This window comes from Christiangramia marina, from assembly GCF_048285865.1.
In the GTDB taxonomy this organism is placed as follows: domain Bacteria; phylum Bacteroidota; class Bacteroidia; order Flavobacteriales; family Flavobacteriaceae; genus Christiangramia; species Christiangramia marina.
The window spans coordinates 1,154,973-1,212,318 of record NZ_JBLVTK010000001.1; the positions used below are offsets into that span (position 1 = coordinate 1,154,973).

The following is a 57,346-nucleotide window of genomic DNA, read 5'->3' on the forward strand; positions in this document are numbered from 1 at the left end:
TTTTATAGATCCCACGTTCATTGTTGGAGGAGTAGAGGTGACCAGTTACGCCCACTACCACTTCATCAGGATTTTCAGGATTGATCAGGATTCGGCTGATATGATGCGAATCGGGAAGTCCCATAAATTCCCAGGTTTCTCCCTGGTCTGCCGACTTCAATAAGCCTATCCCGGCATAGGAAGAACGTGAAGCATTCACCTCACCGGTTCCAACCCAGATCGTGCCAGAATTCCAGTCTACAGCGATATCGCCAATATTCTGCGACGGACTGTTATCCATTACCGGCGTAAACGAGATCCCGTTATTATTAGTGTACCATAGACCGCCGGTTGCATAAGCTGCATAGAACTCGGTTGGATCTTCAGGATTCACCGCAAAATCTGTGATACGGCCACTCATTACGCTAGGTCCAATATTCTGGAGCGGAATGTTCTTTACAATAGATCGCTGGTTTAGATCCTGTTTTTGTTCGAAGCCTTCCTGTAAAGCTTCTCCGCTAGTAGTAGTTTGTTGTGCAATAATAGGAGAGATCCCTATCAAAAAAGCACCAAGAAAATGGTAAGTTCTTTTCATAATTTATATTGTAGTGCTTAAAAATAGCAAAACCCGCGCATACCTAAAATTTTAAACGCCTTTAATGGCTTTTGGAGTCAAATCCCTTAATTTTGAAGAAATTGAAAAATACTGTTTATGAAATATGATCGAATAGATTCAAAACTCTTTATAAAGAACCGTAAGAACTTTATGGACAAGATGAAGTCTAAAAGTCTGGCGGTTTTTAATTCAAATGATATTTATCCAATTGGGGCAGATAGCACGATGCCTTTCCAGCAGAACAGAGATATATTTTACCTGAGTGGTGTAGACCAGGACGAAAGTATTCTGGTGTTGTTTCCAGATGCTCCGGAAGAGAAGCACAGAGAAATCCTTTTTCTAACTGAAACCAATGAACATATTGCGGTTTGGGAAGGAGCTAAACTTACTAAAGAAGATGCGTTTGATGTAAGCGGTATTCGTACAGTTTACTGGATGAAAGACTTTGAAAAAGTATTTTTTGAAGTAATGACCCAGTGCGATACGGTATACTTAAATACAAATGAGCACTATCGTGCCAATCATGATACCCAAACCAGAGATGATCGTTTTATCAAATGGTGCAAGGATAAATATCCTGCTCACCAGGTGGCAAAAGCCAACCCGATCCTGCAAAGACTAAGGTCTGTAAAGGATCCTATAGAGCTTGATCTAATGCAGAAGGCATGTAATATTACTGAAAAGGCTTTCCGTAGAACTTTAGGTTTTGTAAAGCCGGGAGTTTGGGAATACGAAATCGAAGCCGAATATTATCATGAAATGATTCGGAACAGATCGAAAGGATTTGCATACACGCCAATCATCGCCAGCGGTAACAATGCCAACGTGTTGCATTATGTAGAGAATAACCAGCAATGTAAAGCAGGTGACCTGATCCTTCTTGATACTGGTGCAGAATATGCAAATTATTCCAGTGATCTAAGTAGAACCATTCCGGTTTCAGGTCGATATTCAGATCGCCAGAAAGAGGTTTACAATGCTGTAAATAAGGTGAAAAAGGAAGCGACAAAAATGTTGGTTCCTGGAACCATGTGGAAAGAATATCATGTTGAGGTTGGTAAGATGATGACTTCTGAATTACTTGCGCTGGGACTTCTTGACAAAGCAGATGTTCAGAATGAAGATCCAGACTGGCCGGCATACAAGAAATACTTTATGCACGGTACTTCGCATCATATAGGTCTGGATACTCATGACTACGGAATTCTGACAGAACCTATGAAAGCAAACCAGGTATTCACCGTAGAACCAGGAATCTACCTTCCAGATGAAGGCTTCGGAATTCGTCTGGAAGATGATGTGGTCATTCAGGAAAAAGGAGAACCTTTCAATTTGATGGGAAATATCCCGATCGAGATCGAAGAGATTGAAGACCTTATGAATTCTTAGAAGGATTTAGAAATTGAAGTATGCAAATACCGTGAATGCCAGACTACAAATCCTGGGATTCACGGTATTTTAATTTTACACTATGATGAAATTACAATACAAAAACAATGAGATCTTTTATAAAATCTCGGGAAGTGGCCACACGAAAATTCCTTTGGTCTTGCTGCATGGTTTCTTAGAAGATATGGCGATCTGGGATGACTTTAAAGAAGGCCTGGGAAAAGAACGGCAAATAATTTGCATAGACTTACCCGGTCATGGAAGATCGAAGAATTTTTCAGGTTCGCATAACATGCAGGAAATGGCAAATATTGTAGCCGCTGTTCTTAATGATGCTGGAATACAGAAAATTAGCCTGGCAGGTCATAGTATGGGTGGATATGTTGGTTTGGAATTTCTCGATAATTTTCCTATGATGTTGAAGGATATCATGTTGATTAATTCTACACCTGCTGAAGATACTGTAGAACGAAAAAAGATTCGCGACAGATCTATAGATATTGTGGAGACCAACAAGGATGCTTTTGTAAGTATGGCAATTTCCAATTTATTTTCCGCGGAAAGTCGGGAAGTTTTTAAGGATGAAATTGATCGCTTAAAACAAGCTGCTTTCAGGCTGAATATTGAAAATATACAGCAAACGCTGAAAGCTATGCGAGATCGAAAAGATCATACTATGACTTTGAAAAAATTTAAAGGAGGTAAAACGATCATTGCAGGTATAGATGATACGCTAATCGAAGTAACTGATATTCAGAAGCTGGCAGAGGCAATAAATTCAGATCTTAAACTTCTTGAAGGAGGTCATAATTCCTGGATGGAAATGTCAGAAAAATTATACAGAAACATGCTTTTGGTCGATTAATTTAACCTTTTTACCGAAACATTAACTTTTTTTTATACTTTAGAGTCTTAGAAATCAGAAATTTATACACCTATGAATAAAAAACACTTTAGCTCTTTCTCTGTGACGAAGGTTCAATGCAACTTGTTTGGTCATAAATTAAAAGTTTCTAAAAACATCACGAACCATGTTCATGAATACCAATGCTGTAGATGCGGCATGGAAATGACCGATACTGCTGACGGACTACTCGCAAGACTAACTCCAAAATTTAAAGAAACCAACGCCTACCTGGCAAAAATCCATCAGAAGAAACAGCAGGCATTTTACGCTGAAGCTTCTTAGGCTATTATTTTAATTCGTAATTACTTCTGATCTTCGATCTTAGAATCTTCTATATTATTCCTTTCATGTTAAACGAAGGAAAAATTGCTTTTTTGACATCATCAATTTAAGGACTATCTCTAATCTAATCTAATGTTAGAATACTGGCCAAAATGGGGTTTCAGAAATCAACCCTCTTCCTTGTCCATAGAATTCCAACCTCTGGCTATTAGTGGTAGTTTTTGATTAGCGCGGGTAACCAGGTGCATGCCTTCATTTTCTTCAGTCATATGTCCGATCACTGTTAAATGCGGGTTTCCTTTGATCTTGTCATAATCTTGCTGAGCAATCGTAAACAACAATTCATAATCTTCACCACCACTCAATGCGATCGTAGTACTATCGATATTGAATTCCTCACAAACTGATATCACAGCAGGATCCAGCGGAATTTTCTCTTCGTATAAATTTGCGCCTACTTTAGAGTTCTTGCAGATATGAATGATCTCAGAGGATAAACCATCACTGATATCGATCATGGAACTTGGTTTAACACCAAGATCGCTTAAAAGTTTAGCAATATCCTTTCGGGCTTCAGGTTTTAATTGTCTTTCAATAAGATAGGTATACTGCTCAAGATCTGGTTGAGAATTTGGATTCGCTTTAAAAACTTCTTTCTCACGCTCCAGTACCTGAAGACCCATATAGGCAGCTCCAAGGTCACCGGTTACCACGAGAAGATCATTAGGTTTGGCTCCATCTCTGTAAGCAATATTCTCCTTTTTAGCATGACCTATTGCCGTTACGCTGATCATAAAACCAGAAGTTGAAGAAGTAGTGTCCCCACCAATTACATCAACATTGTAGACTTTAGAGGCTAATTGTACCCCAGCGTAGAACTCTTCCAGGGCTTCCACCGGAAACCTGTTCGATACAGCGATAGAAACTGTTACCTGGCTCGCGGTGGCGTTCATTGCGTAGATGTCTGAAAGATTGACCATAAGTGCTTTGTAACCCAAGTGCTTCAAAGGCATGTAAGCAAGATCGAAATGAACACCTTCGATCAAAAGGTCTGTACTTATTACGGTTTCTTCATCATTGAATTTCAGAACAGCAGCATCATCTCCAATAGCTTTGATCGTAGAATCAAGCTTCGGGCTAAAATGTTTTGTTAAGTGTTCGATCAAACCGAATTCACCTAATTCTGAAAGGTTCGTCTTACTTTCCTGACTATTATCAAACATGCAATGAAATTTTAGACTGCAAAAATACAAAGATAAAATGCAATTCAGAAGAAAGCATGAAAAGCTTCTGAAGCCGCAGAAATATTGCTCTGGTGACGACTTGAATTTCGATCGAAGACTTCTATGATTCAATTCTTAAAACATATTCCTAGACTATGGTAAACCGCTTGTTTTATAGTATATTTGCACTCAATTTAGAATTAATCTTTATAGCTTATGATTAAAGTTAGCGAAGAGGCTAAAAAGAAAATTTCCGTCCTCATGACCGAAGAGGGTTTCAATGCTACGGCAGACTATGTTCGGGTAGGAGTGAAGAGCGGAGGATGTTCTGGTTTGTCCTATGAACTTACGTTCGACAATAACCAGGCTGAAGGCGATAAGGTCTTCGAAGACAACGATGTAAAGATTGTTGTTGACAAACGCAGTGTGCTTTATCTGGCTGGAACTATTTTAGAATATTCCGGAGGATTAAATGGAAAGGGATTTGTTTTTAATAACCCGAACGCACAAAGAACCTGTGGATGCGGTGAAAGTTTTTCACTGTAAAAATTATGTATCGGTCACTACCGATCTTTAATTTAATTAGAATTACGAAGAATGGCATATACTGAAGACGATTTAAAGAAAGAGCTCGAAACCAAGGAATACGAATATGGATTTTATACAGATATAGAATCTGATACTTTTCCTGTGGGCTTGAACGAAGATATCGTAAGAGCAATATCCAAGAAAAAGGAAGAGCCGGAGTGGATGACGCAATGGCGTCTGGATGCTTACCGGGAATGGGAGAAAATGGAAGAGCCGGATTGGGCTAATGTAAATTATCCAAAACCAGATTTCCAGGCGATCTCTTATTACTCTGCTCCAAATAAGAAACCGAAGTACGATAGTCTTGATGAGGTGGATCCGGAATTGCTGGATACTTTTAAAAGACTGGGGATTTCACTTGACGAGCAAAAGAAATTAGCCGGTGTTGCAGTAGATGTGGTAATGGATTCAGTTTCTGTGACTACAACTTTTAAAAAGACGCTTGCTGAAAAAGGCATTATTTTCTGTTCTATTTCTGAAGCGATCAAGGAACACCCGGAACTGGTTAAAAAGTATCTTGGAACCGTGGTTCCGCAGAAGGATAACTTTTACGCTGCCCTTAACTCGGCAGTTTTTAGTGATGGTTCTTTCTGTTATATTCCAAAAGGCGTTCGATGCCCAATGGAACTATCCACATACTTTAGAATAAACCAGGCAGGAACTGGGCAGTTTGAGAGAACGCTGGTTGTTGCAGATGAAAGCAGTTATGTAAGTTATCTTGAAGGTTGTACTGCACCATCCCGTGATGAGAACCAGCTGCATGCAGCAGTCGTGGAGCTTATTGCTTTGGATGAAGCGGAGATCAAATACAGTACGGTACAAAACTGGTTCCCTGGAAATAAAGAAGGAAAAGGTGGAGTTTTCAATTTTGTAACTAAACGTGGGCTTTGTGAAAAGGGAGCGAAAATTTCCTGGACTCAGGTAGAGACAGGATCTGCAGTTACCTGGAAATATCCAAGCTGTATTCTGAAAGGTGATAACTCGGTAGGGGAATTTTACTCAATCGCAGTGACGAACAACTTTCAGCAGGCAGATACCGGAACTAAGATGATTCACTTAGGTAAGAATACTAAAAGTACAATCATCTCAAAAGGTATTTCCGCAGGAAAATCTCAGAACTCTTATCGTGGTCTGGTACAAATCAATGGTAGAGCTGAAAATGCCCGTAACTTCTCACAATGTGATTCCCTTTTAATGGGGAATGAGTGTGGAGCTCATACCTTTCCTTATATCGAAGTTAAAAATAAATCTGCACAGGTAGAGCACGAGGCTACAACCAGTAAGATCGGTGAAGACCAGATCTTTTATTGTAACCAGCGTGGTATCGATACTGAAAAAGCGATCGCATTGATCGTAAATGGTTTCAGTAAAGAAGTATTGAACAAACTTCCTATGGAATTTGCAGTAGAAGCTCAGAAATTATTAGAGATCTCGCTGGAAGGTTCAGTAGGATAATTGATTCTGAATACAACTTGATCGATGAGAAGGTTTTTTGAAATAATGATGGTGGCTATTTTGCTTGTATCCTGTCAGGATGATGAGCAAAAGGAACTGAATACCGAACCTGTAACTGCTAAAGTTCAGGATAGTCTGGAAGTGCTTCAGGGAGACTATGTTTATGTAGCTGATGCAGCAGTACTACGAGGTGAGAATTTCGTATACGGTGTTAAACAGGATTCCATAGCAATGCTACTTTCAGACAAAGTAAGCGATCTGAAATCTGATGATTTTGAAATGATCCCGGTTCGTGTTAAAGCCAAAATTCTGGCAAATCCAAGACTGGAAGGCTGGGATGAGATCATCGAAATTAAGGAGATCCTTGAAATTTCAGGAGCCAGTATTTCAGATCCAATAGAATAAATAAAAATAGAATATCAAACAATCTGCATAAGCAGATTCAGAAATAACAGACATGCTTAAAGTAAAGAATTTACACGCCAGTATTGAAGATAAAGAGATCCTGAAAGGAATTAACCTGGAAATAAATCCGGGAGAGGTTCATGCGATCATGGGACCAAACGGTTCCGGGAAAAGTACCCTTTCTTCAGTAATCGCAGGAAGAGAAGAGTATGAAATGACTGAAGGTGAAATGATGTTCGAAGGGGAAGACCTGAACGAACTTGATCCTGAGGAAAGAGCTCACAAAGGAGTGTTCTTATCATTCCAATACCCTGTGGAAATTCCTGGTGTTTCTGTAACCAATTTTATTAAAACAGCGATCAACTCTCATAGAAAGGCAAAAGGAGAACCGGATATGCCTGCGAATGATATGCTGAAAATGATTCGTGAGAAATCTGAAATGCTGGAAATCGATAGAAAATTTCTTTCCAGATCATTGAACCAAGGTTTCTCAGGAGGAGAGAAGAAACGTAACGAGATCTTCCAGATGGCGATGCTTGAACCAAAATTATCTATTCTTGACGAAACAGATAGTGGACTTGATATCGATGCACTAAAGATCGTTGCAAATGGAGTGAACAAACTTCGCTCTAAAGATAATGCGGTATTGCTGATTACGCACTACCAGAGATTACTTGATTATATCGTGCCAGATTACGTACATGTATTGGTAGATGGAAAGATCGTAAAGTCTGGAGGAAAAGAACTTGCTTACGAACTGGAAGAAAGAGGATACGATTGGGTAAAGCAGGAAACAGTTTAATACTCGAATTGAGAAATTGAATTGTTGAACTAGAAATTTGAATGTAATGGAATTGAAAGATAAATTGGTCTCGTCATTTTTAGCCTTTGAGGAAAATCTGGACCCGAACGACAATCTGGATACTTTGAGAAATGAAGCGATCAAAAATTTTGAAACGCTTGGTTTTCCTGGTAGAAAAGACGAAGATTGGAAGTATACCTCACTAAATTCGGTTTTAAAACATGATTATAGTGTTTTTCCGAAGAAAGAAGACGCGATCGAGTATCGTGATATCAAGAAGTACCTTATCCATGATATAGATACTTATGACCTGGTTTTTATCGATGGGATCTATTCCTCTCATTTATCGCAAACCACTCATGATAAGATCGATGTATGTTTAATGTCTGCTGCCCTGAATAAGGATAAGTATAGTGCGGTCATTGAAAATTATTACAATAAAGTTGCTCCTAAAACGAGTCTGAATTCGTTGAATACGGCATTTGCCAGGGAAGGAGCTTTTATACATATACACAAGAATACACAGGCAGATAAGCCTATACAGATCATTAATTTTGCCACTGGAAATGAGTCTGCGCTAATGTTACAGCCTAGAAATCTGGTTGTCGTGGATGAGAATTCGCATGTGCAGATCATTGAAAGACATCAAAGTCTTACAGATCACCCGGTACTTACCAATTCTGTTACCGAAATCTTTGCTGATAAAAGAGCGATCGTAGATTATTATAAGATCCAGAATGATAAAGCTTCAGCATCTTTGATAGATAATACGTTTATCAATCAAAAAACTGAAAGCCACGTTTCTGTGCATACATTCTCATTTGGAGGGAAGCTGACCAGAAATAATTTAAACTTCTACCAGAATGGAGAACGTATAGATTCTACCATGAAAGGAGTTACCATCATTGAAGACAAGCAGCACGTAGATCACAACACACTGGTTCATCATATCGAGCCGAATTGTGAGAGTCACCAGGATTACAAAGGAATTTTTGATGACAAATCTGTTGGAGTGTTCAATGGGAAAGTTGTTGTAGAGAAAGAAGCACAGAAAACGAATGCTTACCAGTCTAACAACAATATCCTTGCAAGTGATAAGGCGACGATCAACTCAAAACCACAGTTAGAGATCTTTGCAGACGATGTACGTTGCAGCCACGGTTGTACGATTGGGCAGCTTGATCAAGAGGCTCTGTTTTATTTGCAGTCCAGAGGTATTCCGCGTAAGGAAGCCAGAGGATTGCTTATGTACGCCTTCGCTAATAACGTACTGGAAAGCGTAAAAATTCCGGAAGTTAAGAAGCGTATCAATAAGCTCATTGCGAGCAAACTTGAAGTCGATCTAGGTTTCAATCTATAAATCATTAAAATAATAAGAGGATGAGTCAGTCAACTCAGGTCAGAAAAATAGATGTTGAAACGATCCGTCAGGATTTTCCAATTCTTGGACGTGAGGTGAATGGTTATCCGTTGATTTATTTCGATAATGCCGCGACTGCGCAAACACCTAAGCAGGTGATGGATGCAATCGTGGATTATTATTCGAATTATAACGCCAATATTCATCGTGGAGTTCATGCGCTTTCTCAGGAAGCGACAGATAAGTATGAGCAGGCGAGGATAAAAATTCAGCAACATTTCAATGCTGAACATGCTCACGAGATCATTATGACCTCGGGTACAACACATGGGATCAACCTTGTGGCGAATGGTTTTTCTTCTTTACTGAAGTCTGGAGATGAGATCCTGGTTTCAGCAATGGAGCATCATTCGAATATTGTGCCCTGGCAAATGCTGGCTGAAAAGACCGGTGCCAAGCTGAAGGTCATCCCAATGAACGAAAAAGGGGAACTGATCCTTGATGAATATAGAAATCTGATCAGTGATCGTACAAAGCTTGTCTTTGTAAATCATGTTTCCAACGCCCTTGGAACCGTGAATCCAGTTAAAGAAATTATCGATATCGCTCATGAAGCTGGTGCTGCAGTCTTAATAGACGGAGCTCAGGCTTCGCCGCACATTAAAGCTGATGTTCAGGAGCTTGATGTTGATTTTTATGTGGTTTCGGCTCATAAAATGTGTGGACCTACAGGTGTTGGAATGTTATATGGTAAACAGGAGTGGCTGGAAAAATTACCTCCTTACCAGGGTGGTGGTGAAATGATCGCTACAGTAAGTTTTGAAAAAACAACCTATGCCGGTTTGCCCCACAAATTTGAAGCGGGAACACCGAATATTTGTGGCGGAATAGCTTTTGGAGCAGCTCTCGACTATATGAACTCAATCGGCTTTGAAGAGATCGCTTCTTACGAAGATGAATTGCTTCAATATGCAACAAGCAGGCTGAAGGAGATTGAAGGAATGAAGATCTATGGGGAAGCCGAAGAGAAGACGGCGGTGATAAGCTTTAACGTAGAGGGATTGCATCCATACGATATTGGAACACTATTAGATAAAATGGGAATTGCAGTTAGAACAGGGCATCATTGTGCACAACCAGTAATGGATTTCTTCAAAATCCCCGGAACAGTACGAGCATCCTTCGCATTTTACAATACAAAAGAAGAGATCGATACATTTATGGAAGCGTTGAAAAAGGCTTTGATGATGTTGCAGTAATCTGGAACCTTCCCAATCAAATACAATGTATTTAAAAGAGGCTCCAACATGGTGCCTTTTTTTGTAATATGCTATATCTAAAATTCCAGTTATGAAACTTTCAATACTATCTTTTATTCTAATATTCTTTGCTATTAATGATTGTTCTAATCAAGGTCAGGAAGACATTGAATCCGTTAGCTATAAAACTTATACGCGCGGATCTTCTTCAACTTATACGATCACTTCGGAAGAGATCAAATTAAAAAGCACTGGAGTTCAAGCAAAGGAAAATTCAAAAGCAATCACAAAGGAACAGTGGGAGATGATCACTTCAGAAATTAAAAAAATTGATACCTCCAAACTGGAAGATCTTGAGGCGCCAACAGAGTCGAGGGCAAGTGACGCAGCTGCCCATGCTGAACTAAGTCTGATCATTGAAAATTCTGAATTTAAATCTTCTACGTTCGATCATGAGAATCCCCCTGAGGCTTTAAAACCATTGGTGCAGGCTATTTTAAGATTGGCAGAAAATGTTGAATAGCAGGTTAGCATGTCGTACTTTTGTGCAAAATTGAGTTATGACGATTCAGGAAAAACAGAATGAAGTAATTGATGAGTTTGCAATGTTCGACGACTGGATGCAGCGTTATGAATATATGATCGAACTTGGGAAGTCACTTCCGCTAATAGACGAAAAATATAAGATCGAAGAGAATCTTATCAAAGGATGTCAAAGTAAAGTCTGGGTTCATGCCGAACTGGATGGTGAGCGTTTGTTGTTCACGGCAGATAGTGATGCAATCATTACCAAGGGAATTGTTGCGATCCTGATAAGAGTATTTTCAGATCAACATCCTTCGCAGATCATTGAAGCAAATACTCAGTTTATTGATGAAATTGGTCTAAAGGAACATTTGTCTCCAACCAGAGCAAACGGACTTGTAAGTATGATCAAACAATTAAAAATGTATGCTTTGGCATATCAAACACAATTGAATTAAGATGGAGCAGGAAATAAATACACAGGAATTGGGAGAGAAGATCGTAACAGTTTTAAAGACGATCTATGATCCGGAAATTCCGGTGGATATCTACGAGCTAGGTTTGATCTATGACGTGATGGTATCTACAGATTATGACGTAAAGATATTAATGACGCTAACTACCCCTAACTGTCCGGTGGCAGAAACCCTTCCGTTGGAAGTGGAAGAGAAAGTGAAGTCTCTGGATATGGTAAAAGATGCTGAAGTGGAGATCACTTTTGATCCGCCATGGAGTCAGGATCTCATGAGCGAAGGAGCAAAACTTGAGCTTGGATTGCTCTAAAAATACTTTATGGCTGAAGAAATCGTAAATAGAATTGCCGAAAGTAAGCTGGTTACCTTTAATCTTGAAGACTTTTATCCCAAAGGGGAGCGTGTCGTTTTCGACATTAGTGGCTGGCTACTCGAAGGCTTCGTGCTAAGAGAGAAAGATTTTAGAGAACAGGCGAAAAATCATGACTGGCAACAGTATAAGGGTGCTTATGTTGCCCTTGTATGTTCTACAGATGCGATCGTACCGTCATGGGCTTTTATGCTCGTTAGTTCATACTTACAGGGTGTTGCTAAAAATACCATTATTGGAGACCTGGAAAACCTGGAAAGTCATCTTTACCAGGAAGTGATCGATCGTCTGGATGTTAGTGATCTGGAAGATAAGCCTGTAATTATCAAGGGGTGTTCCAACAAACCAGTTCCAAAAAATGCTTATATAATGATCATGCAGAAACTACAACCTGTAGTTAAAAGCTTAATGTATGGAGAGGCTTGTTCTTCAGTTCCGCTCTATAAAAAACCTAGAAAATAGTAATGAAGAAAGTTTTATCTACAGCCGTTGCGCTGTTCTTATTTGGAACTTCCTTTGCACAGGAAGAAAACGATTCTATCCCACCCAATGGATGGCAAAAAGAAGGAAATGTCCAGTTATTATTTAACCAGTCTGCTTTCAATAAAGAATGGACAGGCGGTGGAACTTCCAGTATCGCTGGAAATCTAACTGTAGATTACCAGTTCAACTATAGAAAAGATGATTTCACCTGGGATAACAGGATTCTTGGGAATTATGGACTTACAAAAGTAAAAGACGATGAATTTGAACGTAAAACGAGTGACCGTCTTGAATTGAACAGTATCGCCGGGAAGCAAATTGAAGACACGAATTTTTATTATTCATGGTTTTTAAACTTCAGAACTCAGTTTGCTAAAGGTTATGAATTTTCCGAAGATGCTGAAACCGGAGAAACCATTCGAACCGAAACTACTCATTTTCTTTCACCAGGTTATTTACAAACCGGTCCGGGGATGATGTATAAGAAGGGTGATAATTTCATGGTGAACCTTGCACCGGCCACGGCAAGATTAATCTTTGTGGACAGTGATTTCACGAGTCGTGCAGGTTATGTTGATGGGGATTACTTTGGAGTTGATGAAGGAAAAAGCACCAGGTTCGAACTAGGCGCTGCACTTACCGCTTTCCTAAGCTATGAGATCCTTGAAAATGTAGAGATGGAGCACTCACTAGCTTTATATTCTAATTATCTTGAAAACCCGGAGAATGTAGATATTGATTATTTACTGAATCTAAACATGGGTATCAATGATTACCTCTCTGCAAACCTGATATTCCAGGCGATCTATGATGATAACGCTGTTGGAGCATTCCAGATTCGTGAAGTATTTGGAGTCGGGATCAACTTCGGATTCTAGAGAAAACCTATAGATTTATCAAAAGCCCGTGAAGTTCACGGGCTTTTTCAGTTAAATTTTTGTTGAAGTATGGCGGCTTCGAATGCAGAAGCTATCTAATGATTATCTTTGTATTTATGATTGAAAAAACCGACCTGTCCTTTGAAAAAGCTGTTCTTGTAGGTATAGTTACCAAAGATCAGAACGAGGATAAACTTGAAGAATACCTGGATGAGCTGGAGTTTCTAACTTTTACCGCTGGTGGTGAAGTGCAGAAACGTTTTACGCAGAAGATGGACATGCCGAATCCTAAGACCTTTATTGGAACCGGTAAGATGGAAGAGGTGCGCGAATTCGTGGCAGAACATGAAATTGGTGCCGTGATCTTTGATGACGAACTTACACCTGCTCAGCAGAAGAACATTGAAAAAATACTAAAGGCTAAAATTCTGGACAGGACTAACCTGATTCTGGATATTTTCGCCCAGAGGGCAAAGACCAGTTACGCCCGTACGCAGGTAGAACTGGCGCAATATGAGTACTTATTACCAAGACTTGCCGGTATGTGGACTCACCTTGAAAGACAACGTGGTGGTATTGGAATGCGTGGTCCAGGGGAAACAGAGATCGAAACCGACCGTCGTATCGTTAGAGATAAAATATCTTTACTGAAGAAAAAACTGGAAACCATCGATAAGCAAATGGAAGTACAGAGAGGGAACAGAGGACAACTGGTTCGTGTAGCACTTGTAGGATATACCAACGTAGGGAAGTCTACCTTGATGAATGCGATTAGTAAAAGCGAGGTTTTTGCTGAAAATAAATTATTTGCCACGCTGGACACCACAGTAAGAAAAGTAGTGATTCGTAACCTTCCATTTCTGCTTAGTGATACCGTAGGTTTTATTAGAAAACTGCCAACTCAGCTGGTAGAATCTTTTAAATCTACATTGGATGAGGTTCGGGAAGCAGATCTTCTCTTGCACGTGGTAGATATCTCTCATGCCAATTTTGAAGACCATATAGCTTCCGTTAACCAGATTCTAACAGAGATCGAAGCTTTAGGTAAACCAACCATTATGGTCTTTAATAAGATCGATGCTTACGAGCCTGAAGAGATCAAGGAGGATGATCTTGTAACCGAGAGAACTTCAGCGCATTATACGCTCAAGGAATGGAAGAAAACGTGGATGAATAAAATGGGTAATAATGTGGTCTTTATTTCTGCCACTGAAAAAGAGAATTTTGAACATTTCAGAAAAAGAGTATACGAAGCCGTTCGTGAAATTCATATTACTCGATTTCCTTATAACAACTTCCTGTATCCGGAATATGATAAATACGGCGAGACTAAAGAATAGTTAGCTTAAAAATTTTATCCCGGTAAGATCTTCAGAAACAGCCCATAATTTTGCGGCTGTTTCCTTATTTTCAGCCTGCCTGGCAATTTCAGCTTCTGCAGGCTCACCTTTCATTTCTCTAAAGCCATCAGGTCCAATATAGCAACCACCTGCCAGTTCTTTATCCAAAGCAGCCTTGAGCGTAGGTTGTGCGCCTTTTTCCGCAGAATGAGAGATGAATGGTTCCATGGGTTTGGCCATAAGCATAAGCCATCCCGGCAAATGTCGCATCAGTTCAGTAGAAGAAACTCCTGGATGGGCGGCTAGTGAACTCACATGGCTTAAAGAATTAGCTTTCAATCTACGTTCCAGTTCCAGACTAAAGATAAGACAGGCAAGCTTGCTCTGGCCATAAGCTTTAAATTTTGAATAAGAGTTTTCACTTTGCAGATCATTAAAATCAATTTCGGCATTTTTGTGAGCGATGGAACTTAAGGTCACGATCCTGGAACTTTTCGAAGTAGTCAATTCTTCTTTTAATAGACCGGTTAGCAGAAAATGACCTAGATAATTCACTCCTAATTGAAGCTCAAAGCCATCTTCGGTTCTATGATAAGGAGGCATCATCACACCAGCGTTATTAATAAGAAGGTCAAGTTTTTCATTTTCAGATTTAAATTCTGAAGCAAAAGATCTTACCGATTTCAGACTCGAAAGGTCTAGTTCCCGTATCTCCAGTTTGGCGTTTCCATGGCAGTTCAGAATATGTTTCCGGGCTTTTTTGGCTTTCTCCAGGTCTCTGCAGGCCATGATCACCCTGAAGTCCTTTGCCGCAAGCGCCTTTGTAGTTTCGAAACCCAGGCCGGCATTCGCTCCAGTTACAATTGCAATAGGTTGTTCGTTTCTTGTGGTTTCTGAATGCTGAAATTCGTTCATGGATAGTTTTCTTATACCTCGGAAATATCTTTTAGATCGATTATTTCTTATTTTAAAAGATACAATCTATATCATGAAAAGCATTCTACTCCTCTTGGTTTTAGTATTTAATTTAAATATGCAGGCTCAATCGCTTCAGGGTTCCTGGAAACTTACTGCGGAAAATGATAAGGCCGTAACAGGTAAAGAGGTAATTCGCATTTATGCTGATTCGTACTTTACTGAAGCTGCTAAAGATCCAGATTCCAATGAATTTCTCTGGGCACGTGGCGGGGAATTTCATATGAAAGAAGATCAGGTTCGAATTGATTTTGACACAAGGCAGGAAAAACCTTCAGCAGAATTAATTGCACATAAGATCGAATTCGAAGAGGAGAACAGTTTCAGTATTGAACAGGACGAAACTATTCAGAAATGGACAAGAGTTTCAGGAAATAAAAATGAATTATCGGAAAATTGGGTGATCACGGGTAGAGAGAGAAATGGTGAAATGAACCAGATGAAACCGGGGGATCGAAGAACTATTAAAATGCTTGGTGGCGATCGTTTCCAATGGGTGGCATTTAACTCGGCAACCGGAGAATTTTTTGGTACCGGCGGTGGAACTTACATCGCGAAGGATGGAAAATATGTAGAGAATATAGAATTTTTCTCCCGGGATGCCAGTAGAGTGGGAGCGAGTCTCGATTTTAATTATAAAGTCGAAAACGGGAATTGGATCCACTCAGGAAAAAGTTCCAAGGGTGATCCTATTAAAGAGATCTGGTCACCTTATACTGAAGCTTATTCCAGAAACTAATAAATAGAATGCTCGAATTTGAAATTGAGCTCTTTTTGAAATCTATCTGAACTTACCACTTTACCTTCTGAAGACATTTCATGACTGAAATGAGGTGCTTCCAGTTCTCTGTCCTGCGCTATTTTAGTATAATAATCTTCACGTGAAGGATGCTCTGGATGTACCAGATTAAATACATTATTGGTAGCAGGTTTCTCTATCAAGGCAATAATTGCTTTGATGCAATCACGACGATGTACGAGATTTACCGGCGCTTTTGGAGAGCTTAGATCTCTTTTTCCAGAAAGCTGATTCACTGGATGGCGATCATCTCCTATCAAACCACCAAATCTTAGTATTTCAGTTTTAAAGTTTTCGTTATTTAGCAACAATAACTCGGCATTGCGTAGCTGGACTGCTATATTGGAAGAGTTATCGGTTTCAGTATTTTCGTTGACCTCTGGAAAACCATTTTCGTTTTTATAGACCGAAGTTGAACTTACGAAAATGATCCTTGGACAATAACTTTTCTCCAGGTAAGGAACAATGGTTCTAACTTTTGAAACGAAGTCGGCTTCAGGATTTTTTCTAAGCCCGGGAGGGATATTTACCACAATACAGTCAGACTTGGAAAGAAAAGACCTGATGTCTCCCTGTATTCCTTTTTCATATAATTTAATTGTGTAGGGAACTAGTCCGGCTGCGTGAAGATCAACAAATTTTTCATTTCTGGTAACTGAAGCTTTTACCTCATGGTTCAAGGCTCGTAATTCTTTTCCCAGCTCAAAACCAAGCCATCCACATCCTAAAATCGCAATCTTCATTTATTCCTTTATTCTTATGGTTTTCTTTAAAATAGTAGCATCATTCAAAACGAATGGCCGCGGGATCATATCCTTAGGTCTTTTTTCAAGCTTTAATTCTTCGTTTTCGAAGAGATCGTAAGCCGATTCGTAAAGTACAAATTCTGGCTCATCTTCTGGTGCTATTGCGAATTCAATTCGCAAAGTATCCCGGTTTGATGCGTAATATGTAAGAATTCGTTCTTTCCAACGCTGGGTATGCATATTAAAATATTGTTCTCCTAATTGTTCATCTTCAGCTGTAAGATCATTTACTCTGAACTCTTTGAAATCTACATCCCGGGTTTCATATAATTCCAGGCGGTTCATATCTCGATTTGGAGCGATCTTCAAAGAATAGGACTTCAAGTTCGTTAATGTGTCGGTCTCGAGTTCTTCAAGTCTGATTGCTGGTTCTGGAATATCAACTTCCGGAGCGCTGGATTTTCTTCTGAAATTACTGCCGTATTTACTGCTGAAATTGGACTCTGTTCCTGAATTTTCTGTGCCTTCAGGAAAATAAGAGCTCGTCCAGGAATCTTCCATTCCATCATAACTATACCAGAAATTAGTTTGCTGGTCGAGATCCTTCAGATAAACCAAACTGTTAGGTTTAGGCCTTTCCGAAGAAAAATCTGAGTAATAATGCGCTGTAAAAAGCAAAATATTAAAAATCAGGAAACATAAAACCGCAAAGGATTTAAGCTTTCTGAAGTATCCAAAAAGCGGTAACAGGAACATAAACACCAGACTTACCAGAATTGCCGTGATAAAAAGTGTTTCAAGGCCTAATGCGACAGGTAAACTCCAGATGAAAGGTAGAAGTAAAATAATAGTGGGAAAGCTCAGTAAAACCATTAAAATGCGGTTTGGTCTCTTTTGTCTTACCATTACAAAGAGTTGCAATAGTCCGAAGAATACAGGAATTATGAAATATGCAGCTCCTTTAAGATATATGGCAACTAGTGTACAGATCATCAGCCATAAAGCAAGTGGCGCTATAAATATGGAAGCTTTGTGTGAACGTTTGCGAAACCAATGGTAGGTTATAAAACTAATGGACAGGGAAAGAAAGATGATCAACGCGATGTACCAGTAGCCGTTGTAGGTAAACCCATGTTCCATTTCTGAGTATTCCGGGTAAATAAATAGACAGAACTGCCAGAACGCCCAGCTTAGAAAACCTGATAACCCAATGCTGATCAACATTGGTAAAAAGCCTTTAAAAATTTCAGTAATATCCAGGCGGTCTCTCCGAATTCCGTAGATGATCAGGATCAGGAAAATTCCCATGGCGACGATCAACATAGGTAAGATCCAGTCAAAAGGATATTTTACGAACTCTCCAAAAGGCAGATTAAAATATATAAGATCCCTGTCACTGGATAAATTTTTGAGATCTGCTTCACTAAAGTAGGCGAGCAGCGGCATAAGATAGCTACCTTGATGAGCAAGGGTTTCTGCATCCAGATTTTTAGGAGTATCATTCGCCGTGTGATAGTCAAAATGATCATCTATAAAAGCAAAATTATAACCGTTGATATTGCCCTTTTCACGCAAGACGGTAAGATCTGTGTCGTTTGGAAGCATTTTATAGATACTGTAGGCAAGAGAATTGCTTACTGGGTATTCGACGTTCGCATCTGCAAAAGCTTCGATCAACTTCGCATTCTTACCATTGGTTTCCAGTAGCATAAATGGTTTTCCACCGCTTCCCCTTGCTTCAAAATTAAGTGCTAGCAGTACATCTTTCGCCCATGGATGATCCTTAACAAAGATCTCTGCGCCTATTAAACCAATTTCCTCTGCATCTGTAAAGAGCAAAATAATATCATTCTTAGGTTGAGTTTCCTTTTCGCGGAAAGCCCTGATACTTTCCAGAATGGTAGCCACGCCGCTTCCTGCATCACTCGCACCTGGTGAGGAATGTGTGGCGCTGTCGTAATGAGTCATTAGTACCAACGCTTCACCATTTCCTGAGCCTTGAATTCTGGCAAGGATATTTTGTGGTTTGCTTAAAATAGCACCGGAATTTAGAAAATAATCTTCCTGAGTCTGCACTTCCAGACCCATTTTCTGCAATTCCTGTACGATATAGTTGCGAACTTTTGGATGCTCACGGCTCCCAACATAATGTGGTTGCTCTGCAATGGCTTCAACATGCTGGAAAGCTCTTGAAGTTGAAAACTGGTCTAAAGGAATTTCTTCAGAAAGCCTGGCCTGGGGAGCATCGAAATTAAAACTTAGCCAAACTGCTACAAAAATCAGCAAGAAAGCTATTAAGCCGGAAAATTTAGAGTTCATGCAATGAGGATCAAAGTTTTAAAGTTAATTAAGTTTTTGAAATATGAATAACAGAATAACTGTCATACATAACAAATCGAAAAACCTTATATTTAAGTTATTGGTAATCAAATAAATAAATTATGGCTATTAAAAGTTTTATGGGTAAACGAGCAGAGCCGGAGAAGCCTGCGGAAGTCCCTATGCTGGTAAGAGATTATATGACCGAGAAGCTTATCACCTTCAGGGATTATGAAAATATCATGGATGTCGTAGAGAAATTAATTAAACATGGCATCTCTGGTGGCTGTGTGGTAAATGAGCGGAATGAATTGCTGGGAATTATTTCTGAAGGTGATTGTATGAAACAAATCTCAGACAGTAGGTATTATAATATGCCAATGACAGATCTCACGGTTGGAAAACGTATGATCTCTAACGTAGAAACTATAGATGGAAATATGAATGTTCTTGATGCCGCGAAGATCTTTATAGAAAAGAGATTCCGAAGATTTCCTATTGTGGAAAATAATCAATTGATAGGTCAGATTTCACAGAGAGATGTTCTTAAAGCTGCTCTAAGATTAAAATCACACACCTGGAGTTATTGATCTTGTTTCCGTATTTCTGCCCTTCTCATAGGCATCCCATCTATCAGGCGAAATAATTTTTCGGTTTGAACAATTTCCTGCTGCCTTAATTTAATCCCTCCATCCAGACCAATCAGGAATATTTCAAAACCAGTATCCGGGGCAATTCTCAGATCTTCATTTAAAGATGAGTTTATCCATGCCGATTCTCCAGGAAAAACTGTTCTGTATCTATCTTTAGAGGCGTGAATCAGCAAAAGTTTTCTTTCTGAAAGCTTGTTTGGTTCTTTTGTTAATACATCAAATTGGTTTGTTAACAAGTCTAATTCAGATTTTGTTGAATAGACGACAATGATTCGGTTTTCCCATTTATAAGATTGCAGATCCTGTGCTGTTGAGGTCATTCCGTAGAAAATTATTATGATGAGTAATGTGAGATTCCGCATACCTCAAAAGTTAAGCTTTTCGATTTGAAGTTCGTTATAACAAAATCTCAATTTCTTCTTACTAATGCGTAAAAGTCGTTTTCAAGCGGCAGATACCCCATGTCATACACAAAGAAGTATTGCTTTCCTGTTTTGGTAGTATAAATGCTGGTAAAGAATTCAAAGTTAAAACCTCTGGAGAGTAATTTAGATTTAGCGACTGAAGTTTTATCACCGGGATTCAATTCCTGCAGAATCCGGTAATTTTTACGCAGCGAGTTATTCGTATTCCTGATGAGGTTACTTGCATCTTTATTCATCCTGTTGTGATATGCATTACGGCAATAATCACTACAGAATTTTTTATCTGTTCTTCCAACGATCTTTTCGTTGCACTCCTCGCAAGTCTTTTGCATAGGGAAATATACTAAAAAAGTAGTTTTAGACCATACAGGAATGAAGTGTTGAAATTAAATCTATAGTGAACTGAACTATACTACATATTGTAAGTCAGGGATTAAGAGTAAATAGTGAGGTTTGTTTTTAATGAAAAGACATTCTTTTCCTGAATGATCTATCATCGTGATAAGTATAAACCTGTGAGTAGATGAATTAGGTTGTATGATAGAGTAAATAGAACTTTAATCAATTAAAAACGGATATTTTTAATCTAACGGTTAGCTTCCAAATTACTTACTGCATTTGCGATCAAGCAAAACTAAAACCAGGATTTCTAGTTCCTGCGTTTAAGATTTGCAGAAGTTTGCAATTGATATGTATCAAAATCGTCTTCAAAATTTACCTGAATATCTATGGTCACTGCAAAAGTGTTGGAACTGGTTTTTCTACCACTAATAGATCCGGCATTTACCGGGTAGTTACCTGTAATACCACAAAAACAGGTTCTACCCAAATATGCACTGGCGGTTGCAAAATTTTCTGAATCAAGTTCAAACTCCTGTACGCCTGCGGGAATTTCAAAATATAACCTTTGTGCGAATTCATCATCTGCCACTTCTTCGCGGCCCTCAGTTTCAAAAATATATTCGAAAACCAGCATATCGCCTTCAGTAATAGATATGTCAAAACCGCGATCTGTTTCCACTGCCTCTATTTTTGAATCATCATAATAATCAAATTCGGCATAACGGCTGTCGTCCCCGGTATCACAACTGCATATAAATGCAAAACTAAATAGGAGTAAGATTTTACTAATCGGGTAAGTAGAAATTTTCATGGGGATTAGGTTTTAATGTTGATGCACTATACTATAGATGTTTATCACAGACAAAGGTTGCGTGTGGGCAGTTATTCATTCTTGTTTAAATTTTTAAGATCTATAGATTTGAACCAGTTTTTTCCATCGATATTCATTTCAACGGTATCCAGCAAATATCTTTCCCGGCGTATATTTTCGCTGTAAGCTTCTTGCAGTTTCCGGTCCAGATCGATTAGTGTTGCCATTGGCAAATTCCTGTCTGCAAAAATCCTGTAGATAACAGGCTGATCAATTTTAAAGGGCTTTTTACGTATGATTTCCGAAACCTTTTGCTCAATATTTTCAATTTCAGTTCTTTCTGATTCCACATAGTAGACTTCTTCAGCATTAATAAAAATATTGACGTAAACGCCTCGGATGTCTGTGTTTGAGAGTTCATCTCACTTCCGAAGAAAGTGAACAGGCAGATAAAGATAATCTTGTGAATCATAAGACTGAAGAGTAATTGGTTAGCATCGGCTATCTATCACAATTATCGTGCAAATGTCCTTGCAGTAAATGATTGCGGTTACCGAAAGTGTTGCGGGTGGGTTGCAAACTTTTTGATGATGTCAATCTTTAAAATTGTGATCGCCACTTTTTTTGACCCTTATGAATATTAAGGTTGGTGTTTAAGTTATCCACTCTCTAATCCTAAATTCGGCTATGGTATCATTTTCCTTGGTGATAAAATAGTAGTGGGTGCCCCCAGAAGAATTGCCACCGGTGAACTCCATAAAGTATTTTCCGATCTTCATTTTATGTGCTTTCTGCTTAGACACCTTATCAAATGCAGAATAGTCCAGATCTTTAAGTATCAAAAAATTGAGATGATATGGTTTGAATGTTAAACTATCACGTTCTCCGTTTTCTATTTCTTTGAGTTCTTTTTTCAGCCTTTGTAAGCGGTCTGACTTCCAGGATTCATCTTGGGAATTTTTAATGTCGGTTTCAATTTTTTGTATTACATCACCTAAACAATAAGAGAAGATCATATCATCCTGGGGTAAGGATAACTTTCGATCACATTCCATGGCGGGCATTTCTCTAGTTGACCAAACGGTTGTCATACTTAAACTACTATCATAATTATCATCGGAAGTTCCTTTGAGGTCAATATGATCTTCGAAAATTGTGTCACCACTATACTTGTATATAACTTTTAGACTATCACCATAGACCTTGGTTTTAGTTCTATAAGAGGGTTCTTCATGAAGTATTTTATTTTGACTTTCTTCTTTTGCTTCCTGCGAATTACAAGCGGTGAGCGTCAAAACTGCTAAAAAGATTAGGATTGTTTTCATTTCTGAAAAAAGTTGCTAGTGGTAGTTTATAATTATGCCTTATCCATTTTTAAATGCTTACAAACGAAAGTAAACAACTACAAGTGCTTTACGACCGATTATTAGTTGCAGTTCACTACATCTTTGTCCTGTTGAAATGAACGAATGATTTTCAACTGCAAAAAAATCTTTAGTTATGAGCACTTTAAGAAACACAGTACAGTTAATCGGACATGTAGGAAATGAGCCTGAAATCGTAAACCTTGAATCTGGTAAGAAGTTAGCCAAATTTTCAGTGGCGACCAATGATAGTTACAAAAATTCAAAAGGCGAGAAAATCACAGATACACAATGGCACAACATTGTTGCATGGGGCAAAACTGCTGAGCTTGTAGAGAATTATGTTCCGAAAGGGAAGGAGATTGGAATCGAAGGAAAACTAACCAGCAGGAGTTACGAGGATAAGGATGGGATCAAAAGATATATAACTGAAGTTGTTTGCCATGAACTTTTACTACTTGGCAAATAAGCGATAGAACTTAAAAGTAAATTTGCTGGGCTGCTCTGTAAGTATTGGCATGCGCTTCGATGATATATTTAATCTCTTTTGAATAGCCTCCGCCCATACTACATTCTACAGGGATTTGAAGATCGTGGCAGGTTTGTAATACGAACCTGTCACGTTCTTTACATCCTTGTATAGTACAGGAAAGTCGGCCAAGTTTGTCAGTTTCCAAAATATCCACTCCACAGAGGTAGAAAATAAAATCGGGTTTTGTTCTTTCTATAAGTTCTGGAAGAACTTCTTTTAGCTGCTTGAGGTAAGCTTCATCACCTATGCCATCCGGGATTTCAATATCCAGATCAGAAGTTTCTTTTCTAAAAGGGTAGTTTCCCTTTCCGTGCATAGAAAATGTAAATACAGATTCATCATTCTGAAAGATTTCAGCCGTACCATTTCCCTGATGTACATCCAGGTCCACGATCAGAATTTTTTGAGCCAGGTTTTGATCCTGTAGAAATCGGGCAGCAATTGCCTGATCGTTCAATAAACAGAATGCTTCAGCTCTATCTGAAAAAGCATGGTGAGTTCCACCGGCTATATTCATGGAAACGCCATATTCAAGTGCATATTTGCAGGCATCGATTGTTCCCTGAGCAATAATCTGTTCTCTATCCACAAGTTCCTGTGAAAGTGGAAATCCTGAAACTCTGATCTCTTTTTTACTAAGATCCAGGTTCTTCAATCTATCAACATAGGCTGCAGTATGGGCTCTTAAGATCAAACTTTCTTCGATAATTTCAGGCTTGAAAAAATTCTCATCCTCACAGGTACCTTCATGCAATAATTGCTTGGGAAGCAGATCATACTTTTCCATAGGAAACCTGTGACCTTCCGGCAATGGATGTTTATAGATGGGATGAAAGGCGATTTTGAGCATAAAAAAAGCCCGGAAAGTTATTTCCAGGCGATTTGAGTTTTTAGTTTATCGTAATTCCGTTGGAGACATTCTCCTCGTCAGGATTCACAAAAACCAGTTTTCCTTCTTTGTTTTCGGTCATCAGGATCATTCCTTCGCTTTCTACTCCACGTAATTTTCGGGGAGCAAGGTTTACAAGCAAGGTTACTTTTTTACCAATAATATCTTCCGCCTTAAAATGTTCAGCAATACCGGATACTACCGTTCTCTGGTCAATTCCAGTATCGACTTTAAGAATCATCAGCTTTTTGGTTTTGGCCATCTTTTCAGCTTCGATAATGGTTCCAACACGAAGATCCATTTTAGTGAAATCTTCAAAAGTGGCAATCTCTTTTTGAGGTTCAGCCTTCTGGTTTTCCATTTCGTTCGCGGCTTTAGTCGCTTTTAATTTTTCCAGTTGTTGCTCCATCGCTTCATCTTCAATTTTACTAAAAAGAAGTTCCGCTTTTCCGATATGGTGACCCGCTGGGATGAGCGCTTCACGGCTTCCGATAATGTCCCAATCTGGTGTTTTGGAAGTATTCTCTCCAGTTTGATTCAGCATTCGCTTTAATTTAGCAGAAGTGAATGGCAGGAAAGGTTCGCTGATAATACTGAGTGCGCTGGCAATTTGAAGTGCCACATACATGATCGTTTTCACGCGATCTTCATCAGTTTTAATTTGTTTCCATGGCTCTTCATCAGCAAGGTACTTGTTACCAAGCCTGGCCAGGTTCATCATTTCACCCTGAGCTTCACGAAAACGGTATTTTTCAATCGAACTCGCGATGACCGATGGATAAGCTTTTAATTCAGCAATGGTCTGTTCATCCACTTCAGTGTATTCTCCCGGCTGCGGAATGATTCCATCGTAGTATTTGTTGGTCAAAACGACCACACGGTTGATAAAGTTTCCGAAGATAGCTACGAGCTCATTATTGTTTCTGGCCTGAAAGTCCTTCCAGGTAAAATCGTTGTCTTTTGTTTCCGGAGCGTTTGCAGTCAGTACATAACGCAACACATCCTGTTGATCTGGGAAATCTTGCAAATATTCATGTAACCATACCGCCCAGTTTTTTGAAGTTGAGAGCTTTTTGCCTTCCAGGTTAAGAAATTCATTTGCCGGCACATTTTCAGGTAAAATATAATCACCATGAGCTTTAAGCATCGTAGGGAAAATGATACAGTGGAAAACGATATTATCCTTCCCGATAAAATGTACCAGTTTGGTGTTTTCGTCTTTCCAGTAAGGTTCCCAGTCTTTTCCTTCCCTCTCAGCCCATTCTTTGGTAGAGGAAATATAACCTATAGGAGCATCGAACCACACATACAGCACTTTGCCTTCGCCTCCTTCTACAGGTACCGGAATTCCCCAATCAAGATCTCTGGTTACCGCACGGGCTCGAAGGCCATCGTCAATCCAGGATTTCACCTGACCGTAAACGTTGCTTTTCCAATCGGCTTTGTGTCCTTTCAGGATCCATTCCTTTAGAAAATCTTCATATTGGTCCAATGGTAAAAACCAGTGTTTAGTTTCTTTTAAAGTTGGAACGGCACCGGTAATAGCAGATTTCGGATTAATAAGATCTGTAGCATTTAATGAAGTTCCGCAGTTTTCACACTGGTCTCCATAAGCTTCTTCATTCCCGCATTTTGGGCAGGTTCCAGTAACAAATCTATCGGCTAGAAACTGGTTGGCCTCTACATCATATAATTGCTCGGTAGATTCTTCAATAAATTTACCATCCTCATACATCTTCTTAAAAAAGTCTGAAGCTGTTTTATGATGAACATCACCTGACGTCCTGGAATAGTTATCGAAAGTAATTCCGAAGTCTTCAAAAGAGGTTTTGATGATCGCATTGTACTTGTCTACTACATCCTGCGGACTCACACCTTCTTTCTTGGCCTTGATCGTAATTGGCACACCGTGCTCATCACTTCCACAAACAAATGCTACATCATGTCCCTGCATTCGTAGAAACCTGGAATAAATATCTGCAGGTACATAAACGCCTGCAAGGTGTCCAATATGAATAGGCCCGTTCGTATAAGGTAAAGCCGCTGTGATCGTAAATCTCTGAGGATTTTTGCTCATTAGAATAAGTAAATTTTTAAGAGCGGTAAAGTTAAGCAAAGACGTTCGAATACGCGTTAAATTCTTGTAAAAGCGGAACCTTGTGGAGCTTATCTGTATACTTTTACTACAAAAAACTTCAAATGCGTAAAATTCTAGCCGTTGTTGGTCTGCTGGCCATAGTTTCCTGTAATAGTAATAAAGCTGTAACTGGCTCTAAAGATATTTATAGTCTTGAAAATTTAAGCCGAATGTCTTCGGAAGATATTTCGCGAAATTACCCACAATCCAATATGGAAGAAGGAGTGGATGAATTCGAGGAGGGAACCGAGACTAAACCTTATAGTATACTTTTTCCTGAAACTGAAGACGAGGTGTTGATCACCTGGCAAACTGAAGAGAAGAAAAAGGTTAGTTCTATCAATTATTCCGGAGAAGGAAAGTGGACCACTGCTGATGGAATTAAGGTAGGAATGAGCCTGGATGAACTAAATAAATTAAATGCCAAACCAGTTTCTTTTTACGGTTTTGGATGGGATTATAGTGGAGCTGTAGACTGGAATGGTGGAAAGCTTGCGAAATCTGGCATTGGTGTTTTCCTGGAAACCAAAAAGGACATCCCCAATAAATTTTATGGCGATAAGATCATTAAAGCTAGTAAAGAAGAAATTGATGCTCTTGAACTTCAGGTAGGTTCTGTGATGTTGATGAATGAGGTAAACTAGGTTTACGAATGGCTACTCATAATGATCTGGGCAAAAAAGGAGAAGAGTTAGCAGTACAGTTTCTTCTGAAGAATAATTACGAGATCCTGGAACGTAACTTTAGATATCGTAAAGCTGAAGTAGATATCATTGCCAGAGAAGCTAATACGCTCATAGCAGTTGAAGTGAAATCACGAAGCTCCGTCTATTTTGGAAATCCTGAAGACTTTGTGAAACCTGCACAGATCAAATTACTTGTGGAAGCAATCAACCACTATTCTGAAAAGCAGAAAAAAGATCTGGAGATCAGGTTCGATATTATAGCGATCACAAAATCTGGATCTAACTATGACATTGAACATATTACTGATGCCTTTCTACATTTCTAGAGGCTTCTTATTAGTCAGGAAAACAATAAAAAAGCCGGTCGAAAGACCGGCTTTTTTATTGCATAAATTTCAGAAGCTGTTACCAGATTCTTACTCTATCTTCAGGTTTTACGTACATCTTATCACCTTCTTCAATAGTAAATGCATCATACCATGCATCGATATTCTGTAGTGGTACATAAGCTCTGTACATCCCAGGGGAGTGAGAGTCGGTTTTGATCCTGTTTCTCATCGCTTCATCTCTCATTTTAGTTCTCCAAACGGTAGCCCAGGAAAGGAAGAATCTTTGTTCTGGAGTAAATCCATCGATTTTACCTGGATTTTCATTATTTTCCAGATGAATTTGTAATCCATCATAAGCAGCGTTCACTCCTCCAAGATCACCAATATTTTCTCCTAAGGTGAATTTTCCATTAATGTAGACGCTGTCCAATACTTCAATAGCGCTGTACTGCTCCGCCAGGTCATTTCCTAAAGTTTCAAATTCTTCAAGATCCTTCTCTGTCCACCAGTTATTAAGGTTTCCTTCAGCATCAAATCTGGCACCGCTATCATCAAAACCGTGTGAGATCTCATGACCTATTACAGCGCCAATTCCGCCATAATTAACAGCAGCATCTGCCTTGTAATCATAAAATGGTGGTTGTAGAATTGCCGCCGGGAATACGATCTCGTTATAACGTGGATTGTAGTAAGCATTCACTGTTTGCGGAGACATGAACCATTCACCCTTATCAACGGGCTGTCCAAGATCTGCCATGTTCTCTGCAACTCTCCATTTTTGAGCGTTTAACATGTTCTGGAAATAAGACCCTCCTTCTTCAGGTGAGGTGATTTCTAGATCTGCGTAATCTTTCCACTCATCAGGATATCCAATCTTCACGTTGAAAGTACTAAGTTTTTCAAGAGCTTTCTTCTTGGTATCCTCGCTCATCCAGCTAAGATTATTGATTCTATTTTCATACGCTTTCAGGATGTTGTCAACCATTTCCTGAGCTTTTTTCTTTGCTTCTGCCGGGAAATGTTCTTCAACATATAATTTTCCAAGAGCTTCACCTAAAGTTCCATTGATAGAACTAAGAGCTCTTTCATTTCTAGGGCGTTGTTCTTTTGCTCCCTGAAGTGTTTTACTATAAAATTCCCACTTTTCGGTTTCAAGATCTGTAGTAAGGGCACTTGCAGCTCCGTTAAAAAGATCCCACTTTAAATAGGTTTTCCAGTCTTCTACAGAATTTTCAGCAATGATCTGCTGTAGTGCTTTCATGTATTTTGGCTGGGAAACGATGATCGTATCAAGATCCTTTGCGCCAATACCATCAAAATAAGCCTTCCAGTTCATGGCCGGAGTCATCTTTTGCAACTCAGCGACGGTCATTGGGTTATAGGTATTTCTGGCATCACGACGTTCTACTTTATCTAGCTTTGGCTCGGCAAGTCTGGTTTCAAACTTTAGAATCGTTTCAGCAGCATTCTTCGCTTCTTCTTCTGAATAGTCCAGATATTGTAGCATATCTGCCACGTAAGCTTTGTATTTTGTTCGGGTTTCCTTGGAATCTGAATCATTCTGAAGGTAATAATCTCTTTCAGGTAATCCCAGACCAGATGGATTCAGGTAAGCAGCGTTCATATCAGAATTTTTGCTGTCTGCACCAACACCAAAGCTGAAGAATCCGGCACTACCGTATTCGCTCATTTCAACCAAGAAATTTTGAAGATCTTCTTTGTTCTGGATAGAATCGATCTTGGCCAGGTAAGGTTTTACCGGCTCAATTCCCTGCTCATTTCTAGCCACAGTGTCCATGATACTCTTGTAAAGATATACAGCTTTTGCCTGGTCTGTTGAAGCATCAAGACTATCACTTGAAGCCGTTTTTTCCAGAAGTCCAAGTGCATCCTCATCGGTTCTTTGTCTTAATTCGTCAAAACTTCCCCAGCGGGTTCTGTCTCCAGGAATCTCTGTGCTATCCAGCCAGCGACCATTTACATAGCGAAAGAAATCTTCTTTAGCAGTTGTTGTTGTATCCATGTAAGCAAGGTTGATACCATGGATCTCATCATCTTTTTGCTCAGTTCTTTTTTCGTCATCATTACAGGCGGTAAACATCCCTGCGCTGAGAACAGATAAAAACAAAATTCTGTTTATTCTTTTCATTGTTCTAGTTAAGAATTATAAAATAATATGGCTAATGTAGCAAAACGGTCAAAATAATCCATAATTCAGCCTCGCAGAATTGAGAACAACCGGCTGAATATTAATAATTAAGGGTGATGTGGATATTTGTTTAAACTGAATGGGAACTATTTGTTTTTCAATTCTGAAATTAGATTCTTATCGAATTGGGATTTTAAACTGGTAAGTTCATCTACATTTTCGTTAGGCACTGCGATGGAAAGTACATAATGATGAATCTTCCATTTGCCATCTTCTTTAGCAAGCACTCCAGAACCCCTGCAAATTCCCATTTGGGTATCCAGAAGTTCATCAAACCAGGCGATTTTTGAGTTCTGGTGTATATAAATATTTCTTTCGATCGAAGTGAAATTCCATGCTTTCCCTGAATCAAAATATGGTTTAGCGAACTTTTTGAATTCTTTCGCCGTCCAGTTTTCTGTAGCATCGGTCCCAATGAATATCGCATCTTTAGTCATTAGACCAAAGTAAGTCTCAAATTTAGTATTGGCGGCAGCAAGGTGCCAGCTGTCCAGCGTTTCACTTACTCTTTCTCTGATCGCTGTCTTATTTTTTTCTGAATCTTTTACCTGTGCATGCAAGGGTAAAACGGTGAGAAACGCGAAAACGAATAGAAATTTTAAAGCTGAATTTTTCATTGGTCGAATATTTGTTTTAAGATACTATATTTTCAACGGTATCTTCAGTAGCGGTTGAATCCATTTCTCTTTCCATTCTTTCAAATTCATCCAGCTCCTTCTCAAAATCCTCGAGAGTTTTCAGAAATAATTCATTCATCTGAAGTTTAAGATTATTGAATTCCAGATAGATCTCTTTAGCTGTACGATCAATATCCTTTACATCTGGCTGCTGTTTCTTTGAGTATTGCTCCAATAGGTGTGCTTTGGTCTTTAAAACATTCAGTCTGGCTTCCACAGGCACCGCTCTAAGACTATCAGGCAGAGAAATGCTAAGTGAATTCATGATCTGAGAAATCGCTATAGCATTATTCATGACCTTACGAGTCGTAGTATTTTCCAGTTTCTTCACTTCATTTTGAGCAGTGATAAATTCCAGCCAGTTGGAAGCATATTTCTTTGCTTCCGGTTCAAGATCAAAACCTCGAGTATCTATATCGATCTTCTTATCATAGGATATGCTGTCATTTGTTTCGTTGCTATTCTGGCTATCTTCTGCTTCAGATTTGCAGGATATCAAACAAAGAAATATTATAACGAATAGAGGGAATTTCATAAGTGATAATTGAATGAACAAAGTTATCCATAATTCTATGAATGAAGTAACCGATTTTCAATTACAGAATCCATAGCGAATAGCGTCAAGAAAAAGCTAAGATTGCGAAATCCTCTGTATAATTAAATATATTTGCACAAAATTTAATTTATGGCCGAAAAGATATTAATTATCGGTGCTTGCGGACAGATTGGAACCGAACTTACGCTGAAATTGAGAGAGATTCACGGGAACGACCAGGTGGTTGCCAGTGATATTCGTGAAGGAGTTGATGAGTTGATGCAATCTGGTCCATTTGAAATCCTGAATGCTACAGATGAGGTTCATATAAGACAGATCATAGAGACCTATAATATTAAGGTAGTTTACTTAATGGCTGCGATGCTCAGCGCCACTGCAGAAAAAGCTCCTAAGAAGGCCTGGGATCTCAATATGAATTCACTTTTCCATATTCTTGATATGGCCAAGGAAGGTTTGATCGATAAGATCTTCTGGCCGTCCAGTATTGCTGTTTTTGGACCAACTACCCCAAAGGACAATACTCCGCAAATTACTGCGATGGAACCTACCACGGTTTATGGAATTAGTAAGCAAACGGGGGAACGCTGGTGTGAGTATTACAACAAAAAATTTGGTGTAGACGTTAGAAGTATCAGGTATCCTGGTATTATTAGTTATAAAACCCTTCCAGGTGGTGGAACTACAGATTATGCGATTGAGATCTTCCATGAGGCTCTAAAGCAAAATGCATATACCAGTTTTCTGGATAAGGATGCAGCATTACCAATGATGTATATGGATGATGCGATCAAAGCAACGGTGGAAATTATGCAGGCTCCTGCGGAAGCTATTAAAGTAAGATCATCTTACAATCTTGCTGCGATAAGTTTTACGCCTGAAATATTAGCGGCAAACATTAGTAAGCATCTACCGGATTTTAAAATTTCTTATGACCCAGATTTTAGACAGGCTATTGCTGCGTCATGGCCTTCAAGTATTGATGATTCATCGGCGAGACAGGATTGGGGATGGGATCACGAATTCGATCTTGATAAGATGACTGAAACCATGCTAAAAGGGGTAGGACAAACTACAGAGCAAACTCATTAAATAACAAAAGCCGCTTTACAGCGGCTTTTTACTTTTTTGATTGGAAAAATTAATTACTCAACGATGCGAACATCTGTTGCGTTAACTCCTTTTTTCCCTTCAGTTTCTTCGTATTCTACTCGATCACCTTCCTGAATAGTTTCACCATTCAAACCGGTAATGTGTACGAAAATGTCTCTTTTGGTGTCGTCGTTTGTAATGAACCCATAACCTTTAGATTCATTGAAAAATTTTACTGTGCCTTGCATAATAATGATAATTAATAAAGAACAAACATAACAGTAAAATTTTTAGAATCTACTGGAAATCAGAATTTTTTGGGATTTTTGTAACTTTTATAGTCGGTCAATTCCCTTATCCCGCATTTTTTTCATGTTCTTTTCAGAAAGGGTATAGTCCTCTAATTTCTTACCTCTCCATCTTACCACAAGGAAAATTGGCATTAGAATGAAGGCACTGGCCAGCACAGCAATTCCTATGATCCTGTCCCCGGTAAGTGTATCATCATTTAACCTGAAATAGAATCCTACACCTACGGCTATAAGAATAGCTATCACCAGTAATCTCATAAATATCTTCATACTATACAGTAACTTCAATTAATTTCTGCCTGTAGGCAGTTAGCAATTTTGATTTGGATATAAACCCTATATATTTTCCTTCGCGAACAACAGGTAAGTTCCAGGCATTACTTTCCTGAAACTTTCGCATGATCTCCTTCATTCGGTCATGTTCAATGTCTATAATTTCCGGAGCCTGTTGCATGATTTCCTGCACCTTGACTTCATCATATAATTTTTCATTGAACATGATAGATCTAATGTCGTCTAATAATATAATACCCATAAAATTCCGATTTTCATCAATAACAGGGAAAATATTACGTGATGATTTCATCACTCCGTCATGGATCACATCTCCCAGGTTCATATCAATTTCCAGGGCGATAAAATTCTTTTCTACTACCCGACTAATGTTCATTAGGGTCAAAACCGTCTGATCCTTGTCATGCGTTAACAGGTCACCACGCCTTGCCAGCTCCATAGTATATACAGAGTGAGGTTCAAACTTAGTAGTGATTAGATAGGAAATAGCCGCAGTGATCATAAGCGGAATAAAAAGTTCGTACCCATGGGTAAGTTCAGCAATAAGAAAAATAGCGGTAAGTGGTGCGTGCAGTACTCCGGCCATAAGTCCCGCCATTCCTACCAATGTAAAATTACTTACTGAGATCTCATTCCTGAAGATGCCGAGATTGTTCACGACTAATGCGAAACAGTGTCCCATTGCACTTCCCATGAACATTACTGGTGCAAAGATTCCTCCAACACCGCCGGCACTAAAGGTCAATGCTGAAGCGATGATCTTAAAGATCACCAGACCTGCAAGCAAAATGATGACCACCCAGATATTCTCAAGGTAAGCGTTGAATAGATTTGTTCCCAGGGCTTGGAGATAATTTTCCTGTAACAGGTTATTGATCACATTATAGCCTTCACCATATAATGGAGGTATAAAATAAATAAGAACTCCCAGCCCCAATCCGGCAATAATGAGCCTTACAAACGGCGAGGTTATCTTTGCCAGTAGTCTTGTGGTACCAAAATAAATACGGGAAAAATATACTGAAAATGCTGCCGCTACGACTCCCAGAACTAAATAGTAAGGCACTTCAGAAATTGTAAATTGATCTTCTAGAGTAAATGGTAAGATAATCTGACTTCCGAAGAAAAAATAGGAGGTAAGTATGGCAGATACCGAAGCAATGAGCAGCGGCAGGAGGGAGGCCAGCGTTAAATCGAGGCTGAAAACTTCTACAGCGAAAATGATCGCGGCAATTGGAGCTTTAAAGATACTGGACATTGCACCTGCAGCGGCACATCCAATAAGTAAGGTCCGGGATGCCTGGTTCATCAAAAATATACGCGAAATATTAGAGCCCAGAGATGCACCGGTTGCCACGGTAGGTCCTTCCAGTCCAACCGATCCTCCAAAACCAACCGTAATAGGTGCGGTAATTAGAGACGCGTACATCTGGAATCTTTTCATGATTCCCTTCTTACGCGATATGGCATATAAAGTTGTTGGAATTCCATGTCCAACCTTCTGGCGCAGTATAAATTTGATGATGAGGTACACGATCAAAAGACCAAGCACTGGAAATATGAAGTAGAATGCATCGTGGTAATTAGCTACAAATTCTCCTTCCAGCAAACTCTGGATAAGGTGCGTTAGGTTCTTGATCATGACTGCAAACAGCCCGGCAACAAATCCAATGACCGCGCTTAGGAACATGAGGAACTGTCGATGAGAAAGATTCTTCGATTTCCAGGTTAAGAATCTGTGCAATAAGGTTTTGCTAATATTTGCCACCACTAGTTAATTACCGGATGAAGATAAAAAATCCCGCAATACGCGGGATTAATTATTTATGATTTCAACTGTAGATGTAGATCTGTGAGTTGTTGCTCGTCGAGTTTCGCCGGAGCATCGATCATCACGTCTCTTCCTGAGTTATTTTTTGGAAAGGCAATGTAATCCCGAATACTTTCCTGTCCGCCAAGAATGGCTACAAGTCTGTCGAATCCAAAAGCGATCCCACCATGTGGAGGTGCTCCATACTGGAAGGCATCCATAAGAAAGCCAAATTGCTCTTCAGCTTCTTCCGGAGTGAATCCAAGGTATTTGAACATTTGCGACTGAGTTTCTTTGTCATGTATTCTAATAGAACCACCACCAATCTCATTTCCGTTAAGTACAAGATCATACGCGTTGGCACGAACCTTCCCAGGGTCTGTTTCAAGTAATGCAAAATCTTCTTTCTTAGGACTTGTAAATGGATGGTGCATTGCGTGGAATCTTTCAGTATCCTCGTCCCATTCAAGAAGAGGGAAATCTACTACCCATAAGGGTGCAAATTCATCAGATTTTCTAAGTCCCATTTCATTACCAAGATGCACTCTTAATGCGCTTAACTGGCTTCTTGATTTATCAGCATCACCTGCCATCACAAGAATAAGATCTCCAGGTTTAGCTGAAGAAGCTTCGGCCCAGGCTTTTAGATCTTCCTGAGAGTAAAATTTATCTACTGAAGATTTTAAACTTCCATCTTCATTATATTTTGCCCAAACCAATCCAGTGGCACCAATTTGAGGTCTTTTAACCCATGAAATAAGTTTGTCAATTTCTTTACGAGTAAAAGAAGCTGCGCCCGGAACGGCGATACCAACAACTAACTCCTGTTGATCAAAAACATTGAAACCTTTATTCTTAGCGACATCATCAAGCTCGGCAAATTCCATCCCAAAACGAATGTCTGGTTTGTCATTCCCATATTTGCGCATAGCGTCTGCATAAGTCATTCTTGGGAATTCGTTCACTTCTACGTTGCGAATTTCCTTCAGCAAATGCCTGGTTAAACCTTCAAAAATATTCAGGATATCTTCCTGTTCCACAAATGCCATTTCGCAATCGATCTGTGTGAATTCGGGTTGACGATCTGCTCTTAGATCTTCATCACGAAAACATTTTACGATCTGGAAATACTTATCCATCCCGCCTACCATAAGCAACTGCTTAAAAGTTTGAGGTGATTGTGGAAGTGCGTAAAACTGACCTTCATTCATTCGGCTAGGTACCACAAAATCACGGGCACCTTCAGGAGTGGATTTAATAAGGTATGGAGTTTCCACTTCAATAAAGCCAGCATTAGAAAGATAGTTTCTTACCTTCATTCCCACCTGGTGGCGAAACATTAATTTATTCTGAACTGGTTTTCTACGAATATCCAGATAGCGATATTTCATTCTAAGATCTTCACCACCATCGGTTTCATCTTCAATAGTAAAAGGTGGTGTTTTAGAAGTATTCAAAATTTTAAAATCCTGTACCAGTAATTCGATCTCCCCAGTAGGAATGTTGGGGTTCTTTGCTTCTCGCTCGATCACTTCCCCGGTTACCTGGATCACGAATTCACGAGCCAGGTTTCCTGCTTGCTTCATCAATTCTTCGGAAGAGCGCTCTTCATCAAAAATCAATTGCGTAAGACCATAGCGATCACGAAGATCCACCCAAATCATAAAACCTTTGTCTCTTACTTTTTGTACCCATCCAGAAAGGGTTACTGTATTTCCTATATGTTCGGCATTAAGTTCGCCGCAGGTATGACTTCTGTACATGAATTCTTTAAATTTTGAATGGGCACAAAAGTAAGAAGTTAAAGAGTTTTACTGAATCTTTTCTGCATCTAAATTCATTTAAAGTTGCCTATTATTAACTTCGGCTATTTATATAAAACATTGTATAGCAGATAAATAAAACTGCAATGTTAACTTAATGTTACGTAAATGCGACTAGAAGGTAAATTTTTGCTATATTTGTGATGTAAACGTTAATACCGAAAGAGAAATGAAGACCTTGAAAAATATTTTAGTAGCAGCAGTTCTGGTAACAGGAACCGTTGCAATGGCGCAGGATAATGATCCAAAACCCGCTTTTGAGAAGCAGGGTGAGTTAATTAAAGGAACATTTTATTATGAAGATGGAAATATTAAACAGGAAGGTACGTACAAGGACGGCAGACTCCACGGAGAATGGATTTCTTACAACAAAGACGGTGAGAAGACAGCCATTGCCAATTACGAAAATGGCCAGAAGGATGGAAAATGGTTCTTCTGGACTGAAGATAAACTTACTGAAGTGGACTATAAAGATAGCGTAATTGCTAGTGTTAATAGCTGGAAAAGCGAAAGCTCCCTTGTTAGTAATGACTAATAATATTCATTACGAATAAAAAAACCCGAAGCGAAAGCTTCGGGTTTTTTTATTGGCATTGGTATCAACTTACCTAGTTCGTAGTTTCAATCCTGTTTGAAGTTTCAACTTCTTCCGAAGAGCTTCTTTTCGAATGAACCCACATTTTGATCCTTACCGCGATATAGAATAACAATGGAACAATAATAAGAGTAAGGAAGGTCGCTACGATCAAACCGTAGATCACTGTCCAGGCCAGAGGTCCCCAAAATATCACGTTATCTCCACCAAAGTAGATGTTCGCATCAAACTCACTGAATAAACTGAAAAAGTCAAGGTTAAGCCCGATTGCCAGCGGAATCAAACCAAGAATGGTGGTGATCGCCGTAAGCAATACTGGTCTTAAACGTGCTTTTCCAGATCTAATGATCGTTTTTAAAAGTTCATCCTGAGGGAGGTATTCAGATTCTGGTATTCCAAGACGCAGTTTCTTCCTGTCTATGAGGAGCTGCGCGTAATCGAGCAGTACCACCCCGTTATTTACCACGATACCAGCAAGAGAAATAATTCCCATCATCGTCATCATGATTACAAATGCTGAACCGCTAATTACAATTCCTCCAAATACTCCAATAAAACTCAGGAAAATAGCGATCATAATGATTAATGGTTTCGAGATAGAGTTAAACTGGAAGATCAGGATCAGGAATATAAGTCCCAGTCCGCTAAAAAATGCACCCACTAAGAACGCCTGTTGCTTGTTTTGCTCTTCGATCTGCCCGGTATAATCCACTTTGATCTCATCTGGAACACCATCAAAATTCCTCATTTCATTCTGGATTTGCGCCACGGCAGCACCAGCATCTGTATATCCCGGAGATAAAACAGAATAGATCGTAACAACTCTTCTGGTATCCCTGTGCTTTATCGCACTAAACCCAGATTTATTACTTTTCGTTGTTACTGCTGAAACAGGTATTTCTCTTAACTGACCCTTATTATTTCTGAAAGTGATCGTTTGGTTGAACAAGGCGCTGTTATCATATCTGGAATCCTCGTCGAATCTTACATAAATATCGTAATCTTCACCACCTTCTTTGTAAACGCCAGCTTTTGTTCCAAAAATGGAATTTCTAAGTTGTTGTCCAACCTGTCCGGCACTTACCCCTAGTTCACCAGCTTTTTCCCGGTCAACTTCAACAACCATCGATGGTTTATCTTTGTTTACATCAATCTTCAACTCGTCTATTGCAGGAATGTTCTTTGTGTTAATATATTCACGCATTTGCTCTGCAGTCGCGATCAATTGATCATAATCTTCACCTTCCAGTTCAATATTAATTGGTGGACCCGCAGGAGGGCCATTCTGATCTTTTTCTACGGAAATCAAAACTCCCGGGTAAACTCCATCCAGGGATTCCTGAACCTTTTGTCTTAAAACCTCACTGTCCTTGCCACGACGGTATTTGTACTCCCTCATGGAGGCCGTGATCTTACCTTTATGTGGCATTTCAGCCGCAGAACCACCATCGGTTTGTGGATTCCCGGCACCTTCACCCACCTGGGATACGGCACTTTCTACCATATAATTATAACCGTTGTCCATATACTCATCACTGTTGAGTACTTTGTAAACCCTTTCCTCGATCTCTTTGGTGATCGCGTTGGTTTTTTCAATATCGGTACCTTCAGGGTATTCAATATAAACGATGATCTGGTTAGGCTTGTTATCAGGAAAGAATTCAACCTTGGTTCTTTGAGATCCCAGTGAAGCACCAAAACCTACAAAAGCGATGATCAACATCAAAAAGGTAGCTCCAACGATCCAATAAGGACGTTTGTTTTTAAAAGCAGCGGTAAGGCGTCTTTCGTACCAGTTCTCCAGTTTCACCAAAGAACTTTTTTGAAAATTATTTGCCATCTTCCGAAGAAACAACCTGTAGATCCAGACCATGATTGCGGTAAAGATCATCAATGATCCAAGCGCAGCATATTCTCCACCAAATAAAAATATGAGTAGACCAATTCCCGCAATGATCAGAGAAACCCTGATGATGGTTTTCAAAGGCATATTTTTATCCTCTGTTTTCATGAATTGGGAAACCAGAACCGAATTGAAAAATATTGCTACTACCAGTGAAGATCCCAGTACGACCGATAGTGTTATGGGGAAATAGATCATGAACTGTCCCATTAGTCCCGGCCATAATCCCAGCGGAATAAAGGCGGCAACCGTAGTTGCTGTAGAGATAATAATAGGAAATGCAATTTCACCAATACCTTCTTTCGCTGCATCCACCCGGCTCATTCCTTCCTCGTCCATGAGTCGGTAGACATTCTCCACCACAACGATCCCGTTATCTACGAGCATTCCAAGTCCCATGATCAATCCAAAAAGGATCATCGTATTCATGGTGTATCCCAACTGGTTCAGGATCATTAAAGACATGAACATGGACATTGGTATTGCAAAACCAACGAAGAGTGCATTTTTAAATCCTAAGAAGAACATTAGCACCGTCACAACAAGTATGATCCCGAAAATGATATTGTTTACAAGGTCATCAACCTGACCAATAGTCTTTGAAGATTGATCATTAGTAATACTTACATTCAGGTTCGTTGGAAATACTTCAGCTTTTGCTTTTTCAACAATAAGCTCGATCTGCTCTGCAGCAGCAACCATATTCTTTCCTGAACGCTTTTTTACATCCAGCATTACCACCTGTTCACCAAACTCACGGGCATAGGTGGTCTTTTCCTTTTCCTGAAAAGTAATATCAGCAATATCCTTCAGGTAGACATCATCACCATCTTCAGACTTAACAACGAAATTGTTCAATTCTGAAGGTTCTTCGATTTCACCAAGGATTCTGATGGTTCTTCGCTGTCCGCTGGTTACGTAATTACCCGCACTCATGGTCATATTTCCGTTCGAAATGGCACTGGTAATATCATTGAAACTAACAGAGGAAGCCATCATTTTATAGATATCTACAGCTACTTCAATTTCTTTATCCTGAGCTCCACGAATATCTACTTTCTTAATTTCAGGTAGATTTTCGATCTCATCCTGTAGGTATTCTCCAAACTCCTTCAGCTTCATTACCGGGTAATCTCCGGAAATATTGATATTCAGAATTGGAATTTCTTCTGAAAGACTCAATTCAAAAACATTGGGTTCTACCTTGGCGCCATTAAATGTTGGCCAGTCTTCGCCTGAAGTTTCAGAATCTATTTCATCTTTTACCTTTTGCTTTGCAAGCTCCACAGCAATTCCCTCGTCAAATTCAATAACGATCATAGAATAATCTTCCTGTGAAGTTGAGGTGATTTCCACGACATTACTTACCGTCTTCAACTTGTCTTCCAAGGGGTTTGTAAGTAACTTCTCTATATCTTCCGCAGTATTCCCGGGATATATCGAGCTAACGTAGATTTTCGTTTCTTTTACTTCAGGAAAACTTTCCCGCGGCATACTGAAATAAGCCGATATTCCGAAGAACAGAATAAGAGCCATCGCCACATAAATGGTGGTTTTATTCTTTATTGCCCAGGACGAGAGCGCAAACTCCTTGTCCAGATTGTTTTTTTCTTTCGCCATAACTGCTTAGTAATTCATGATTTTGACGGTTTGTCCCTCTTTTACACTACGTGCACCATCTTCGATGATCAGGTCACCATCTTTCAGGCCTTCCAATACTTCAATAGAATCTCCCTGAGATTTCCCGGTTTTAACGATCACTCTTTTAGCGACTGCTTTTTCACCTTCCACCTCATCTAAAACATATAAATATTGCTCTCCATCAGCATTTTCAGAAAGAATGTTTTGCGGCACCAGAATCGCGTTTTCACTAGTGTAATCGTTGATCTTTACTCTTGCCGTAAGGTTTGGTTTGATCTCTTTCTCCTTATTTGGCACATCGATCTCGGCAGTAAAAGTTCGGTTATTAGGATTTATATAACTACCTACTTGCTTTACCTTGGTATCAACAGTTTTTCCAAGCACCGGGAAGGTCACTTCTACCGGCTTTCCCTTGGTTACGTTGGTAATATAGTTCTCTGGCACATCTGTCTTAATATACATATCGTCAAGATTTACGATCCTTAGAATTTGCGTCTGGCCGGGTGAAACCACATTTCCCTGCTCGGTAATGATCTCATCGATAGTTCCTGAAAAAGGTGCGCTTACAACAGATTTTGAAAGCTGACTCTTCATTTGCTTAACAGCGTTTACCTGTCCTTCATAATTGGATTTTGCCTGTAAATATTCAATTTCGCTACCAATTTGCTGCTCCCAGAGACGCTTCTGTCTTTCAAAAGTAGTCTTGGCAAGGTCTAGCTGAATTTCCATTTGAGCGAGTTGCTGACTCAATCCACCATCATCTATCTTCGCCAGAGTCTGTCCTTTTGAAACTTTCTGACCTTCTTCTACATAGATCTTCTGTAGAATTCCGCCCATTTCAGCGTTTAAAACCACATTCTTTCTTGTCTCCACGCTTCCCTGTAATTCAAGGAAATGATCGAAATGTTCAGCTTCCACAGCAAAGGAAGTTACCAGGGGAATATTTCTCTCTGGGTTGATCTCCTTCAGCCTGGAATCAAGTTTTTTAATTTCCGTTTCCAGCTCAGACTGTTGAGCGGTAAGCTCATCTCTTTTCTTTTGAATAGTTTCTATATCATTGCTTTCCAGGATTTCATCCGTAGATTTTTCTGAACCACCACCACAGGCAGCTAGCAAAGTACTGAACGATAAAATATATACTAGTTTTCTCATTTTCTGAAGTTGTTTCTAATTATCTGATGTATAAGTACGGGTATCTAACAGGTTTTCCAGTTCCACTTTTGCAGTGATCACCTGTAACATGGCTTGTAAATAATTTTGCTGTGCAGTGTATAACTGTCGTTGCGCTTCACTAAGCTCGAAACTACTGGCGATCCCTTCAAAGAACTTGATCTGGTTCTTGTTTTCGATTCTTTCGGATAGTTCGAGATTTTTAGTAGCATTCTTATAATTATCAAGGCTAAACTGGTATTCACTTTTAGCACTGTTGATATCACTTTTTACCTGGCTTTCGGTTTGTTTCAGATCAAGCATTGCCTGCTCATACTCAAGTTTTCGCTGCTGAGTTTTCGCACTTCGCATTCCGCTGCTGAAAATTGGAATATTAAGACTCACTCCTAATATGGACTGGCCAAAATATTCCTGATTTCCGTTTAAAAAAGTAAAGTCATTACTAAATCCCTGGTAACCGTAATTCACAAAGGCGCTTAAGGTTGGTAGCGCTTTCGCCTGCTGTAGTTTTACCTGGATATCTGCGGCTTCTGCCGTATTCTTGGCGATGCGATAATCAATATTTTCTTCTACCGGAATTGTCTCAGATAATAAGGAAAGATCGAAATATTTAAGCGCCAGTTCATTTAGATCATCGGTCGCTACTACATTTTTCTCTACCGGAATTCCAAGGCTAATGTTCAGCATATCATAGGCAATATCCAGCATTCTTCGGCTTCTGGCGAGATCATTTTCAAGGTTCAGCTTGGTGATTTCCAATTGCTCCACATCCTCCTGTTCTGTTAGACCATTTTCGAATATCTTCTGGGTATCATTAAAGTTCTTCTCAACGTTCCCGAGATTTTTCTCAAAGATCTCAACACTTTCTTCCGCCAGCAAAACATTTCCGTAGGCATTGATAATACCTTTCTTGATCTCAAGATCTGTCTTGGTCTTGGCATTTTTGGAAATTTGAAGCAGTGTCTTTACAGATTGAATTCCTACTATATAGGAGCCATCGAAAATTAACTGGTTCCAGGTAGCTGTGGCATTTACGCTTTGCTGAGTTCCAAACTGCACCGGGATAAATCCTTCCGGAGAATTTACAGGAACATCATTCCTGTTCACATTATCGAAATATTGCTCGACGATGTTCACTGTGCTTTGCGTATTATCAAAAGCACTTGCCGGAAGCAAGGTGACCGGTTGTTTCAGGAAGTTCTGGTAATCTATTCCAGCACTGATTTGCGGCAAACCCTGGGCGATAATCTCCCATTTTTGCTGAAGAGCAATTTCCACATCCTTTTGAGCTATTTGTGACTGGTAATTATTTTCCAGTCCAAATTCTATAGCCTCCATAAGAGAAAACTGATAGGTCTGGATCGTATCCTGCTGCGAGAAACTTTGCAGGCTCAAGACCAGCATAATTAAAATTGATATTCTACTTTTCATCTAACTCAATTAAATCTTCTAAAGTTTTTAATCCTTTTGTGGTACAGATTGCACGCAGGTGATATTCCAGGAAATGATCCATCAATTCCGGCTGCGAATATTTTTCAGGAGCGAAGAGATCTGTATCCTTAATCCCCATAAGACCCACAAAATGTATACGGCTAATAAAATCTACATCAATATCTTTACGATAATAATCACTTTCAATTCCGCGGTTGAGATTATCCTGCATGCAGGTTTCTAAAAGTTCATACTGCTTGTCCTTAAGACTCTCATAGACTTTCGGGTAATATTTCTGAAGCTGAAAATGAGGAGAGGTCTTTTCTCCTTTTAAATTCTGCGCTACATAATGTTTGATCTCGTAATTTTCTTTAATCGGATTCTGATTTTTATCCTGAATGGCGCCAATCCCGCAACCCATCGTCTGGATCACCTGTAAACCTGCAGCTGCTACCAGCTTATTCTTGGTGGAAAAATGGGCATAAATAGTTTTCTTAGAGATCCCGATACTGTCTGCAATGTCATCCATGGTCACGCTTTTGAAACCATAGGATAGAAACATCTCTGCAGCACTATTTAAAATTTTCTCCCTCACTTCATGTAAATTTTGTGCAAAAGTAAGCCTCGGAAACTTTAGAAACAAAAAAAGTTTCTTCGGTTTACAGTTATTTAACATTCGCTTAAAATTTGAAATAGGTTCAATTATGGTATTTTAGCCCAAAATTTCAATACATGCTTACCATTGCGGAATACCGAGAGGCCATCGTCGATTATCTTCATCAAAAGATACAGGTCAAAGAACCGGTAAATCTTTACGAACCAATGGTTTATATTTTAGAGCAGGGAGGTAAACGTTTAAGACCTGTCCTTGTTCTAATGGCAGCTGAAATTTTCGACTGCAATCATAAAAAAGCACTTGACGCCGCCCTGGCCATAGAGGTTTTTCATAATTTCTCTCTTGTTCACGATGATATTATGGACGATGCACCCATTCGAAGAGGTAAGAAAACGGTGCACGAAAAGTGGGATATTAACACGGGAATCCTTTCCGGAGATGCGATGCTTATCAATGCATACCAATTATTCGAAAACTATGAAGGAGATGTGTTCAAAGAGCTTTCAAAACTATTTACCAAAACAGCTATTGAAGTTTGTGAAGGTCAGCAGTACGATATAGATTTTGAAACCCGTGATAACGTGAGTATCGAGGATTACCTTTTGATGATCGAATACAAAACCGCGGTCCTGGTTGGAGCTTCCTTGCAAATGGGAGCTATTGTAGCTGAAACTTCGGCTGCTTGTAAGTCGGCGATCTATCAATACGGAAGATTACTTGGTATTGCTTTTCAGCTTCAGGATGATTACCTGGATGCTTTTGGGGATCCTGCTACTTTTGGAAAACAACCTGGTGGTGACATCATCGAAAACAAAAAGACATTTCTCTATCTAAAAAGTCTTGAACTTGCCAGTCCCGGTGAAGCCAGGCAACTGGAGCACCTATATTCCATTAGTCCTATGGAAAATACCGGAAAGATCGAAGCAGTCAAAAATCTATTTGAAAGCAGTGGTGCAGCAGAACTTACCAGAAAGGAAATCGAGAAGTACACAGACATGGCCTTTGAGGTTCTGGACAGGATAGATCTGCCTGAAGAGAAGAAAAAACCCTTGAAGAGTTTTGGTAAAATGCTTATGGAGAGACAGGTATAAGTCAGGTTGTAAGATATATTTCCTGCAATTTACTCAGAGATCTACTTCCCAAATTATTGAATATCAGAGGGTGTTAAAATTCTTATAATCTCATAGAGAATTATCATAATGCCTGCAAGCTGTTTTTTTTAAATATTGTATTTTTGCTAATGTTTTTAAGAACAAAAGAAACTGTTGTTTCAATTTTATGGAAAAATTTTCATTTCTAAATGCCGCTCATACTGCATACTTCGCAGAACTTTACGATCAATATTTAAAATATCCTGATAGTGTAGAGCCCAGTTGGAGGGCTTTTTTTCAAGGATTCGACTTCGGAATGCAACAAGATGGTGTTTCTGAAGATGTATTGGACGAAGCTCCTGTAGATTTTTCAGAAGGTGAGATACCGACACACGTAGTTAAAGAATTTCAGGTAATTCGATTAATTGACGGCTATCGTACCAGAGGGCATTTATTCACCAAAACAAACCCTGTAAGAGAACGTAGAAAATATGTTCCAACTCTTGATATAGAGAATTTCGGACTTGAGAAAAAAGATCTGCAGACTACTTTTAATGCAGGTGATATTCTCGGGATTGGACCTTCAAGCCTGGAAGAGATCATCAAGCACCTGGAAATGGTGTATTGTGACTCTATCGGGATCGAGTATATGTATATTCGTAAACCTGAAGAGATCGAATGGATCCAGAATCGTTTAAATGTAAACGACAATCATCCTGATTTTGATGCCACCCGCAAGAAGCAGATCCTGAAGAAGCTTAACGAAGCAGTCTCTTTTGAATCCTTTTTACATACTAAATATGTTGGACAGAAACGATTTTCACTGGAAGGTGGAGAAAGTTTGATTCCGGCATTGGACGCGCTTATCGAAAAAGCTGCGGATTTTGGTGTGGAAGATTTTGTAATGGGAATGGCTCACCGTGGTCGTTTGAATACCCTTACCAATATCTTCGGAAAGAACGCAAAGGATATCTTCAGTGAGTTTGATGGAAAAGATTACGAACAGGACATATTCGATGGTGATGTTAAATATCACCTAGGCTGGACATCCTGTCGCACTACAGATAGTGGAAAAGATATCAATATCAATATAGCTCCAAATCCTTCTCACTTAGAAACCGTTGGCGCGGTGGTAGAAGGAATTTCGAGAGCAAAAATGGATCGTAGATACAACGGAGATAATTCCAAAATTTTACCGATCCTGGTTCATGGTGATGCTGCAATTGCAGGTCAGGGACTTGTGTACGAACTGGTACAGATGGCTAATCTCGAAGGTTACCAGACAGGTGGAACCATACATATCGTAGTAAATAACCAGATTGGTTTTACTACAAATTATCTCGATGCGAGAAGTTCAACCTATTGTACAGATGTGGGGAAAGTAACTCTTTCACCAATTTTACATGTAAATGCCGATGATGCAGAGGCAGTAGTACACTCGATATTATTCGCTTTAGACTTCAGAATGAAGTTTAAAAGGGATGTATTCATAGATTTACTGGGTTATAGAAAGTATGGTCATAACGAAGGTGATGAACCACGTTTTACTCAGCCTAAACTATATAAAGCAATATCTAAACACGAGAATGCCAGAGATATTTATGCTGAAAAGCTGAAGGAGAGTGGTGTAATCGATGATAGCTACCTTAAAAAATTAGAAGAAGAGTACAAAGCTTCTCTTGAAGAGAAACTGGAAGATTCCAGAAAAGAAGAAACCACCCGCATCACTCCATTTATGCAGGATGAATGGGAAGGTTTTGAGAATGTTCAGGAAGACGAGATGATGAAGGAAGTTGACACAACTTTTGATCTTGAAAAACTTGATAAGGTTGCCACGGCAGTTTCAGAATTACCGGAAGGTAAGAAGTTCATGAGAAAGATCCAGAAGATCATCGATGGACGAAAGCAAATGTACTTCGAAGATAATAAGCTGGACTGGTCTATGGCCGAGCATTTAGCTTATGGATCTCTTATGACCGAAGGTTATAACATCAGAATTACCGGGCAGGATGTGGAACGTGGTACGTTTTCCCACCGTCATGCGGTAGTGAAAGTTGAAGATAGTGAGGAAGAGATCATTCTTCATAACAATATAGAGGACAGGGATGGAGATTTCTTTATCTACAACTCCCTGTTATCAGAATACGGAGTAGTTGGTTTTGATTATGGGTACGCCATGGCGAGCCCAACAACATTAACGATCTGGGAAGCACAATTTGGAGATTTCGTGAATGGTGCACAGATCATGATCGATCAGTATATTTCTGCTGCGGAAGACAAATGGAAACTTCAGAATGGTTTGGTAATGTTACTACCTCACGGTTACGAAGGGCAAGGAGCAGAGCACTCTTCAGGTAGAATGGAAAGATTCCTCCAGCTTTGTGCAAAGGATAACATGTACGTGGCAGATATTACGACTCCTGCGAACATGTTTCATATGCTTCGGAAGCAAATGAAGGCGAAATTCAGAAAACCACTGATCATTTTTACACCAAAAAGCTTACTGCGTCATTCTAAAGTAATTTCTACAAAAGAAGAATTTGCGAATGGTTCATTCCAGCCAGTTCTGGATGATCCAGATGCAAAAGCAGATTCAGTAAAAAGCCTGGTATTCTGTACTGGTAAGTTTTACTATGACCTGCTGAACTTCAAGGAAGAGAATGATCGTGATGATGTGGCCCTTGTGAGAATCGAACAGTTATTCCCACTACCGGTAAGTACCATGAAAGAAATGATGAGCAAGTATAAGTATGCTGAAGATGTGGTTTGGGCACAGGAAGAGCCTAGAAACATGGGAGCATATGGACATATGTTGCTGCATTTCGAAGAAGCAAGACAGTTTAGAGTATGTAGTCGTAAATTCTACGGTGCACCTGCTGCAGGTAGCTCGGTAAGATTTAAGAAGCGTCATGAAAAAGTGATTGCCAGCGTATTCGACAAAGATTTAAAAGAAGATTAATAATAAGAACCAATTTCCTGATTTCAGGAACCAAAATAAATTACAATCATGGCCTTAGAAATGAAAGTTCCTTCACCCGGCGAATCGATTACTGAAGTTGAAATAGCTCAGTGGTTAGTCGAAGATGGTGATTACGTTGAAAAAGATCAGGCAGTAGCCGAAGTGGATAGTGACAAAGCAACGCTGGAACTTCCTGCAGAAGCTAGTGGAATTATTACTTTGAAAGCTGAAGAAGGAGATGTCGTAGGAGTTGGAGAGGTAGTTTGTCTAATCGATACCGATGCTGCAAAGCCTGGTAGTGATGACAAAGGTGATAGTGAAAGTAAAGACGAAAAGTCTGCTGAAGCTGAAGAAAAGGAGCGTCAGGAAAGTACAGAAGATAAGAAAGACAGTGATAAAGCAGCTGCTAAAACTGAAGAACCTTCAAAATCAAGTACTCCAAGCCAGAAGCAGGATGATACTTATGCAACTGGAACTCCTTCACCAGCAGCTAAGAAAATTCTTGATGAAAAAGGAATTGAAAGCAAAGATGTAAAAGGTTCTGGTAGAGATGGTCGTGTAACTAAGGAAGATGCGGTTGAGGCAAAAGCTTCTATGGGATCTCCTGGAACAGGAACCAGAGGAGAAGAGCGTAAGAAAATGTCAATGTTCCGTAGAAAACTTGCGGAACGTCTGGTAAGTGCGAAGAACGATACGGCGATGCTGACTACTTTTAACGAGGTAGATATGTCTCCAATTTTTGCGTTAAGAAAGAAATATAAAGAGGAATTTAAAGAGAAGCATGGTGTGAGTCTTGGCTTTATGTCATTCTTTACACTAGCAGTGATCCGTGCGCTGGATGAATATCCTGCAGTAAACTCTATGATAGATGGAGATTACCAGGTAAGCTACGATTTTAAAGATATTAGTATTGCAGTTTCTGGTCCTAAAGGACTTACAGTACCTGTAATTCGAAATGCTGAAAATCTTAGTTTTAGAGGGGTCGAATCTGAAGTGAAAAGACTTGCGATCAAAGCCAGAGATGGAAAAATCACTGTGGATGAAATGACCGGAGGTACTTTTACCATTACTAATGGTGGAGTATTTGGATCTATGTTATCAACTCCAATTATCAATCCTCCACAATCGGCTATTCTTGGTATGCATAATATTGTGGAAAGACCTGTTGCAATAGATGGTCATGTCGAAATCAGACCCATTATGTATGTAGCATTGTCTTATGACCACAGAATCATTGATGGTAAAGAATCTGTTGGATTCCTTGTAGCTGTTAAAGAAGCACTGGAAAATCCTGAAGAACTATTAATGGATGGAGATATTAAGAGATCACTGGAATTGTAGTAACAATCTCCGGTAGAAATAAAAAAAGGGTACGCGATAGCGTACCCTTTTTACTTTAACGAAATTAGAACAAAACTAACAACCTGAATATATTCAAGGCAAGCACAGCAACAACTAAAATTGTCATAATGAGAAAGACCAGTTGTGAAGATATTCGAAGTTTAATAACGTAAAGATTATTGGTTAGATTACTTCAAATATAGAGCGATATCGCTTTGAGAAAAAGGGTGTTTTTCCCCTTATTTGAGAAATAAGGCCTTGCCTTTGTAATCGATAACTGCTTTACCTTTTTTCAGAATATCAGCTCCTATAATTCCCTGTACCTTTTCAGCTTTATGATTTTCAAGTGCCTCATTTACGTGTTTAAGGTCGAAAAGAACCAGGTCGATCTTTTTCTTTTTCCAGTCTCCTATCTGTACTATGTTTTTTGCAGAAATCTGGGTCAACATATTGGTAGCTCCTGCACCAGCCGCTTTAATATCGCTATCTTCTGAAAGTAGATCAAAATGTTCGATCGCATCTATACCCACACAAGTGCTGGAAGCGCCGGTGTCCAGTATAAAATTACCTTCAATATCATTGATCTTCGCTTTTAGTTCGAAATGATTGGTTTTGGTATATTTTAATTTGATACGATGGTATCCTTTTTCCTGAAGCAACTCTTTTAAAGACATTCTTTTTTCTACAAATATATGATTCCTGTATATAGCGGGAAACTCAGGGACTTTCAATCCCTACTTAAATTCAGTTTTAGAAAAAATACATACTATCTTTGGGGTCTATGAGCACACTCGTTCAAATAACAGCCTTACCCCGGGAACTTGAAGATCATCATCTGCTTCTGAACAGGGCAATTAAGAAATCAAATATCAGGAAAGATGATATCGGAGACTGGAGAATTAGAAAGCGTTCTATAGATGCCCGGAAAAAACCGGTGAAACTTAATCTGCAGATTGAGATATGGAAACATGGTGAAGAAAGAGATACAAGATCATCTTTATCTCTTCAGGATGTTTCCAAAGCAAAGCAAATATCAATTATTGGTGCTGGTCCTGCCGGATTGTATGCAGCACTAAGAGCAGTGGAAGCGGGATTGAAACCTGTGGTTTTTGAACGCGGGAAAGATGTAAGAGCCAGAAGACATGACCTTGCGAAGATTAATAAGGAACAAACCGTAAACCCTGAATCTAATTACTGTTTTGGAGAAGGTGGTGCTGGTACGTACTCAGACGGGAAATTATATACACGCTCAAAAAAACGAGGTAACGTATTGAAAGCTCTGGAGTGGTTCGTGGAATTTGGAGCAGATCCTGATATTCTTGTGGATGCTCATCCACATATTGGAACGAATAAATTACCTAAGATCATCACCGCTATGCGGGAAGCGATCGTGGATGCTGGAGGAGAAGTACATTTTAACTCTAAACTAACCGACCTAAAGTTAGAGAGTGATAAGTTAACGGCCATTGAGATCAATAAAGAGAAGTGGTTACATTTTGATGAGGTAATTCTGGCAACGGGCCATTCAGCCAGGGATATTTTTTACCTATTGCATGAACGAAATATAAAGATCGAAGCCAAGCCTTTCGCGCTGGGAGTTCGAATTGAGCATCAGCAAAAACTGATTGATCATATTCAGTATCACGGGGATGATGAAAACCCTTATCTACCACCAGCTTCGTATAGCCTGGTAGAACAGGTAGACGGACTTGGGGTGTATTCTTTCTGTATGTGTCCGGGAGGTATTATTGCTCCGTGTGCTACAGAACAGGAAGAAGTGGTTACCAATGGCTGGAGTCCAAGCAAGCGAAATAATCCATATTCCAATTCAGGAATAGTGGTAAGTATAGAACCTACAGATCTACCGGGTTATCAAGAAAATGATCCATTTGTTTGTCTTGACTTTCAGAAAATGGTGGAAAGAAACTGCTGGGAAGCGGCTGGCAGAACTCAGCAGGTTCCAGCGCAGCGCATGAAGGATTTTGTAGAAGGAAGAGTGTCTTCAGATTTTCCGAAAACTTCTTACCAGCCTGGAATAGTAAGCGTTGATCTTAATAAAGTGTTACCCGATCTAATTGCTAAAAGACTTCGGAAAGCTTTTCTGAAATTCGGAAAAAAACTGAAAGGTTATTATACGAACGAAGCCGTTTTACATGCTCCGGAAAGCAGGACTTCTTCCCCAATTCTAATTCCGCGTGACCAGGAAACTTTAGAACATGTAGAAGTAAAAGGATTTTATCCCTGTGGAGAAGGAGCTGGATATGCCGGCGGAATCATTTCCGCAGCTATCGACGGAATCAACTGTGTGGATGCTATTGCGAAGAAGTATGAAGCAACGCAGGCAGGCGACAGCAATTAAATACTTGCAGTTTTTATCAGATTTTACCGTTCTGAAATTTCAATTTCATTCTATTTCGGAAGTGTATCTGATTGCTACTAGTTAAGAAAATAGCAGTCTTAAGTAGAGTTTCTACACAGCAAACTTAAAATTAGTTCCCACGAGTCTGGGATCGGTTTGCGTAGCCTGTCTGGAGAGCGTTTTGATGCTAATGGAGATATATCCAAGATTGGAAACAACCTCACCATAACACAGGTAAATTCCTTTAGATCTTATAGGATACTTTTCGGCTACTGAAGGGAAAAGTACCACATCAAAAATGACTCCTTCAGGATCATAGAAAGTACCGAAATACATGTATTTGCCATTTGAAGTTCCGGTTTTTTTAGAATTTACCAGGTTGCCATAGATCTCTATGTTTTTCCCGATATGATCTTTTAGTTGCGAAGCTGTCACCACATTTTGCTTTAGAGGATCTTTCAGTAATTCAAAATGACTGCATAGGGGAAATCCCAGAAGTTCCATCTGGTCGTAAGCTTCGATCATTTTAGAAGCTTCAAATTCAGGCAATTCAAAATCTTTATGCTTTGGTTTAAAAAGTAGCGGCTGATTCGTTTTTGGTTTATTCTTATCCAGCTTAAAATAAGCTTTCCATAGAAGTTCGTGTTTGTCCATGCCGGTAAACCTGAAGGCGTTAATTTTCAGTAATAAGCTAAGTTGCTCAATAGAAATATGGATACGGTCTATAAAATCATCCAGCGAACTAAATTCTCCAAAGAATTGCCTGTTTTCCAGAATTTGCTGAATAGTTTTTACTTCCAGCTCTTTAATATATCCAAAACCTAAATAAACGTTTTTTCCGTAGATGACATTAGGGTGGTCGCTTTTATTGATACAGGGAGCGTGAATCGTGCCGCCCCAGCGTCTTATTTCCTGAATATAGGTTTGCAGATCATAGAAACCACCTCCATTGTTAATCGCCGCGACCATAAACTCCAGTGGAAAATATTTCTTCAGGTACAAACTCTGGTAGCTCTCCACAGCGTAGGAAGCCGAATGTCCTTTCGGAAATGCATAGCCAGCAAAGGAAGAGATCTGCTCCCAGACTTCATCGATCAGTTTTGGTTCATAACCTTTAATATTACAATTTTCACGAAAGGTATTCTCGATCTTTTCCATTTGCCCCCGGGAAGTTTTTTTTCCACTCATTCCTCTTCGTAATACATCTGCATCATCCAGGCTCAAACCGGCAAAATGGTAAGCGACTTTCATTACATCTTCCTGGTAAACCATCACGCCATAAGTGTCGGGCATGATCTCGTACATTACCGGGTGCGCTTCCTTTCTTTTTTCAGGAAAGCGATGTCTTAGAATAAATTCATCCTTCATTCCAGCGCTGGAAATTCCTGGTCTAATTACAGAACTTGCGGCAACCAGGTTAAGGTAATCCCGGGTTTGTAGTTTTGTTAGTAAACCTCGCATGGCAGGGGATTCCACATAAAATACTCCCATACAATCGCCGGTAGTGAGCAACTCGTTAATAGCAGGATCTTCCTTAAATTTTTTAATGTTATCGATATCCTCCAGATGAGCGTCTGGCTGATTCTGTTTTACGATCTCGATGGTATCGGTGATTTTAGAGAGTCCACGTTGAGCAAGAATATCAAATTTATGAATGCCTACTTCTTCAGCAATGTTCATATCGATCTGTATCGTCCGGAAGCCTTTGGGAGGTAAAAACGTTGCAGCATAATTATGAACCGAATCGTTCAGGATCAAAATTCCGCCGGAATGAACACTCAAATAATTGGGAAATCCTTCTATGAGTTTGCTGTACCGGATCACCAGTTTCTCCAGGTGATCCAGATTTTGATAGGAATAGAAGCCAGAAGCGAGCTTATCGATATTTTCCTTGGGTAAACCAAATACCTTTCCCAGTTCCCGGGCTACCGCTCGCTCTTTGAAAGTCACATAAGTCCCCATAAGTGCCGTATTCTCATAAGTCCTGAAAATATAATCTGTAATGTCATTACGATCCTTCCAGGAAAAATCAAGGTCAAAATCTGGCGGAGATTTCCGGTTAGGATTTATAAAACGTTCAAAATAAAGATCAAGTTCTATAGGATCCACATTGGTGATGCCAAGAATATAAGCCACAATCGAATTCGCACCACTACCGCGTCCTACAAAAGGATAATTTTGTGAACGCGCATAATCCACAATTCCCAGGTTGATAAGGAAATAAGAAACGAACTCAAGCCTGATGATAGATTCCAGTTCCTTTTCAACACGCGTATAAACTTCACGATCTGCTTCGGGATATTTTTCGGGAAGTTTCTCGTAGGTGAGCCTCCGTATCATATCTGCATCCTCTTCGATCGTATTCCGGTAGACCTTTAAATTTCGATTCTGTCCCTTTCCAAAGTCATAATGCACCCGGCAAGCGTCCAGAATTTGCTGTGTATTTTCCAGAATATGAGGAAAGTCTTCAAAAGCAGTTTCCATTTCCTTTTTGGGACACATTATATGAGAAAACTTGCCCTGTTGGCTTTCCGGAAGCTTGCTTAGCAGCAAATTATTGTCGATTGCTCGGAGTAAGCGGTGCGCATTAAAGTCCTTTTTATTCCGAAAGCTTACTGTTTGTAGAATGACCAGTTTGTCCTTCATATTTCTATATTCTGAAAACCTTAATTTCCCGATCTCCTCTTTGGAAACTCCTATATATTCATTATTTCTGAAGTTTTTACGTTTTTGTTCCACCACGTTTCCGAAGGGGTAAATGATAAAACAATCGGGTAGTTGCGGAGCTAGCGTTTCAAAATCTTTCTTTTCATGCAGGTGATTTGAAAGATGGTCGTTAAGCTGAAGGAAGCCAGCATTGTTTTTTGCCAGTCCAATATATTGTTGCTGGGCAGCATTTCTAAAGTCAATTCCCAGAACCGGTTTGATTTTAGTTCCATTGGTTAGCCTCAGGAATTCGAGGCAGGCTGAAGTATTATTGATATCTGTAATGGCGAATTGCCAGATATCGTTGGAGTAGGCGAGCTCACACAACTCCCTGATGGGAAAAGTCCCATATCGTAGTGAATAGTATGTGTGGCAGTTTAAATACATCAGTAATCTTTTTATACTTCAGAATAGATCATCATTATTGTTTTCTATGAGCAAGAACGATTGGTGGCTCCCCGTTAAAAGGATTCTTCATTCTGCCGATGGTCTTCGCATCCATTGCAGCAGCACGCATGACCGCATGTTCACCAAAACGATTTTTGATCTTATCCAGGGAATTGTAGAGATTCAGCATATCTTCAGAATCATCGAAAAGATTGATCTGGTAATGGCCACCCACGAGTCCGCTAAACTTCACCCCAATCAACCTGATGAGCAGGCGCCTGCTGTATAGTTGTTTAAAAAGTTCCTCGACCTTAGGAATTAGAATATGATCTGCACTGGTATACGGGATCCTTACCTGTTTGCTGTAAGTTTGAAAATCTGAATACCTGATCTTTACACTCACTGTGGAAACAAGTTTATTTCCCCGCCGAAGCTGATAGGCGAGACTTTCTGCCATGGCAACCAGCGTACCATGCAAACGGATCATATCGATAGTATCCCGGTTAAAGGTTCTTTCAGTTGAAATAGACTTGCGCTCGTGAAACGGAATGATAGGAGGATTATCGATCCCGTGAGCACGTTTCCATATAGTACGGCCATTCTTACCCAAAACGCTCTCTAAAACCTCTACAGGCATCTTCTGAATTGTCTCAATCCTGCGAACGCCGAGATTTAAAAGTTTCTGAAATGTTTTATTCCCGATCATCGGGATCTTGTTCACTGCAAGCGGAGCAAGAAATGTTTTTTCTGAACCTGCTTCGATCACTTTCTGGGCATAAGGTTTGCCTTCACCTGTAGCGATCTTGGAAACGACTTTGTTGGTGGAAAGTCCGAAGGAAATAGGTAAATAAGTTTCTTTTTTGATAGTTTCCTGAAGTTCTTTAGCAAACTGGGTGATCCCGAAAAACCGATCCATTCCCGTGAGATCTGCATAGAACTCATCTACGCTGGCCTTTTCAAAAGAAGGAACTTTGCTACGAATAACTTCGGTTACCTCATGGGAGAATTTGGTGTATGTGGAAGCATTCCCTTTGATCACGATAGACTGAGGGCAGAGTTGCCTGGCTACTTTCATAGACATCCCGGAATGTACTCCAAACTTGCGAGTCTCATAACTGCAGGCTGCTACCACACCGCGATCTCCCAGGCCACCTACGATAAGGGGTTTACCATTCAATTTAGAATCCAGACGTCTTTCTGCGGAAACAAAAAAGGTATCCAGATCCAGGTGTATAATTGATTTCTCTAATTTCATAATAGGAATAAATCCATTAAATAGGAATAATTCCAAAATTATAAATTTAATCTGGTTTATGATGTTGAGGGAGCGTTAAAAAGAAATAGGAATTTTGAAATTGAATGGGGATGTAGAGCTGGCAGTTAATCTCAAATGAAAAAAAATTATCTAAAATTGATTTCTCAGTTTTCAATATTGAAATTGCCTCAGTAATATGATAATCTGTGTAATATAAATTTGTTATTATTCAAATTTTTAATTGTGTTTATGGTTATAAATTTTTCATTTATCGATCTTTCATGCCAATCCTAATGATATATAGCACTTTTAGAGTCTCAATTATGAATTTTTCGTAACTTAATAATTCATTAATACTCAGGATTATGAAAGGATCTTCAGGAAAACGCGGACTCATAAAAAAATATGCTACAGATTTTATCTTTTCTGAAAAAACTAAGTTTGTCCTGGACGGCACCGGATTTCGCAATCCTTCAGAAGAGCCGGGATCAAAAATTATAAAATTCAGATTTGATAATTCAGATGCAGATAAAGCGACCAAACCTGTCTTTCGTTGTATCTATAAAATGATGAGGAAATTCAATCTCTCCTTAAATTAAGTGCTTCTATAGAATTTTAAATTCACTCTTAGATATAAAAAAATACTATTTTCGTTTGTATGGAGGAACCCGAAAATCCTGAGAGTAGGGGAAACACTTAATCTAACCAAATGAAGTTTAAATCTTTACTCATCATTGCCATCGCTGCAATGACATTATCCAGTTGCTCTTTTAGACTGGTTGACTTTACCGTAATTAGTTCTAAAAATGTAAATCTTGACATCGATAGAGCTCAGGGTGTAAAAACTGAGGGTAAAAAATCTTATTTTCTAGGAATTGGATGGAATATTAAAGATGCTATGGATGAAGCATTGGAAGAAGCAGGACCAGAGTATGACATGCTAATTGATGGTGTGGTAAGATATACCAGCTATCCTTTCGTTTCTGGAGTGACCGTAGAAGGTACTGCTGTAAGCACTAAAGCAATGAAAGCCCGTATGGGAGAAGCAGGTTTCCAGGAGTGGTTGAAAGGCCAGAACGTATTTTCTGAAGAAATTGCGGTAGTAATTCCTGAATAATCACTCCAAATCAATAAAACAAAAAGCCCGATCAATTTGACCGGGCTTTTCTTTTGAAACTAAAAAACTAAATTAGTCTTCAAAATATACTGCAGATACTCCAGAAAGCATATTGTTTACAGCTGGAGTTGCATTTCCACTCGCGTTTGACGCATCGTCAAAAGCCAGTACTCTACCACCACCGTTGGCAAGCTCAGCAACATAGATCATATCAGAATCTGCATCATAAGCAACATTTACCGGGTTACCCAATAAAGTAGCTGCTCCAGAAATTCTCATTTGATCTGAAAGCGCTAAAGTTCCAGCATCCATGGTATTATTAAATTTACTGTCAAAGTCGGTAATTACATGAAGTCCACCATCAGCATCAGATCCTGCATCTCCAATATCTGTAAGTACCATTGTTCCACCATCATAGTCAAGACCATGAGTTCTCACAATTCCTTCTACCATCACAGTTTTAGTAGCGCTCACCATTCCGTCTGTATTATTAGACAGGAAGTTGTCAAAACTAGCTAGCATGTTTGTGGTATCTACAATTGCATACAAGGTGTTTCCAACAAACTCGATACCCCAAACCTTAAAATCTACGGTTACCGTGTTTCTTAAAGTAAATCCATTGTCTTCTTTGCTATAGATATAAAATCTACCATCTGCAGTGGTGT

General features: G+C 39.4%; 54 protein-coding genes and 1 pseudogene. 28 read left to right on the forward strand and 27 right to left on the reverse strand.

Going from position 1 to position 57,346, the window contains the following annotated elements; all coding sequences use genetic code 11:
* A partial coding sequence (locus tag ACNKXS_RS05380) for a WD40/YVTN/BNR-like repeat-containing protein (RefSeq protein ID WP_417919955.1) occupies positions 1 to 574 on the reverse strand: 574 nt, incomplete at its 3' end.
* 117 nt (positions 575 to 691) lie between these two features.
* Here ACNKXS_RS05380 and ACNKXS_RS05385 point away from each other — a divergent pair.
* The 3 genes from ACNKXS_RS05385 (at position 692) to ACNKXS_RS05395 (ending at position 3,173) form a co-directional block, all read left to right on the forward strand.
* A complete protein-coding gene (locus ACNKXS_RS05385; protein WP_417919956.1) occupies positions 692 to 1,984 on the forward strand; it encodes an aminopeptidase P N-terminal domain-containing protein in 1,293 nt (430 codons plus the stop codon).
* Positions 1,985 to 2,066: 82 nt separating this feature from the next.
* A complete protein-coding gene (locus ACNKXS_RS05390; RefSeq protein ID WP_417919957.1) occupies positions 2,067 to 2,849 on the forward strand; it encodes an alpha/beta fold hydrolase in 783 nt (260 codons plus the stop codon).
* 72 nt (positions 2,850 to 2,921) lie between these two features.
* Positions 2,922 to 3,173, forward strand: coding sequence for a DUF1660 family phage protein (locus ACNKXS_RS05395; protein WP_417919958.1), 252 nt, complete (start codon positions 2,922 to 2,924; stop codon positions 3,171 to 3,173).
* Between the two features lie 167 nt (positions 3,174 to 3,340).
* On the opposite strand, the gene thiL is transcribed toward ACNKXS_RS05395, so the two are convergent.
* On the reverse strand, positions 3,341 to 4,396 hold the full coding sequence (thiL, locus tag ACNKXS_RS05400) for a thiamine-phosphate kinase (protein WP_417919959.1): 1,056 nt from the start codon (positions 4,394 to 4,396) through the stop codon (positions 3,341 to 3,343).
* Positions 4,397 to 4,612: 216 nt separating this feature from the next.
* Here thiL and ACNKXS_RS05405 point away from each other — a divergent pair, with 216 nt between their 5' ends.
* The 12 genes from ACNKXS_RS05405 to hflX all read left to right on the forward strand — a co-directional run bounded on the left by ACNKXS_RS05405 (position 4,613) and on the right by hflX (position 14,334).
* Positions 4,613 to 4,942, forward strand: coding sequence for a HesB/IscA family protein (locus ACNKXS_RS05405; protein WP_295178928.1), 330 nt, complete (start codon positions 4,613 to 4,615; stop codon positions 4,940 to 4,942).
* 51 nt (positions 4,943 to 4,993) lie between these two features.
* Positions 4,994 to 6,439 (forward strand): Fe-S cluster assembly protein SufB, encoded by a 1,446-nt coding sequence (gene sufB / locus ACNKXS_RS05410; RefSeq protein ID WP_417919960.1) that lies wholly within the window; start codon positions 4,994 to 4,996, stop codon positions 6,437 to 6,439.
* A 24-nt stretch (positions 6,440 to 6,463) separates the two neighbouring features.
* Positions 6,464 to 6,844, forward strand: a complete 381-nt coding sequence (locus ACNKXS_RS05415; protein ID WP_417919961.1) for a hypothetical protein — start codon at positions 6,464 to 6,466, stop codon at positions 6,842 to 6,844.
* Between the two features lie 52 nt (positions 6,845 to 6,896).
* Complete coding sequence (gene sufC / locus ACNKXS_RS05420) at positions 6,897 to 7,646, forward strand: Fe-S cluster assembly ATPase SufC (RefSeq protein WP_417919962.1); 750 nt, start codon at positions 6,897 to 6,899, stop codon at positions 7,644 to 7,646.
* 46 nt (positions 7,647 to 7,692) lie between these two features.
* The gene (gene sufD / locus ACNKXS_RS05425) at positions 7,693 to 9,006 is read left to right on the forward strand and encodes a Fe-S cluster assembly protein SufD (RefSeq protein WP_417919963.1); all 1,314 of its coding nucleotides are present in this window, start codon (positions 7,693 to 7,695) and stop codon (positions 9,004 to 9,006) included.
* 20 nt (positions 9,007 to 9,026) lie between these two features.
* Entirely contained in the window at positions 9,027 to 10,265 is a 1,239-nt protein-coding gene (locus ACNKXS_RS05430; protein ID WP_417919964.1) for an aminotransferase class V-fold PLP-dependent enzyme, read from the forward strand.
* A gap of 91 nt (positions 10,266 to 10,356) precedes the next feature.
* Complete coding sequence (locus ACNKXS_RS05435; protein WP_417919965.1) at positions 10,357 to 10,788, forward strand: hypothetical protein; 432 nt, start codon at positions 10,357 to 10,359, stop codon at positions 10,786 to 10,788.
* A 37-nt stretch (positions 10,789 to 10,825) separates the two neighbouring features.
* Positions 10,826 to 11,248 carry a SufE family protein gene (locus tag ACNKXS_RS05440; protein ID WP_141876576.1) on the forward strand — a complete coding sequence of 141 codons (423 nt, stop codon included), beginning with the start codon at positions 10,826 to 10,828 and terminating at the stop codon, positions 11,246 to 11,248.
* A gap of 1 nt (position 11,249) precedes the next feature.
* A complete protein-coding gene (locus ACNKXS_RS05445) occupies positions 11,250 to 11,573 on the forward strand; it encodes an iron-sulfur cluster assembly protein (protein ID WP_026914726.1) in 324 nt (107 codons plus the stop codon).
* 9 nt (positions 11,574 to 11,582) lie between these two features.
* Positions 11,583 to 12,095, forward strand: coding sequence for a DUF2480 family protein (locus tag ACNKXS_RS05450; RefSeq protein ID WP_417919966.1), 513 nt, complete (start codon positions 11,583 to 11,585; stop codon positions 12,093 to 12,095).
* Between the two features lie 2 nt (positions 12,096 to 12,097).
* On the forward strand, positions 12,098 to 12,994 hold the full coding sequence (locus ACNKXS_RS05455) for a DUF3078 domain-containing protein (protein ID WP_417919967.1): 897 nt from the start codon (positions 12,098 to 12,100) through the stop codon (positions 12,992 to 12,994).
* 116 nt (positions 12,995 to 13,110) lie between these two features.
* On the forward strand, positions 13,111 to 14,334 hold the full coding sequence (hflX, locus tag ACNKXS_RS05460) for a GTPase HflX (RefSeq protein WP_417920147.1): 1,224 nt from the start codon (positions 13,111 to 13,113) through the stop codon (positions 14,332 to 14,334).
* On the opposite strand, the gene ACNKXS_RS05465 is transcribed toward hflX, so the two are convergent.
* A complete protein-coding gene (locus tag ACNKXS_RS05465; RefSeq protein WP_417919968.1) occupies positions 14,335 to 15,249 on the reverse strand; it encodes an oxidoreductase in 915 nt (304 codons plus the stop codon).
* 73 nt (positions 15,250 to 15,322) lie between these two features.
* On the opposite strand from ACNKXS_RS05465, the gene ACNKXS_RS05470 reads away from it, so the two are divergent.
* Positions 15,323 to 16,048, forward strand: coding sequence for a hypothetical protein (locus tag ACNKXS_RS05470; protein WP_417919969.1), 726 nt, complete (start codon positions 15,323 to 15,325; stop codon positions 16,046 to 16,048).
* Here ACNKXS_RS05470 and ACNKXS_RS05475 read toward each other — a convergent pair.
* Together ACNKXS_RS05475 and ACNKXS_RS05480 are read right to left on the reverse strand one after the other, a co-directional pair.
* Positions 16,045 to 16,851, reverse strand: a complete 807-nt coding sequence (locus ACNKXS_RS05475; RefSeq protein ID WP_417919970.1) for an NAD(P)H-binding protein — start codon at positions 16,849 to 16,851, stop codon at positions 16,045 to 16,047. The two genes, ACNKXS_RS05470 and ACNKXS_RS05475, sit on opposite strands and share 4 nt — an antisense overlap.
* Complete coding sequence (locus tag ACNKXS_RS05480) at positions 16,852 to 19,140, reverse strand: M20/M25/M40 family metallo-hydrolase (RefSeq protein WP_417919971.1); 2,289 nt, start codon at positions 19,138 to 19,140, stop codon at positions 16,852 to 16,854. It abuts the gene before it with no gap.
* Positions 19,141 to 19,295: 155 nt separating this feature from the next.
* On the opposite strand from ACNKXS_RS05480, the gene ACNKXS_RS05485 reads away from it, so the two are divergent.
* Positions 19,296 to 19,763, forward strand: coding sequence for a CBS domain-containing protein (locus ACNKXS_RS05485; protein ID WP_417919972.1), 468 nt, complete (start codon positions 19,296 to 19,298; stop codon positions 19,761 to 19,763).
* On the opposite strand, the gene ACNKXS_RS05490 is transcribed toward ACNKXS_RS05485, so the two are convergent.
* From ACNKXS_RS05490 to ACNKXS_RS05510, 5 genes are all read right to left on the reverse strand, one after another.
* The gene (locus ACNKXS_RS05490) at positions 19,757 to 20,188 is read right to left on the reverse strand and encodes a DUF4174 domain-containing protein (protein ID WP_417919973.1); all 432 of its coding nucleotides are present in this window, start codon (positions 20,186 to 20,188) and stop codon (positions 19,757 to 19,759) included. The two genes, ACNKXS_RS05485 and ACNKXS_RS05490, sit on opposite strands and share 7 nt — an antisense overlap.
* 47 nt (positions 20,189 to 20,235) lie before the next feature.
* Positions 20,236 to 20,583, reverse strand: coding sequence for a hypothetical protein (locus ACNKXS_RS05495; protein WP_298246774.1), 348 nt, complete (start codon positions 20,581 to 20,583; stop codon positions 20,236 to 20,238).
* Positions 20,584 to 20,900: 317 nt separating this feature from the next.
* Positions 20,901 to 21,404, reverse strand: coding sequence for a hypothetical protein (locus tag ACNKXS_RS05500; RefSeq protein WP_417919974.1), 504 nt, complete (start codon positions 21,402 to 21,404; stop codon positions 20,901 to 20,903).
* 71 nt (positions 21,405 to 21,475) lie between these two features.
* Positions 21,476 to 21,754 carry a hypothetical protein gene (locus tag ACNKXS_RS05505; RefSeq protein ID WP_417919975.1) on the reverse strand — a complete coding sequence of 93 codons (279 nt, stop codon included), beginning with the start codon at positions 21,752 to 21,754 and terminating at the stop codon, positions 21,476 to 21,478.
* Positions 21,755 to 22,057: 303 nt separating this feature from the next.
* Positions 22,058 to 22,729, reverse strand: coding sequence for a hypothetical protein (locus ACNKXS_RS05510; protein ID WP_417919976.1), 672 nt, complete (start codon positions 22,727 to 22,729; stop codon positions 22,058 to 22,060).
* Positions 22,730 to 22,904: 175 nt separating this feature from the next.
* Between ACNKXS_RS05510 and ACNKXS_RS05515 the strand changes: the two genes are divergently transcribed.
* The gene (locus ACNKXS_RS05515) at positions 22,905 to 23,237 is read left to right on the forward strand and encodes a single-stranded DNA-binding protein (protein ID WP_417919977.1); all 333 of its coding nucleotides are present in this window, start codon (positions 22,905 to 22,907) and stop codon (positions 23,235 to 23,237) included.
* Between the two features lie 10 nt (positions 23,238 to 23,247).
* Here the strand turns inward: ACNKXS_RS05515 and ACNKXS_RS05520 are convergent, their stop codons facing one another.
* Together ACNKXS_RS05520 and metG are read right to left on the reverse strand one after the other, a co-directional pair.
* Positions 23,248 to 24,150, reverse strand: coding sequence for a histone deacetylase family protein (locus ACNKXS_RS05520; RefSeq protein ID WP_417919978.1), 903 nt, complete (start codon positions 24,148 to 24,150; stop codon positions 23,248 to 23,250).
* Positions 24,151 to 24,190: 40 nt separating this feature from the next.
* Entirely contained in the window at positions 24,191 to 26,266 is a 2,076-nt protein-coding gene (gene metG / locus ACNKXS_RS05525; RefSeq protein ID WP_417919979.1) for a methionine--tRNA ligase, read from the reverse strand.
* A gap of 122 nt (positions 26,267 to 26,388) precedes the next feature.
* Between metG and ACNKXS_RS05530 the strand changes: the two genes are divergently transcribed.
* Complete coding sequence (locus tag ACNKXS_RS05530) at positions 26,389 to 26,970, forward strand: hypothetical protein (RefSeq protein ID WP_417919980.1); 582 nt, start codon at positions 26,389 to 26,391, stop codon at positions 26,968 to 26,970.
* Positions 26,971 to 26,978: 8 nt separating this feature from the next.
* Positions 26,979 to 27,338, forward strand: a complete 360-nt coding sequence (locus ACNKXS_RS05535) for a YraN family protein (RefSeq protein ID WP_417919981.1) — start codon at positions 26,979 to 26,981, stop codon at positions 27,336 to 27,338.
* Positions 27,339 to 27,417: 79 nt separating this feature from the next.
* Here the strand turns inward: ACNKXS_RS05535 and ACNKXS_RS05540 are convergent, their stop codons facing one another.
* The 3 genes from ACNKXS_RS05540 to ACNKXS_RS05550 all read right to left on the reverse strand — a co-directional run bounded on the left by ACNKXS_RS05540 (position 27,418) and on the right by ACNKXS_RS05550 (position 30,762).
* The gene (locus ACNKXS_RS05540; protein ID WP_417919982.1) at positions 27,418 to 29,490 is read right to left on the reverse strand and encodes a M13 family metallopeptidase; all 2,073 of its coding nucleotides are present in this window, start codon (positions 29,488 to 29,490) and stop codon (positions 27,418 to 27,420) included.
* Positions 29,491 to 29,636: 146 nt separating this feature from the next.
* Positions 29,637 to 30,167 carry a nuclear transport factor 2 family protein gene (locus ACNKXS_RS05545; protein ID WP_417919983.1) on the reverse strand — a complete coding sequence of 177 codons (531 nt, stop codon included), beginning with the start codon at positions 30,165 to 30,167 and terminating at the stop codon, positions 29,637 to 29,639.
* A 16-nt stretch (positions 30,168 to 30,183) separates the two neighbouring features.
* Positions 30,184 to 30,762, reverse strand: a complete 579-nt coding sequence (locus tag ACNKXS_RS05550) for a hypothetical protein (protein ID WP_417919984.1) — start codon at positions 30,760 to 30,762, stop codon at positions 30,184 to 30,186.
* A 150-nt stretch (positions 30,763 to 30,912) separates the two neighbouring features.
* On the opposite strand from ACNKXS_RS05550, the gene ACNKXS_RS05555 reads away from it, so the two are divergent.
* A complete protein-coding gene (locus tag ACNKXS_RS05555; protein ID WP_417919985.1) occupies positions 30,913 to 31,872 on the forward strand; it encodes an NAD-dependent epimerase/dehydratase family protein in 960 nt (319 codons plus the stop codon).
* 53 nt (positions 31,873 to 31,925) lie between these two features.
* Here ACNKXS_RS05555 and ACNKXS_RS05560 read toward each other — a convergent pair whose 3' ends face one another.
* From ACNKXS_RS05560 to aspS, 4 genes are all read right to left on the reverse strand, one after another.
* Positions 31,926 to 32,120: a cold-shock protein gene (locus ACNKXS_RS05560; RefSeq protein WP_141876598.1), complete on the reverse strand. Its 195-nt coding sequence runs from the start codon at positions 32,118 to 32,120 to the stop codon at positions 31,926 to 31,928.
* An 87-nt stretch (positions 32,121 to 32,207) separates the two neighbouring features.
* A complete protein-coding gene (locus tag ACNKXS_RS05565) occupies positions 32,208 to 32,453 on the reverse strand; it encodes a hypothetical protein (protein WP_298246761.1) in 246 nt (81 codons plus the stop codon).
* Position 32,454: 1 nt separating this feature from the next.
* Positions 32,455 to 34,167, reverse strand: a complete 1,713-nt coding sequence (locus tag ACNKXS_RS05570) for a chloride channel protein (protein ID WP_417919986.1) — start codon at positions 34,165 to 34,167, stop codon at positions 32,455 to 32,457.
* A gap of 134 nt (positions 34,168 to 34,301) precedes the next feature.
* Complete coding sequence (gene aspS / locus ACNKXS_RS05575) at positions 34,302 to 36,050, reverse strand: aspartate--tRNA ligase (RefSeq protein WP_417919987.1); 1,749 nt, start codon at positions 36,048 to 36,050, stop codon at positions 34,302 to 34,304.
* Positions 36,051 to 36,279: 229 nt separating this feature from the next.
* On the opposite strand from aspS, the gene ACNKXS_RS05580 reads away from it, so the two are divergent.
* Complete coding sequence (locus ACNKXS_RS05580; RefSeq protein ID WP_417919988.1) at positions 36,280 to 36,645, forward strand: toxin-antitoxin system YwqK family antitoxin; 366 nt, start codon at positions 36,280 to 36,282, stop codon at positions 36,643 to 36,645.
* Between the two features lie 73 nt (positions 36,646 to 36,718).
* Here ACNKXS_RS05580 and ACNKXS_RS05585 read toward each other — a convergent pair whose 3' ends face one another.
* Genes ACNKXS_RS05585 through ACNKXS_RS05600 form a run of 4 tightly spaced genes read right to left on the reverse strand, consistent with a single transcriptional unit; the run spans position 36,719 to position 43,445 of the window.
* Positions 36,719 to 40,228: an efflux RND transporter permease subunit gene (locus ACNKXS_RS05585; RefSeq protein ID WP_417919989.1), complete on the reverse strand. Its 3,510-nt coding sequence runs from the start codon at positions 40,226 to 40,228 to the stop codon at positions 36,719 to 36,721.
* 6 nt (positions 40,229 to 40,234) lie between these two features.
* The gene (locus ACNKXS_RS05590) at positions 40,235 to 41,401 is read right to left on the reverse strand and encodes an efflux RND transporter periplasmic adaptor subunit (RefSeq protein ID WP_417919990.1); all 1,167 of its coding nucleotides are present in this window, start codon (positions 41,399 to 41,401) and stop codon (positions 40,235 to 40,237) included.
* Between the two features lie 15 nt (positions 41,402 to 41,416).
* The gene (locus tag ACNKXS_RS05595; RefSeq protein ID WP_417919991.1) at positions 41,417 to 42,850 is read right to left on the reverse strand and encodes a TolC family protein; all 1,434 of its coding nucleotides are present in this window, start codon (positions 42,848 to 42,850) and stop codon (positions 41,417 to 41,419) included.
* The gene (locus ACNKXS_RS05600) at positions 42,840 to 43,445 is read right to left on the reverse strand and encodes a TetR/AcrR family transcriptional regulator (RefSeq protein WP_417919992.1); all 606 of its coding nucleotides are present in this window, start codon (positions 43,443 to 43,445) and stop codon (positions 42,840 to 42,842) included. The genes ACNKXS_RS05595 and ACNKXS_RS05600 overlap by 11 nt, the downstream gene beginning before the upstream one ends.
* 137 nt (positions 43,446 to 43,582) lie before the next feature.
* On the opposite strand from ACNKXS_RS05600, the gene ACNKXS_RS05605 reads away from it, so the two are divergent.
* From ACNKXS_RS05605 to odhB, 3 genes are all read left to right on the forward strand, one after another.
* Positions 43,583 to 44,557, forward strand: a complete 975-nt coding sequence (locus tag ACNKXS_RS05605) for a polyprenyl synthetase family protein (protein ID WP_417919993.1) — start codon at positions 43,583 to 43,585, stop codon at positions 44,555 to 44,557.
* A 187-nt stretch (positions 44,558 to 44,744) separates the two neighbouring features.
* Positions 44,745 to 47,516 carry a 2-oxoglutarate dehydrogenase E1 component gene (locus ACNKXS_RS05610; RefSeq protein WP_417919994.1) on the forward strand — a complete coding sequence of 924 codons (2,772 nt, stop codon included), beginning with the start codon at positions 44,745 to 44,747 and terminating at the stop codon, positions 47,514 to 47,516.
* Between the two features lie 48 nt (positions 47,517 to 47,564).
* The gene (odhB, locus tag ACNKXS_RS05615) at positions 47,565 to 48,857 is read left to right on the forward strand and encodes a 2-oxoglutarate dehydrogenase complex dihydrolipoyllysine-residue succinyltransferase (protein ID WP_417919995.1); all 1,293 of its coding nucleotides are present in this window, start codon (positions 47,565 to 47,567) and stop codon (positions 48,855 to 48,857) included.
* A gap of 239 nt (positions 48,858 to 49,096) precedes the next feature.
* On the opposite strand, the gene ACNKXS_RS05620 is transcribed toward odhB, so the two are convergent.
* Positions 49,097 to 49,531, reverse strand: coding sequence for a retropepsin-like aspartic protease (locus ACNKXS_RS05620; protein WP_417919996.1), 435 nt, complete (start codon positions 49,529 to 49,531; stop codon positions 49,097 to 49,099).
* Between the two features lie 107 nt (positions 49,532 to 49,638).
* Between ACNKXS_RS05620 and ACNKXS_RS05625 the strand changes: the two genes are divergently transcribed.
* Positions 49,639 to 51,216 carry an NAD(P)/FAD-dependent oxidoreductase gene (locus ACNKXS_RS05625; protein ID WP_417919997.1) on the forward strand — a complete coding sequence of 526 codons (1,578 nt, stop codon included), beginning with the start codon at positions 49,639 to 49,641 and terminating at the stop codon, positions 51,214 to 51,216.
* Between the two features lie 111 nt (positions 51,217 to 51,327).
* Here the strand turns inward: ACNKXS_RS05625 and ACNKXS_RS05630 are convergent, their stop codons facing one another.
* Both ACNKXS_RS05630 and dinB read right to left on the reverse strand, forming a co-directional pair.
* Positions 51,328 to 54,309, reverse strand: a complete 2,982-nt coding sequence (locus ACNKXS_RS05630) for a DNA polymerase III subunit alpha (RefSeq protein ID WP_417919998.1) — start codon at positions 54,307 to 54,309, stop codon at positions 51,328 to 51,330.
* Positions 54,310 to 54,343: 34 nt separating this feature from the next.
* On the reverse strand, positions 54,344 to 55,564 hold the full coding sequence (gene dinB, locus ACNKXS_RS05635; protein ID WP_417920148.1) for a DNA polymerase IV: 1,221 nt from the start codon (positions 55,562 to 55,564) through the stop codon (positions 54,344 to 54,346).
* A 365-nt stretch (positions 55,565 to 55,929) separates the two neighbouring features.
* Between dinB and ACNKXS_RS05640 the strand changes: the two genes are divergently transcribed.
* Together ACNKXS_RS05640 and ACNKXS_RS05645 are read left to right on the forward strand one after the other, a co-directional pair.
* Positions 55,930 to 56,163: a hypothetical protein gene (locus ACNKXS_RS05640; protein WP_417919999.1), complete on the forward strand. Its 234-nt coding sequence runs from the start codon at positions 55,930 to 55,932 to the stop codon at positions 56,161 to 56,163.
* A 110-nt stretch (positions 56,164 to 56,273) separates the two neighbouring features.
* Positions 56,274 to 56,681: a hypothetical protein gene (locus ACNKXS_RS05645; RefSeq protein WP_417920000.1), complete on the forward strand. Its 408-nt coding sequence runs from the start codon at positions 56,274 to 56,276 to the stop codon at positions 56,679 to 56,681.
* 72 nt (positions 56,682 to 56,753) lie between these two features.
* Here the strand turns inward: ACNKXS_RS05645 and ACNKXS_RS05650 are convergent.
* Positions 56,754 to 57,346, reverse strand: a pseudogene (locus ACNKXS_RS05650) (hypothetical protein); the annotation flags it as partial.

What these genes read in the sequence shown, in the direction of transcription:
- ACNKXS_RS05385 (WP_417919956.1), top strand. Translation starts at nt 692, where the DNA reads ATGAAATATGATCGAATAGATTCAAAACTCTTTATAAAGAACCGTAAG.
- ACNKXS_RS05390 (WP_417919957.1), top strand. Translation starts at nt 2,067, where the DNA reads ATGATGAAATTACAATACAAAAACAATGAGATCTTTTATAAAATCTCG.
- ACNKXS_RS05395 (WP_417919958.1), top strand. Translation starts at nt 2,922, where the DNA reads ATGAATAAAAAACACTTTAGCTCTTTCTCTGTGACGAAGGTTCAATGC.
- thiL (WP_417919959.1), bottom strand. Translation starts at nt 4,396, where the DNA reads ATGTTTGATAATAGTCAGGAAAGTAAGACGAACCTTTCAGAATTAGGT.
- ACNKXS_RS05405 (WP_295178928.1), top strand. Translation starts at nt 4,613, where the DNA reads ATGATTAAAGTTAGCGAAGAGGCTAAAAAGAAAATTTCCGTCCTCATG.
- sufB (WP_417919960.1), top strand. Translation starts at nt 4,994, where the DNA reads ATGGCATATACTGAAGACGATTTAAAGAAAGAGCTCGAAACCAAGGAA.
- ACNKXS_RS05415 (WP_417919961.1), top strand. Translation starts at nt 6,464, where the DNA reads ATGAGAAGGTTTTTTGAAATAATGATGGTGGCTATTTTGCTTGTATCC.
- sufC (WP_417919962.1), top strand. Translation starts at nt 6,897, where the DNA reads ATGCTTAAAGTAAAGAATTTACACGCCAGTATTGAAGATAAAGAGATC.
- sufD (WP_417919963.1), top strand. Translation starts at nt 7,693, where the DNA reads ATGGAATTGAAAGATAAATTGGTCTCGTCATTTTTAGCCTTTGAGGAA.
- ACNKXS_RS05430 (WP_417919964.1), top strand. Translation starts at nt 9,027, where the DNA reads ATGAGTCAGTCAACTCAGGTCAGAAAAATAGATGTTGAAACGATCCGT.
- ACNKXS_RS05435 (WP_417919965.1), top strand. Translation starts at nt 10,357, where the DNA reads ATGAAACTTTCAATACTATCTTTTATTCTAATATTCTTTGCTATTAAT.
- ACNKXS_RS05440 (WP_141876576.1), top strand. Translation starts at nt 10,826, where the DNA reads ATGACGATTCAGGAAAAACAGAATGAAGTAATTGATGAGTTTGCAATG.
- ACNKXS_RS05445 (WP_026914726.1), top strand. Translation starts at nt 11,250, where the DNA reads ATGGAGCAGGAAATAAATACACAGGAATTGGGAGAGAAGATCGTAACA.
- ACNKXS_RS05450 (WP_417919966.1), top strand. Translation starts at nt 11,583, where the DNA reads ATGGCTGAAGAAATCGTAAATAGAATTGCCGAAAGTAAGCTGGTTACC.
- ACNKXS_RS05455 (WP_417919967.1), top strand. Translation starts at nt 12,098, where the DNA reads ATGAAGAAAGTTTTATCTACAGCCGTTGCGCTGTTCTTATTTGGAACT.
- hflX (WP_417920147.1), top strand. Translation starts at nt 13,111, where the DNA reads ATGATTGAAAAAACCGACCTGTCCTTTGAAAAAGCTGTTCTTGTAGGT.
- ACNKXS_RS05465 (WP_417919968.1), bottom strand. Translation starts at nt 15,249, where the DNA reads ATGAACGAATTTCAGCATTCAGAAACCACAAGAAACGAACAACCTATT.
- ACNKXS_RS05470 (WP_417919969.1), top strand. Translation starts at nt 15,323, where the DNA reads ATGAAAAGCATTCTACTCCTCTTGGTTTTAGTATTTAATTTAAATATG.
- ACNKXS_RS05475 (WP_417919970.1), bottom strand. Translation starts at nt 16,851, where the DNA reads ATGAAGATTGCGATTTTAGGATGTGGATGGCTTGGTTTTGAGCTGGGA.
- ACNKXS_RS05485 (WP_417919972.1), top strand. Translation starts at nt 19,296, where the DNA reads ATGGCTATTAAAAGTTTTATGGGTAAACGAGCAGAGCCGGAGAAGCCT.
- ACNKXS_RS05490 (WP_417919973.1), bottom strand. Translation starts at nt 20,188, where the DNA reads ATGCGGAATCTCACATTACTCATCATAATAATTTTCTACGGAATGACC.
- ACNKXS_RS05495 (WP_298246774.1), bottom strand. Translation starts at nt 20,583, where the DNA reads ATGCAAAAGACTTGCGAGGAGTGCAACGAAAAGATCGTTGGAAGAACA.
- ACNKXS_RS05500 (WP_417919974.1), bottom strand. Translation starts at nt 21,404, where the DNA reads ATGAAAATTTCTACTTACCCGATTAGTAAAATCTTACTCCTATTTAGT.
- ACNKXS_RS05510 (WP_417919976.1), bottom strand. Translation starts at nt 22,729, where the DNA reads ATGAAAACAATCCTAATCTTTTTAGCAGTTTTGACGCTCACCGCTTGT.
- ACNKXS_RS05515 (WP_417919977.1), top strand. Translation starts at nt 22,905, where the DNA reads ATGAGCACTTTAAGAAACACAGTACAGTTAATCGGACATGTAGGAAAT.
- ACNKXS_RS05520 (WP_417919978.1), bottom strand. Translation starts at nt 24,150, where the DNA reads ATGCTCAAAATCGCCTTTCATCCCATCTATAAACATCCATTGCCGGAA.
- metG (WP_417919979.1), bottom strand. Translation starts at nt 26,266, where the DNA reads ATGAGCAAAAATCCTCAGAGATTTACGATCACAGCGGCTTTACCTTAT.
- ACNKXS_RS05530 (WP_417919980.1), top strand. Translation starts at nt 26,389, where the DNA reads ATGCGTAAAATTCTAGCCGTTGTTGGTCTGCTGGCCATAGTTTCCTGT.
- ACNKXS_RS05535 (WP_417919981.1), top strand. Translation starts at nt 26,979, where the DNA reads ATGGCTACTCATAATGATCTGGGCAAAAAAGGAGAAGAGTTAGCAGTA.
- ACNKXS_RS05540 (WP_417919982.1), bottom strand. Translation starts at nt 29,490, where the DNA reads ATGAAAAGAATAAACAGAATTTTGTTTTTATCTGTTCTCAGCGCAGGG.
- ACNKXS_RS05545 (WP_417919983.1), bottom strand. Translation starts at nt 30,167, where the DNA reads ATGAAAAATTCAGCTTTAAAATTTCTATTCGTTTTCGCGTTTCTCACC.
- ACNKXS_RS05550 (WP_417919984.1), bottom strand. Translation starts at nt 30,762, where the DNA reads ATGAAATTCCCTCTATTCGTTATAATATTTCTTTGTTTGATATCCTGC.
- ACNKXS_RS05555 (WP_417919985.1), top strand. Translation starts at nt 30,913, where the DNA reads ATGGCCGAAAAGATATTAATTATCGGTGCTTGCGGACAGATTGGAACC.
- ACNKXS_RS05560 (WP_141876598.1), bottom strand. Translation starts at nt 32,120, where the DNA reads ATGCAAGGCACAGTAAAATTTTTCAATGAATCTAAAGGTTATGGGTTC.
- ACNKXS_RS05565 (WP_298246761.1), bottom strand. Translation starts at nt 32,453, where the DNA reads ATGAAGATATTTATGAGATTACTGGTGATAGCTATTCTTATAGCCGTA.
- ACNKXS_RS05570 (WP_417919986.1), bottom strand. Translation starts at nt 34,167, where the DNA reads ATGTTCCTAAGCGCGGTCATTGGATTTGTTGCCGGGCTGTTTGCAGTC.
- aspS (WP_417919987.1), bottom strand. Translation starts at nt 36,050, where the DNA reads ATGTACAGAAGTCATACCTGCGGCGAACTTAATGCCGAACATATAGGA.
- ACNKXS_RS05580 (WP_417919988.1), top strand. Translation starts at nt 36,280, where the DNA reads ATGAAGACCTTGAAAAATATTTTAGTAGCAGCAGTTCTGGTAACAGGA.
- ACNKXS_RS05585 (WP_417919989.1), bottom strand. Translation starts at nt 40,228, where the DNA reads ATGGCGAAAGAAAAAAACAATCTGGACAAGGAGTTTGCGCTCTCGTCC.
- ACNKXS_RS05590 (WP_417919990.1), bottom strand. Translation starts at nt 41,401, where the DNA reads ATGAGAAAACTAGTATATATTTTATCGTTCAGTACTTTGCTAGCTGCC.
- ACNKXS_RS05595 (WP_417919991.1), bottom strand. Translation starts at nt 42,850, where the DNA reads ATGAAAAGTAGAATATCAATTTTAATTATGCTGGTCTTGAGCCTGCAA.
- ACNKXS_RS05605 (WP_417919993.1), top strand. Translation starts at nt 43,583, where the DNA reads ATGCTTACCATTGCGGAATACCGAGAGGCCATCGTCGATTATCTTCAT.
- ACNKXS_RS05610 (WP_417919994.1), top strand. Translation starts at nt 44,745, where the DNA reads ATGGAAAAATTTTCATTTCTAAATGCCGCTCATACTGCATACTTCGCA.
- odhB (WP_417919995.1), top strand. Translation starts at nt 47,565, where the DNA reads ATGGCCTTAGAAATGAAAGTTCCTTCACCCGGCGAATCGATTACTGAA.
- ACNKXS_RS05620 (WP_417919996.1), bottom strand. Translation starts at nt 49,531, where the DNA reads ATGTCTTTAAAAGAGTTGCTTCAGGAAAAAGGATACCATCGTATCAAA.
- ACNKXS_RS05625 (WP_417919997.1), top strand. Translation starts at nt 49,639, where the DNA reads ATGAGCACACTCGTTCAAATAACAGCCTTACCCCGGGAACTTGAAGAT.
- ACNKXS_RS05630 (WP_417919998.1), bottom strand. Translation starts at nt 54,309, where the DNA reads ATGTATTTAAACTGCCACACATACTATTCACTACGATATGGGACTTTT.
- dinB (WP_417920148.1), bottom strand. Translation starts at nt 55,564, where the DNA reads ATGAAATTAGAGAAATCAATTATACACCTGGATCTGGATACCTTTTTT.
- ACNKXS_RS05640 (WP_417919999.1), top strand. Translation starts at nt 55,930, where the DNA reads ATGAAAGGATCTTCAGGAAAACGCGGACTCATAAAAAAATATGCTACA.
- ACNKXS_RS05645 (WP_417920000.1), top strand. Translation starts at nt 56,274, where the DNA reads ATGAAGTTTAAATCTTTACTCATCATTGCCATCGCTGCAATGACATTA.